Source organism: Streptomyces sp. NPDC050743 (assembly GCF_044456925.1).
Classification (GTDB): Bacteria; Actinomycetota; Actinomycetes; order Streptomycetales; family Streptomycetaceae; genus Streptomyces.
Map to the genome: position 1 here is coordinate 165,927 of NZ_JBITGJ010000006.1, position 57,339 is coordinate 223,265.

The 57,339-nt window shown below is 71.5% G+C and carries 47 protein-coding genes, 1 tRNA gene and 1 pseudogene (2 of these 49 running past the window's edge); 29 read left to right on the forward strand and 20 right to left on the reverse strand.

Annotation, left to right across the window (positions count from 1 at the left end; all coding sequences use genetic code 11):
- The 4 genes from ACIBJF_RS09795 to ACIBJF_RS09810 all read right to left on the reverse strand — a co-directional run.
- Positions 1-1,539, reverse strand: partial view of a multifunctional oxoglutarate decarboxylase/oxoglutarate dehydrogenase thiamine pyrophosphate-binding subunit/dihydrolipoyllysine-residue succinyltransferase subunit gene (locus ACIBJF_RS09795; RefSeq protein WP_399173162.1) — the 5' end (the start) only. The gene continues 2,262 nt to the left of window position 1, outside the view; 1,539 of the gene's 3,801 nt are visible here — the first part of the coding sequence; it begins with the start codon at positions 1,537-1,539; its stop codon lies beyond the left edge, outside the window.
- 303 nt (positions 1,540-1,842) lie between these two features.
- Complete coding sequence (locus tag ACIBJF_RS09800; RefSeq protein WP_399173164.1) at positions 1,843-2,958, reverse strand: ATP-binding protein; 1,116 nt, start codon at positions 2,956-2,958, stop codon at positions 1,843-1,845.
- A complete protein-coding gene (locus ACIBJF_RS09805) occupies positions 2,955-3,695 on the reverse strand; it encodes a response regulator transcription factor (RefSeq protein ID WP_351799654.1) in 741 nt (246 codons plus the stop codon). The genes ACIBJF_RS09800 and ACIBJF_RS09805 overlap by 4 nt, the downstream gene beginning before the upstream one ends.
- A 113-nt stretch (positions 3,696-3,808) precedes the next feature.
- Complete coding sequence (locus tag ACIBJF_RS09810) at positions 3,809-4,486, reverse strand: spermidine synthase (RefSeq protein ID WP_399173165.1); 678 nt, start codon at positions 4,484-4,486, stop codon at positions 3,809-3,811.
- 196 nt (positions 4,487-4,682) lie between these two features.
- Between ACIBJF_RS09810 and ACIBJF_RS09815 the strand changes: the two genes are divergently transcribed.
- The 6 genes from ACIBJF_RS09815 (at position 4,683) to ACIBJF_RS09840 (ending at position 11,043) form a co-directional block, all read left to right on the forward strand.
- Positions 4,683-5,531, forward strand: a complete 849-nt coding sequence (locus ACIBJF_RS09815; protein ID WP_399173166.1) for a rhomboid-like protein — start codon at positions 4,683-4,685, stop codon at positions 5,529-5,531.
- Positions 5,532-5,619: 88 nt separating this feature from the next.
- The gene (gene lon, locus ACIBJF_RS09820; RefSeq protein WP_399173167.1) at positions 5,620-8,040 is read left to right on the forward strand and encodes an endopeptidase La; all 2,421 of its coding nucleotides are present in this window, start codon (positions 5,620-5,622) and stop codon (positions 8,038-8,040) included.
- 142 nt (positions 8,041-8,182) lie between these two features.
- Positions 8,183-9,133: a serine/threonine-protein kinase gene (locus tag ACIBJF_RS09825; protein ID WP_399173168.1), complete on the forward strand. Its 951-nt coding sequence runs from the start codon at positions 8,183-8,185 to the stop codon at positions 9,131-9,133.
- 211 nt (positions 9,134-9,344) lie between these two features.
- Positions 9,345-9,941 carry a hypothetical protein gene (locus ACIBJF_RS09830; protein ID WP_399173169.1) on the forward strand — a complete coding sequence of 199 codons (597 nt, stop codon included), beginning with the start codon at positions 9,345-9,347 and terminating at the stop codon, positions 9,939-9,941.
- 117 nt (positions 9,942-10,058) lie between these two features.
- A complete protein-coding gene (locus ACIBJF_RS09835; protein WP_399173170.1) occupies positions 10,059-10,496 on the forward strand; it encodes a hypothetical protein in 438 nt (145 codons plus the stop codon).
- Positions 10,497-10,518: 22 nt separating this feature from the next.
- Entirely contained in the window at positions 10,519-11,043 is a 525-nt protein-coding gene (locus tag ACIBJF_RS09840) for a hypothetical protein (RefSeq protein ID WP_399173171.1), read from the forward strand.
- 1 nt (position 11,044) lies between these two features.
- Here ACIBJF_RS09840 and ACIBJF_RS09845 read toward each other — a convergent pair whose 3' ends face one another.
- Entirely contained in the window at positions 11,045-13,411 is a 2,367-nt protein-coding gene (locus ACIBJF_RS09845; protein WP_399173172.1) for a SpoIIE family protein phosphatase, read from the reverse strand.
- Positions 13,412-13,607: 196 nt separating this feature from the next.
- On the opposite strand from ACIBJF_RS09845, the gene ACIBJF_RS09850 reads away from it, so the two are divergent.
- A complete protein-coding gene (locus tag ACIBJF_RS09850; protein WP_399173174.1) occupies positions 13,608-13,814 on the forward strand; it encodes a response regulator transcription factor in 207 nt (68 codons plus the stop codon).
- A gap of 4 nt (positions 13,815-13,818) precedes the next feature.
- Here ACIBJF_RS09850 and ACIBJF_RS09855 read toward each other — a convergent pair whose 3' ends face one another.
- Positions 13,819-14,661 (reverse strand): lysozyme, encoded by an 843-nt coding sequence (locus tag ACIBJF_RS09855; protein ID WP_399173175.1) that lies wholly within the window; start codon positions 14,659-14,661, stop codon positions 13,819-13,821.
- A gap of 242 nt (positions 14,662-14,903) precedes the next feature.
- On the opposite strand from ACIBJF_RS09855, the gene ACIBJF_RS09860 reads away from it, so the two are divergent.
- Positions 14,904-15,395 carry a MarR family winged helix-turn-helix transcriptional regulator gene (locus tag ACIBJF_RS09860; protein ID WP_399173176.1) on the forward strand — a complete coding sequence of 164 codons (492 nt, stop codon included), beginning with the start codon at positions 14,904-14,906 and terminating at the stop codon, positions 15,393-15,395.
- A 254-nt stretch (positions 15,396-15,649) separates the two neighbouring features.
- Here the strand turns inward: ACIBJF_RS09860 and ACIBJF_RS09865 are convergent, their stop codons facing one another.
- Positions 15,650-16,438, reverse strand: coding sequence for a protein phosphatase 2C domain-containing protein (locus ACIBJF_RS09865; RefSeq protein ID WP_399173177.1), 789 nt, complete (start codon positions 16,436-16,438; stop codon positions 15,650-15,652).
- A gap of 400 nt (positions 16,439-16,838) precedes the next feature.
- Between ACIBJF_RS09865 and ACIBJF_RS09870 the strand changes: the two genes are divergently transcribed.
- From ACIBJF_RS09870 to ACIBJF_RS09890, 5 genes are read left to right on the forward strand one after another with little or no spacing between them, the layout of a single operon-like run.
- On the forward strand, positions 16,839-19,769 hold the full coding sequence (locus tag ACIBJF_RS09870; protein WP_399173244.1) for a nitrate- and nitrite sensing domain-containing protein: 2,931 nt from the start codon (positions 16,839-16,841) through the stop codon (positions 19,767-19,769).
- Positions 19,766-20,263: a roadblock/LC7 domain-containing protein gene (locus tag ACIBJF_RS09875; RefSeq protein ID WP_356315036.1), complete on the forward strand. Its 498-nt coding sequence runs from the start codon at positions 19,766-19,768 to the stop codon at positions 20,261-20,263. The genes ACIBJF_RS09870 and ACIBJF_RS09875 overlap by 4 nt, the downstream gene beginning before the upstream one ends.
- Positions 20,260-20,670 carry a DUF742 domain-containing protein gene (locus tag ACIBJF_RS09880; protein ID WP_399173178.1) on the forward strand — a complete coding sequence of 137 codons (411 nt, stop codon included), beginning with the start codon at positions 20,260-20,262 and terminating at the stop codon, positions 20,668-20,670. The genes ACIBJF_RS09875 and ACIBJF_RS09880 overlap by 4 nt, the downstream gene beginning before the upstream one ends.
- Positions 20,651-21,310 (forward strand): GTP-binding protein, encoded by a 660-nt coding sequence (locus tag ACIBJF_RS09885; RefSeq protein ID WP_399173179.1) that lies wholly within the window; start codon positions 20,651-20,653, stop codon positions 21,308-21,310. Before ACIBJF_RS09880 ends, ACIBJF_RS09885 begins: the two co-directional genes overlap by 20 nt.
- A 35-nt stretch (positions 21,311-21,345) precedes the next feature.
- Entirely contained in the window at positions 21,346-22,599 is a 1,254-nt protein-coding gene (locus tag ACIBJF_RS09890) for a styrene monooxygenase/indole monooxygenase family protein (RefSeq protein ID WP_399173180.1), read from the forward strand.
- Here the strand turns inward: ACIBJF_RS09890 and ACIBJF_RS09895 are convergent.
- The 4 genes from ACIBJF_RS09895 to ACIBJF_RS09910 all read right to left on the reverse strand — a co-directional run bounded on the left by ACIBJF_RS09895 (position 22,572) and on the right by ACIBJF_RS09910 (position 25,801).
- On the reverse strand, positions 22,572-23,645 hold the full coding sequence (locus ACIBJF_RS09895) for an NlpC/P60 family protein (protein ID WP_399173182.1): 1,074 nt from the start codon (positions 23,643-23,645) through the stop codon (positions 22,572-22,574). The genes ACIBJF_RS09890 and ACIBJF_RS09895 overlap by 28 nt on opposite strands.
- A 124-nt stretch (positions 23,646-23,769) precedes the next feature.
- Positions 23,770-24,072 carry a hypothetical protein gene (locus ACIBJF_RS09900; protein WP_399173183.1) on the reverse strand — a complete coding sequence of 101 codons (303 nt, stop codon included), beginning with the start codon at positions 24,070-24,072 and terminating at the stop codon, positions 23,770-23,772.
- Positions 24,073-24,076: 4 nt separating this feature from the next.
- Positions 24,077-24,736: a TetR/AcrR family transcriptional regulator gene (locus ACIBJF_RS09905; RefSeq protein WP_399173184.1), complete on the reverse strand. Its 660-nt coding sequence runs from the start codon at positions 24,734-24,736 to the stop codon at positions 24,077-24,079.
- A gap of 126 nt (positions 24,737-24,862) precedes the next feature.
- On the reverse strand, positions 24,863-25,801 hold the full coding sequence (locus tag ACIBJF_RS09910; RefSeq protein ID WP_399173185.1) for a diiron oxygenase: 939 nt from the start codon (positions 25,799-25,801) through the stop codon (positions 24,863-24,865).
- A 124-nt stretch (positions 25,802-25,925) separates the two neighbouring features.
- On the opposite strand from ACIBJF_RS09910, the gene ACIBJF_RS09915 reads away from it, so the two are divergent.
- Positions 25,926-27,035, forward strand: coding sequence for a ferritin-like domain-containing protein (locus ACIBJF_RS09915; RefSeq protein ID WP_399173186.1), 1,110 nt, complete (start codon positions 25,926-25,928; stop codon positions 27,033-27,035).
- A gap of 439 nt (positions 27,036-27,474) precedes the next feature.
- On the forward strand, positions 27,475-28,116 hold the full coding sequence (locus tag ACIBJF_RS09920; RefSeq protein ID WP_399173187.1) for a hypothetical protein: 642 nt from the start codon (positions 27,475-27,477) through the stop codon (positions 28,114-28,116).
- 37 nt (positions 28,117-28,153) lie between these two features.
- Here the strand turns inward: ACIBJF_RS09920 and ACIBJF_RS09925 are convergent, their stop codons facing one another.
- The 5 genes from ACIBJF_RS09925 to ACIBJF_RS09945 form a co-directional block, all read right to left on the reverse strand.
- Positions 28,154-29,611 (reverse strand): penicillin-binding transpeptidase domain-containing protein, encoded by a 1,458-nt coding sequence (locus ACIBJF_RS09925; RefSeq protein ID WP_399173245.1) that lies wholly within the window; start codon positions 29,609-29,611, stop codon positions 28,154-28,156.
- Positions 29,612-29,634: 23 nt separating this feature from the next.
- The gene (locus tag ACIBJF_RS09930) at positions 29,635-30,996 is read right to left on the reverse strand and encodes an FtsW/RodA/SpoVE family cell cycle protein (RefSeq protein ID WP_399173188.1); all 1,362 of its coding nucleotides are present in this window, start codon (positions 30,994-30,996) and stop codon (positions 29,635-29,637) included.
- A gap of 70 nt (positions 30,997-31,066) precedes the next feature.
- Positions 31,067-32,317 (reverse strand): ATP-binding protein, encoded by a 1,251-nt coding sequence (locus ACIBJF_RS09935; protein WP_399173189.1) that lies wholly within the window; start codon positions 32,315-32,317, stop codon positions 31,067-31,069.
- On the reverse strand, positions 32,314-33,084 hold the full coding sequence (locus ACIBJF_RS09940) for a hypothetical protein (protein ID WP_399173190.1): 771 nt from the start codon (positions 33,082-33,084) through the stop codon (positions 32,314-32,316). Before ACIBJF_RS09940 ends, ACIBJF_RS09935 begins: the two co-directional genes overlap by 4 nt.
- A gap of 126 nt (positions 33,085-33,210) precedes the next feature.
- On the reverse strand, positions 33,211-33,720 hold the full coding sequence (locus ACIBJF_RS09945) for a protein phosphatase (RefSeq protein WP_351799723.1): 510 nt from the start codon (positions 33,718-33,720) through the stop codon (positions 33,211-33,213).
- 99 nt (positions 33,721-33,819) lie between these two features.
- On the opposite strand from ACIBJF_RS09945, the gene ACIBJF_RS09950 reads away from it, so the two are divergent.
- Positions 33,820-34,623 (forward strand): NERD domain-containing protein, encoded by an 804-nt coding sequence (locus ACIBJF_RS09950; RefSeq protein WP_399173191.1) that lies wholly within the window; start codon positions 33,820-33,822, stop codon positions 34,621-34,623.
- A gap of 1 nt (position 34,624) precedes the next feature.
- On the opposite strand, the gene ligD is transcribed toward ACIBJF_RS09950, so the two are convergent.
- Positions 34,625-35,518, reverse strand: a complete 894-nt coding sequence (gene ligD / locus ACIBJF_RS09955) for a non-homologous end-joining DNA ligase (RefSeq protein ID WP_399173192.1) — start codon at positions 35,516-35,518, stop codon at positions 34,625-34,627.
- A gap of 155 nt (positions 35,519-35,673) precedes the next feature.
- Between ligD and ACIBJF_RS09960 the strand changes: the two genes are divergently transcribed.
- Positions 35,674-36,699, forward strand: coding sequence for a Ku protein (locus tag ACIBJF_RS09960; protein WP_399173193.1), 1,026 nt, complete (start codon positions 35,674-35,676; stop codon positions 36,697-36,699).
- 262 nt (positions 36,700-36,961) lie between these two features.
- Here ACIBJF_RS09960 and ACIBJF_RS09965 read toward each other — a convergent pair whose 3' ends face one another.
- The gene (locus ACIBJF_RS09965; protein WP_399173194.1) at positions 36,962-37,552 is read right to left on the reverse strand and encodes a DUF308 domain-containing protein; all 591 of its coding nucleotides are present in this window, start codon (positions 37,550-37,552) and stop codon (positions 36,962-36,964) included.
- Between the two features lie 391 nt (positions 37,553-37,943).
- Between ACIBJF_RS09965 and ACIBJF_RS09970 the strand changes: the two genes are divergently transcribed.
- The 5 genes from ACIBJF_RS09970 to ACIBJF_RS09990 all read left to right on the forward strand — a co-directional run bounded on the left by ACIBJF_RS09970 (position 37,944) and on the right by ACIBJF_RS09990 (position 46,519).
- Positions 37,944-39,017 (forward strand): Lrp/AsnC family transcriptional regulator, encoded by a 1,074-nt coding sequence (locus tag ACIBJF_RS09970; protein ID WP_399173195.1) that lies wholly within the window; start codon positions 37,944-37,946, stop codon positions 39,015-39,017.
- Between the two features lie 492 nt (positions 39,018-39,509).
- Entirely contained in the window at positions 39,510-40,943 is a 1,434-nt protein-coding gene (locus tag ACIBJF_RS09975) for an ATP-binding protein (RefSeq protein ID WP_399173196.1), read from the forward strand.
- A gap of 316 nt (positions 40,944-41,259) precedes the next feature.
- Complete coding sequence (locus ACIBJF_RS09980) at positions 41,260-43,782, forward strand: DUF4132 domain-containing protein (RefSeq protein ID WP_399173197.1); 2,523 nt, start codon at positions 41,260-41,262, stop codon at positions 43,780-43,782.
- On the forward strand, positions 43,782-46,127 hold the full coding sequence (locus ACIBJF_RS09985; protein ID WP_399173198.1) for a DUF4132 domain-containing protein: 2,346 nt from the start codon (positions 43,782-43,784) through the stop codon (positions 46,125-46,127). Before ACIBJF_RS09980 ends, ACIBJF_RS09985 begins: the two co-directional genes overlap by 1 nt.
- Positions 46,127-46,519, forward strand: coding sequence for a hypothetical protein (locus tag ACIBJF_RS09990; protein WP_399173199.1), 393 nt, complete (start codon positions 46,127-46,129; stop codon positions 46,517-46,519). Before ACIBJF_RS09985 ends, ACIBJF_RS09990 begins: the two co-directional genes overlap by 1 nt.
- Positions 46,520-46,765: 246 nt before the next feature.
- Here the strand turns inward: ACIBJF_RS09990 and ACIBJF_RS09995 are convergent, their stop codons facing one another.
- Entirely contained in the window at positions 46,766-48,820 is a 2,055-nt protein-coding gene (locus tag ACIBJF_RS09995) for a SpoIIE family protein phosphatase (protein ID WP_399173200.1), read from the reverse strand.
- 263 nt (positions 48,821-49,083) lie between these two features.
- Positions 49,084-49,155, reverse strand: a tRNA-Arg gene (locus tag ACIBJF_RS10000).
- A 282-nt stretch (positions 49,156-49,437) separates the two neighbouring features.
- Here ACIBJF_RS10000 and ACIBJF_RS10005 point away from each other — a divergent pair.
- From ACIBJF_RS10005 to rho, 7 genes and pseudogenes are all read left to right on the forward strand, one after another.
- Positions 49,438-49,932: pseudogene (locus ACIBJF_RS10005) on the forward strand (response regulator); the annotation flags it as partial.
- A 274-nt stretch (positions 49,933-50,206) separates the two neighbouring features.
- On the forward strand, positions 50,207-51,280 hold the full coding sequence (gene nrtL / locus ACIBJF_RS10010; protein WP_399173201.1) for an ArgS-related anticodon-binding protein NrtL: 1,074 nt from the start codon (positions 50,207-50,209) through the stop codon (positions 51,278-51,280).
- Positions 51,281-51,333: 53 nt separating this feature from the next.
- Positions 51,334-52,725 (forward strand): diaminopimelate decarboxylase, encoded by a 1,392-nt coding sequence (gene lysA / locus ACIBJF_RS10015; RefSeq protein ID WP_399173202.1) that lies wholly within the window; start codon positions 51,334-51,336, stop codon positions 52,723-52,725.
- Between the two features lie 158 nt (positions 52,726-52,883).
- Positions 52,884-54,176 carry a homoserine dehydrogenase gene (locus tag ACIBJF_RS10020; protein WP_399173203.1) on the forward strand — a complete coding sequence of 431 codons (1,293 nt, stop codon included), beginning with the start codon at positions 52,884-52,886 and terminating at the stop codon, positions 54,174-54,176.
- Positions 54,177-54,182: 6 nt separating this feature from the next.
- Complete coding sequence (thrC, locus tag ACIBJF_RS10025; protein ID WP_351799901.1) at positions 54,183-55,241, forward strand: threonine synthase; 1,059 nt, start codon at positions 54,183-54,185, stop codon at positions 55,239-55,241.
- Between the two features lie 241 nt (positions 55,242-55,482).
- Complete coding sequence (gene thrB, locus ACIBJF_RS10030) at positions 55,483-56,400, forward strand: homoserine kinase (protein WP_356310229.1); 918 nt, start codon at positions 55,483-55,485, stop codon at positions 56,398-56,400.
- Between the two features lie 403 nt (positions 56,401-56,803).
- Positions 56,804-57,339, forward strand: partial view of a transcription termination factor Rho gene (gene rho, locus ACIBJF_RS10035; protein WP_399173204.1) — the 5' end (the start) only. It continues 1,429 nt past the right edge of the window; the window shows 536 of its 1,965 coding nt (coding positions 1-536); the start codon lies at positions 56,804-56,806; the stop codon falls past the right edge of the window.

Sequence of the window (57,339 nt, forward strand, 5' to 3'; positions counted from 1 at the left end):
GTCCTGGATCCACTTGCGCTGCTTGGGGTCCTGGATGTGCATGAACTCGATGCCGGTGGTGCGGCAGTACGAGTCGCGCAGCACGCCCAGGATGTCGCGCAGCTTCATCATCGACTTGCCGGCGAAGCCGCCGACGGCGAACTCGCGCTCCAGGTCCCACAGGGTGAGGCCGTGCTCGACGATGTCCAGGTCGGGGTGCTTGCGCTGGCGGTACTCCAGCGGGTCGGTGTCGGCCATGACGTGGCCGCGGACCCGGTAGGAGTGGATCAGCTCGAAGACGCGGGCGGCCTTGGTGACGTCGTCGTCGTGGCTGGCGTCGATGTCACGCAGCCAGCGGACCGGCTCGTACGGAATCCGCAGCGACTCGAAGATGTCGTCGTAGAAGCCGTTCTCGCCGAGCAGCAGGTTCGCGACCTGGCGCAGGAACTCGCCGGAGGCGGCGCCCTGGATCACCCGGTGGTCGTAGGTCGACGTGAGCGTCATGACCTTCGAGATGCCGAGCTTGTTCAGGGTGTCCTGGCTGGTGCCCTGGAACTCCGCCGGGTAGTCCATGGAGCCGACGCCCATGATCACCGACTGGCCGGGCATCAGACGCGGCACGGAGTGGACGGTGCCGAGGCCGCCGGGGTTGGTCAGGGAGACCGTGACGCCGGTGAAGTCGTCCATCGTCAGCTTGCCGTCGCGGGCGCGGCGGACGATGTCCTCGTAGGCCTGCCAGAACTCGAAGAAGTTCAGCGTCTCGGCCTTCTTGATGGCGGCCACGACGAGCTGGCGGTCGCCGTTGGGCTTCACCAGGTCGATGGCCAGGCCGAGGTTGACGTGCGGCGGCTTGACGAGGGTCGGCTTGCCGTCCTTCTCGCCGAAGGACCAGTTCATCGACGGCATGGCCTTGATGGCCTGCACCATCGCGTACCCGATGATGTGCGTGAAGGAGATCTTCCCGCCCCGGGCGCGCTTGAGGTGGTTGTTGATGACGATCCGGTTGTCGAACAGCAGCTTCACCGGGACCGCGCGGACCGACGTGGCGGTCGGCAGCTCCAGCGAGGCGTTCATGTTCTTCGCGACCGCGGCGGCCGGGCCGCGCAGCGTGATCAGCTCCGGGCCCTCGGGGGCCTGGGCGGCGGGAGCGGCCGTGGGCTTCGGCTGAGCGGGCGCCTGTGCGGGCTGCGCCGGCTTGGCCGGGGCGGGGGCCGCGGCCTTCGCCGCGGGGGCTGCGGGAGCCGGGACCGGAGCGGCGGCGGGCTTCGGGGCCGCCGGGGCTGTGGGAGCCGGCGCGGGCGCGGCCTGGGGCTGAGGGGCCGTGGTGGTCCCTGCGGCCCCCGCGGCCGCAGTACCCGCCGCAGCCGGGGTGACAGGCGCACCTGGCTTGTAATCGGCGAAGAAGTCCCACCAGGCTCGGTCTACCGAGTTCGGGTCCTGGAGGTACTGCTGATAGATCTCGTCGACGAGCCACTCGTTCGGACCGAACGCGGCAGCGGGGTTCTTCCCGGCTTGGTCGTCGGTCGAGACGCTCGGGTTACTGGGGGACTGTGGCGACACGGCGGCAACCGCCCTCTTCCGCTTCACAAGGTGATGGACAGCGGAAATAAAGGCTACGCCCCAACGGCCGGGAAGGTCAGGTCGAGCAAGGTCATCGTCGCGTAAGTCACATCGGAAATCTTGTTTCAGGGCTTGAAATGGCGGGAAACAAGCGTGGTTCCGCATGTGGGAGGGTGCACGGGCGCCAGCCCTGCGCGGCTTCGTTCGACCTCTCGCGCGGGCCTGCTCCTGATCACACGTGTCCAGCTGCGCGGAAAGGGCGCGGACGCTCGTGGATCTTGTGCTTCCGGTTCGAACTTTACGTCAACTTGAGACGGAAGACGGTCCCGGAAGGGTGACGATGATCCGGCAGCCCCGCTCGGATTCGGCCACACCGATCCGGCCGCCGTGCAGATCCACCGCCCAGCGGGCGATCGCCAGGCCGAGCCCGGTGCCGCCGTCGCTGCCCGGCCCGTGCGGCCGGGTCACCGCACCCCGGTTGAATCGCTCGAACACCCGGTGCCACTCGGACCGGGGGATTCCGGGGCCCTCGTCCAGGACTTCCAGCTCCAGCGACTCCGGCTGCGGCCCGCGCCGCGCCTTCACCGTCACCCGGCCGTGCGGCGGGCTGTGCTTGACCGCGTTGTCGATCAGGTTGGCCATGACCTGGTGGATGCGCTCGGGATCCGCGTGCGCGGTCAGCTCCGGCGGGGAGACGTCCAGGTGCAGATGGACGTCGGTGCGGGTGTGGCTGCCGGAGCCGGAGGCGATGCCCGCGCGCGCCGAGGCCACCATGTTGGCCTCCTTCAGCACGCCCGAGAGATACGGCCACACCTCGAAACGCCGCCTTCTCAGCGGTACGACGCCGTTGTCCAGCCGGGACAGGTCCAGCAGGGTCTCCACCAGCCGGCCGAGCCGCTCGGTCTGCTTCAGGGCCGTCCGCATGGTCTCGGGGTCGGCCTCGGTGACCCCGTCGACGATGTTCTCCAGCACCGCGCGCAGCCCCGCGATGGGGGTGCGCAGCTCGTGGGAGACGTTCGCGACCAGCTCCTTGCGCTGGCGGTCCTGGGCCTCCAGCTCGTCCGCCATGACGTTGATCGTCTGGGCCAGGTCGCCCAGCTCGTCCCGGCGGCCGTCGCTCACCCGGCGGGTGTAGTCGCCCTCGGAGATCGACCGTGCCACGGCGTTCATCTCGTCCAGCGGCATGGTGAGCGAATGCGCCACGAACTGCGTGATCAGCAGGGTGGCGATCATGGAGAAGACCGTGATGAAGCGCAGCTCGGTCTTGGTGTGCACCGCGATCATCGACAGACCGGTGGTGATCAGCACCGAGATGACGACGAGCGCGCCCAGCTTGGTCTTGATCGAGAACGGGCGTACGCCGCCCCAGGGTTCCTCCCCGGGGCTCCTCCGTGCGGCCTGCCGCCCGTCGGCGCTCATGGGGTGGGCGTCTCCAGCGCGTATCCGACGCCGTGCACGGTACGGATCCGCTCGGCGCCGATCTTCCGGCGCAGCGCCTTGATGTGGCTGTCGACCGTACGGGTGCCGGAGGCGTCCGCCCAGTCCCACACCTCGGCCAGCAGCTGCTCCCGGGAGAGCACCGCGCGCGGGGTGTTCGCCAGGCACACCAGCAGGTCGAACTCGGTGGGCGTGAGGTGGACGTCCTCGGACTTCACCCGCACCCGGCGCTGTGCGTGGTCGATCTCCAGCTCACCGAGCCGCAGGATGCCGGAGCGCGGGGTGGTGGCCGCGATCGCCGCCCGCTCCACCCGGCGCAGCAGCACATGCACCCGCGCGGCCAGCTCCCGCATCGAGAACGGCTTGGTCATGTAGTCGTCCGCGCCGACCCCGAGACCGACCAGCATGTCCGTCTCGTCGTCCCGCGCGGTCAGCATCAGCACCGGCACGGGGCGCTGCGCCTGCACCCGCCGGCAGACCTCCAGGCCGTCGAAGCCCGGCAGCATGATGTCGAGGATCAGCAGGTCGGGCTGCCAGGCCTCGGCCGTGTCGACGGCGGCCGGGCCGTCCGACGCGGTCTGTACGAGAAATCCCTCGGCGCGCAGCCGGGCCGCGATGGCGTCGACGATCGTGGGATCGTCCTCGACGACCAGCACCCGGCGCTGTGCGCCCGGGGTGGTCGTCGCCGCGCCGCTCTGGGAGGTGTGTGTCTGCTCCATCGCCCGCCCCTGCTTGTTGCTTTCCGGAACCCGTGGGGTGATCCCATGACTGCGATTGACGCTTGAATGACCCGCGTCAGGGCAGCACATTACGGGGATCCACCATGCTGTCGCTATCCAGGGCGGAGGGCGAGGTGCACGGCGTCCGGAACGCCCCGGGCAACGGGCACCTCTTCGGTACGCACCTGCTGGAACCCGGCATTCCGCAAGCTTCCTTCAAATTCCGGAGAGGGTTCGGCGGACCATACCGCGAGTACGCCGCCGGGGCTCAACACCCTTGCGCAGGCGGCCAGTCCGGCCGGTGAGTAGAGGCTGTCGTTGTCTTCCGTGACGGTCCAGCCCGGGCCGTTGTCGATGTCCAGGCAGAGCGCGTCGAACGTGTCGGATGTCTCATTGACGAACGCCACGAGATCGTCCTGCACGATCTCGGTGCGCGGATCGCCGAGCGCTCCGGCGGACACCTCCGCCAGCGGCCCGTCCCGGTGCCAGTCGATGACGGCGGGTTCCCGCTCGACGACGGTGATCCGCCCCCACCCGGGGTCCGCCGCGGCATGTGCGAGTGAGAATCCCACGCCCAGCCCGCCGATCAGCACTTTTGGCTCCGGCCGCCCGTCCAGCGCCTGGTGCGCGGCGTCGACCAGCAGTCGCTCGGAGCGCCCGTCGGAGGTGTCCATCAGAAAGCAGCCGTTGGCGATGATCTGCAACAGCTCTCCGTGCCGGCGCAGCACCACCTCGCCGTACGGGCCGTCGCGCCGGTCCAGGACCACGGGGGAGTCGTACACGGCAGTCATGCCCCCATCCTGCTTGAACGGGCCTTGACCTGCACGGGAATTAGGGATGTCGCACGGATGTGCGGACCCTTTGGGCCGGGCGCGGACGCAGGCGATACGTAGGAGGTTGCTGTGAATCGGGTCTCGCGTGGCGTCGGTCATAGACAGCGGCCCCTGGAACACGAAGGGTTGGGTATGACGGAAGGAGTGCCGCATCGTGGAACGGACCGCGACGGGCCCTGCGGTGACCGCGTCCCTGCCCCTGTCGGGCGCGCCCCTCCCGGACGGCACCGCCGTCGTCCCGGTCGCCGCGATCGCGGACCTGCTGGACGGCGTGCCACGTCAGCGGCACGCCACAACCCCCGCTCCGGCCCCCGAACCCGCCTTCGCCGGCCCCCGCCCGGCCGCACCGCTTCCGTCTCTCCCGCTCCTGCGGCTGTGGCGCCTGCTGCCCACTCCCACCGGCACCCCGTTCACCTTCGCCTACGTCGCCGTCCTGGCCGTCACCTCCGTGTTCGCGGCCCTGGCCGACCCGGCCCTGGTGCACGCCCTCCACCAGGACTCCAGCACGGACGTGGCCCACCTGGTGCGCACGCCGGGGCTGGTGCTGCTCGCGAGCGCGCTGTGGATCGCGGGCGGTGTCCTCTCGCCGTACGCGCTGGCGTTCGTGCTGGTGCTCACCGCGCTGGAGCGGCGGATAGGCGGCGCGCGTGCGGCCTGCGTCTTCCTCGCCGGGCACGTCCTGGCCACGCTCGCCACCGAGGTCCCCGTGGGCCTGGCCGTGCTCTTCGGTCACCTCCCGGCCACCTCGCTGCACCGCCTCGACTACGGCATCAGCTTCGGCGTCGCCGCCGGCATCGGTTCTCTCGCGGGGCTCCTGCGCCCCTGGCTCCGCTGGCCCCTCCTGACCCTGACGGGCGGCACCCTCCTCGACGACCTGATCGCCTTTCAGGACCCGATGACGAACTGGGGCCATCTGATCGCGCTGACGATAGGCGTGGCGAGCTGGCCTTTTGTACGGCGATGGGCGCAACCCGCCCAGGTGCGCGGGGAACTGCGTACGTGATCGCTCACAGCGAACGGGCGTAGGGAACACCAGCCCATCCCCAGCAGTTGAGTCGGCATAGCTCAACTTGACTGCCGAAGGGGAGATCATGGCTACTGAGTCACCGGCGTTCACGCTCGTCCTACCCGTGCTGCCGCTCGGCGACGAGGTCGTGCTGCCTGGCATGGTGGTCCCGCTGGACCTGAGCGACGCCGAGGTTCGGGCCGCGGTGGAGGCCGCGCAGGCCGCCGCCCGGTCGGAACCGGGCAAGCCCAGGGTGCTGCTGGTGCCCCGCATCGACGGCACGTACGCGAAGACCGGTGTGCTGGGCACCGTCGAGCAGGTCGGCCGGCTGGCCGACGGCGACCCGGGGGCTCTGATCCGCGGCCGCAGCCGCGTGCGCATCGGCGCCGGCACCACCGGCCCCGGCGCGGCCCTGTGGGTCGAGGGCGCCCGCATCGACGAGAGCGTGCCCGACCCGCTGCCGGGTCAGGTCGCGGACCTCGTCAAGGAGTACAAGGCGCTCGCCACCACCTGGCTGAAGAAGCGCGGCGCCTGGCAGGTCGTGGACCGCGTCCAGGCCATCGACGACGTCTCCGCGCTCGCCGACAACTCCGGCTACTCGCCGTTCCTCACCATCGAACAGAAGGTCGAACTGCTGGAGACCGCCGACCCGGTGGCCCGGCTCAAGCTCGCCACGCAAGCGCTCCGCGACCACCTCGCCGAGCAGGACGTGGCCGAGACCATCGCCAAGGACGTCCAGGAGGGCGTCGACAAGCAGCAGCGCGAGTTCCTGCTGCGCCGTCAGCTGGAGGCCGTCCGCAAGGAACTGCGCGAGCTGAACGGCGAGCAGGACGGCGAGGAGTCCGACGACTACCGCGCCCGCGTCGAGGCCGCCGACCTGCCGGAGAAGGTCCGCGAGGCCGCGCTCAAGGAGGTCGACAAGCTGGAGCGGTCCAGCGACCAGTCCCCGGAGGGCTCCTGGATCCGCACCTGGCTGGACACCGTCCTGGAGATGCCCTGGAACGAGCGGACCGAGGACGCGTACGACATCCAGGGCGCCAAGGCGGTCCTGGACGCCGAGCACGCCGGTCTTGAGGACGTGAAGGAGCGCATCACCGAGTACCTCGCGGTGCGCAAGCGCCGCAACGACCGCGGGCTGGGCGTCATCGGCGGGCGGCGCGGCGGTGCCGTCCTGGCCCTGGTGGGCCCGCCCGGCGTCGGCAAGACCAGCCTCGGCGAGTCGGTCGCGCACGCCATGGGGCGGAAGTTCGTCCGCGTGGCCCTCGGCGGCGTCCGTGACGAGGCCGAGATCCGCGGCCACCGCCGTACCTACGTCGGCGCGCTGCCCGGCCGGATCGTCCGGGCGGTCAAGGAGGCCGGGTCGATGAACCCGGTGGTGCTGCTGGACGAGATCGACAAGGTGGGCTCCGACTTCCGCGGCGACCCGGCCGCGGCCCTGCTCGAAGTCCTGGACCCGGCGCAGAACCACACCTTCCGGGACCACTACCTGGAGGTCGAACTCGACCTGTCGGACGTGGTCTTCCTGGCCACCGCCAACGTTCTGGAGGCCATCCCCGAGGCGCTCGCGGACCGGATGGAGATCGTCCGCCTGGACGGCTACACCGAGGACGAGAAGGTCGTCATCGCCCGCGACCACCTGCTCCCGCGTCAGCTGGAGCGGGCGGGACTGGGCGAGGACGAGGTCGCTCTGGAGGAGGGCGCCCTGCGCAAGCTGGCCGGCGAGTACACCCGCGAGGCCGGCGTGCGCACCCTGGAGCGCTCGATCGCCCGGCTGCTCCGCAAGGTCGCGGCGCAGCACGAACTCGGCGAGCGGGAGCTGCCGTTCACCGTCCGCGAGGAGGACCTGCGCGGTCTGATCGGGCGCCCGCACCACGTGCCCGAGTCCGCCCAGGACCCGGCCGAGCGCCGTACGTCCGTGCCCGGCGTGGCGACCGGTCTCGCGGTCACCGGCGCCGGTGGTGACGTGCTGTTCGTGGAGGCGTCCCTGGCCGACCCGGAGACGGGCGCGGCGGGGCTGACCCTGACCGGTCAGCTCGGTGACGTGATGAAGGAGTCGGCGCAGATCGCGCTGAGCTTCCTGCGCAGCCACGGCGCCGAACTGGAGCTGCCGGTGGCCGACCTGAAGGACCGGGGCGTGCACATCCACTTCCCGGCGGGCGCGGTCCCCAAGGACGGCCCGAGCGCGGGCGTCACGATGACCACGGCGCTCGCGTCGCTGCTCTCCGGCCGTCTGGTCCGCACGGACGTGGCGATGACCGGCGAGGTCTCGCTGACCGGCCGGGTGCTGCCCATCGGCGGCGTCAAGCAGAAGCTGCTCGCCGCCCACCGCGCCGGGGTGACCACCGTGATCATCCCCAAGCGCAACGAGCCCGACCTGGACGACGTCCCGGCCGAGGTGCTGGACAAGCTCGACGTCCACACCGTGACCGACGTCCGCCAGGTCCTGGAACTGGCACTCGCGCCCGCGACGAGCGGCGCGGCGCCGGAGGTTCCCGTGGCGGCGTGACGGACGCCGCGGGAAAGGCGAGGCCCGGGTCCCGTGAGGGAGGCCCGGGCCTTCGCCACGGGCAGGCAGGGGGACAGCAAGGGGGATCGCAGAGGGGCCGTCGCATCGCGCTCATACCGGGATGCCTCGATAGAATTCAGGCGTGAGTTGGCCCCCCAAGACCCCCTCCGGTCTGATCGGGGCCGAGATCGCGGGCTACAAGGTGGAGCGCGAACTCGGTCGCGGCGGGATGGCCGTCGTCTACCGCGCCAGGGACCTGCGCCTCGGCCGGACGGTCGCCCTCAAGCTGCTCGCCCCCGAGTACACCAGGAACGACGCCTTCCGCCGCCGCTTCGCCCAGGAGTCGCGGGTGGCCGCCGCCATCGACCATCCCAACATCGTCCCCGTCTTCGAGGCCGGCGAGTTCGACGGGGTCCTGTACATCGCGATGTGCTACGTCTGCGGGCAGGACCTGCGCGCCCTGATCGACGGGGAGGGTCCGCTGGCGGTGCCCGTCGCGGTGCGCGTCGCGGCCCAGCTGGCCTCCGCCCTGGACGCGGCCCACGCGCGCGACCTGGTGCACCGGGACGTCAAACCCGGCAACGTCCTGATCGCCAAGGGCGTCGACAGCGACCACCCCGAGCACGTCTACCTCACGGACTTCGGCCTGGCGAAGAAGTCGCTGTCGCTCACCGGGTTCACCACCGTGGGCGAGTTCGTCGGCACCCTCGACTACGTGGCGCCCGAGCGCATCGCCGGACGCCCGGTGGACGGCCGGGCCGACCTGTACAGCCTGGCCTGTGTGGTCCACGAGATGCTCGCGGGCGCCCCGCCCTTCCAGCGGGAGGACCACCTGGAACTGCTGTGGGCCCACCAGTACGACCCGCCGCCCGTGCTCAGCAAGGGGCGGCCGGACATCCCGGGCACCGCCGACGACGTGCTGAACAAGGCCCTGGCGAAGGCCCCGGACAACCGTCACGACACCTGCCTGGAGTTCGTCGCTGACCTGCGGGCGGCCGTGGCCGACTGCGTGCCCCGCCGTCGTACGCCGACCCTGGTGGACCGCGTCGCGCCGCCGGAGCCACCCGCCTGGGCCCGGCCTTTCCTGATCTGATCGTTGCCGCATCTGATCGGCGCCGCTTACGCGGGCTTTACCCGACGCCTGTGAGTGCGTCAAGTCCCGAGTCCTCGGAACGTGACCCCGATTTCCCGATCGGGCCTACTTGAAGCACGGCCTCACCGCAACGGAAATGAGGCGGTCCGAGGAAGCGGAAACCCTCCGGTATTCCTCTCGGGAAATCCTCACAGTAATTGGGAGAAAGCTCATGACTCGTAACGTTCACACCCCCGCCGACGCCCGTCCGAAGCGCCGCGGTCTGCGTTTCGCGACCCTCGCCGCCTCCGCCGCGCTGGTCACCGGAGGCGTGCTCCTCCCCGTGTCCAGCGCGATGGCGGCCCCGATGCCCACGTCGACCGTGGCCTTCGTCAAGGGCGGCGGCGCCGGGGGCGCCGGTGGCGACGGCGGTGGCGGCCTGGTCGGCGGCGGAGGCGGCGCCGGTGGATCCGGTGGCGGCAGCGTCCTGGGCACCGGCGGTGACGGCGGCAAGGGCGGCAAGGGCGGCGACGGCGTCCTGGCAGGTGGCGGCGGCGGTGGCGGCGGTGGCGGCGGCGAAGGCGTCATCGGCGGTAAGGGCGGCGACGGCGGCGACGGCGGCTTCGGCATCCTCTCCGGCGGTGGCGGCGGCAGCGGCGGTGGCGGTGGCGACGGCACCCTCATCGGCGGCACGGGCGGCAACGGCGGCAGGGGCGGCGACAGCGTCTTCCAGGGCGGCAACGGCGGCAAGGGCGGCAAGGGCGGCTTCGGTGGCCTCTTCGGCGGCGCCGGTGGGACCGGCGGGGCCGGTGGCGCCAGCATCTTCTGACCGTCTCCAGCGACCGTGAACGGGGTGGAGGCCGTCCGGGCCTCCACCCCCGACCGGGCCACAGCGCCCGCACCCGAAACGCCCCACCACACCCCTGACCGGAAAAGGAGACCCCCGATGTCCATGAACTCCTGGCGGCGTCCCTTCACCCTCGCGGCGGCCTCCGTGGCTCTCGTCACCGCCACCGCGTGCGCCGCCCAAGCGGCCACTCACACGGCCCCGGCGCCCGGCGGCCACGCGGCCGCGCCGGCTCATCCGTCCTCGCACTGCGGAGAGGGCGGCGAAGGCGGCAAGGGCGGCGCGCCCGGTAGGCCGGGTGAGCCGGGCAAGCCGGGCAAGCCGGGCTGCTCCGCCTTCGACCTGCACGACCTGCCCGACAAGCCGAAGTCGGATCTCTCGCGGCTGGACAAGGCGCGCATCGCGCTGGCCGTGCTGACCGGCCGGGTGACCCAGGCCGACGCGGCCAAGAAGTACAGGATCCCGGAGAAAGAAATCAGCAAGTGGGAGCGGCAGCTCCTGAACGGCGACTGGCTCGCATTTCTGCAAACCGACTGAAATTCAGAGAAAGGGAAATCCCATGCGCAGCCACTCCTGGAAATTCGGTATCGGCCTCGCGGTCTCCACCGTGGTGATCACCGGGGGCGCGATGGCCCCGGCCGCGACGGCCGACACCGGCCCCCTCGGCGGCGGAACCGGCAGCAGCCCGCCCGGCGTCAGCAGCGTCCATCCGGGCAGCGGGAACATCCACGTGGGCAACGGCAGCGTCCGCATCGGCGACTCGATCTGCGCGGGCAACTGCAACGGCACCGTCAACGGCACCCAGGGCGGCAACGGCGGCATCTGCGCCGGGCTCTGCAACGGCAGCGCCAACGGCGGCGACGGCACCGACGGCGCACCGGGCCGGGACGGCGGCAAGGGCGGCAACGGCGGGATCTGCGTCGGCGTCTGCTCGGGCAGCGTCAACGGCGGGACCGGCGGGCGGGGCGGCGACGCGGTGGGCGCGGGCGACGGCGGCAACGGCGGGCGGGGCGGGAACGGCGGGATCTGCCTCGGCGTCGGCTGCGAGACCAGCGGTCAGGGCGGCCGTGGCGGCGACGGCTGACTCAGCCGACGGCCTCGGAGACCGACTGCTCCGCCCACACCGTCTTGCCGACCCGGTCGTGCCGGGTGCCCCAGCGTTCGGCGAGCTGCGCGACCAGCAGCAGGCCCCGGCCGCCCTCGTCGAAGATGCGGGCGCGCCGCATGTGCGGGGTGGTGCCGCTGGCGTCGTACACCTCGCAGATCAGGGTCGAGTCCTGGTGGATCAGCCGGAGCTGGATGGGCGGGCGGCCGTAGCGGATGGCGTTGGTGACGAGCTCGCTGACCATCAGCTCGGTGGGGAAGGTGACCTCGTCCAGGCCCCAGGCGGACAGCTGGTCGCCGGCGAGGTGGCGGGCGCGGGCGACGTCCTCGGGGTCGCTCTCCAGCTCCCAGGCGACGACCCGGTCCTCGTGCAGGACCCGGGTGCGGGCGATGAGCAGGGCGATGTCGTCGTCGGGGCGATGGGTCAGCAGCTCGGTGAGCACGTGGTCGCAGACCGCGTCCAGTGACCGCGCGGGCCGGCCGAGCGCGGCGAACATCTTGTCCAGTGCCTCGTCGATGTCGTGCTCGCGGGCCTCGAACAGCCCGTCGGTGTACAGGGCGAGCATGCTGCCTTCGGGCAGTTCGGCCTCGATGGCCTCGAACGGCAGCCCGCCGAGCCCGAGTGGCGGGCCCGCGGGTACGTCCAGGAAGCGCACGGTGCCGTCCGGCGTGACCACCGCGGGCGGCGGATGGCCGGCCCTGGCCAGGGTGCACCGGCGGGAGACCGGGTCGTAGACCGCGTACAGACAGGTGGTGCCGATGCCGCCGGCGGTCTCGGCGGTCGGGTCCGTGCTGCCCTCGTCGGCGGCGAGCCGCAGCACCAGGTCGTCGAGGTGGGTGAGGAGTTCGTCGGCCGGCAGATCGACGTCGGCGAGGGTGCGTACGGCGGTGCGCAGCCGGCCCATGGTGGCCGAGGCGCGGATCCCGTGGCCCACCACGTCCCCCACGACGAGCGCCACCCGCGCCCCGGACAGCGGGATCACGTCGAACCAGTCGCCGCCCACCCCGGCCCGGGTCGCGGCGGGCAGATAGCGGGTGGCGATCTCCAGGGCCGCCTGGTCGGGCAGCGTGTGCGGGAGCAGGCTCTGCTGGAGGGCCATGGTGGTGGTGCGACTCCGCACGTAGGAGCGGGCCTGCCGGATGCCGGCGGCCGCCTTCTCCGTGAACTCCTGGGCCAGCCGCAGATCCTCCGGGGCGAACGGCTCCCGGCCCGGGCGCCGGCCGAACAGCGCCACCCCGAGCGTGAGGCTCTGTGCGAGCAGCGGCACCGCCAGCAGCGAGCGCGCCCCGGACGCGCGCAGCCAGGCCGCACCCGGGTCCACCGCCGCCCACTCGGCGACGAGCGGGTCCGCCGTGTCGTACAGCAGGGGCCGGCCGGCCGTCAGACACCGGGCCGGAGGGGAGTCCGGCGGGCAGACGACCGCCTCGCCGACGCTGCTGCCGTAGGCCGGTCCGACGCCGTCGGGTACGGCGCGCAGCGCGGCGCGGCGCAGGACGACCGGGCCGGGCCGCGGGGCCGGTTCCTCGTTCGTGGCGCGGGGGGAGTCGAGCAGGTCGACCGCCATGACGTCGGCGAGCCGGGGGACGGTGACCTCGCCGAGCTCCTGTGCGGCGCGGGCCTGGTCGGCGGCCGTGCCCACGTGCGTGTCGCTGTCGGCCGACGGGCGTTGCCGGGCGGCGGACTCCTGGGCGGGCGTCTGCGTGGACAGGCAGACGGCGCGCACCCGGCCGTCGGCGTCCTTCAGCGGGGTGAGCACGGCACTGCTGCCCAGTTCCGCGCCGAGCCGGCCCCGGGCCTCCTGCGGCCGGCCGGACTCCAGCGCGAGCCGCAGCGACCGGTCGGCCTCCTCGCTCGCCGGGCCGGGCACGATGTGCGGCAGCCGCAGTCCGCGCATCGCGGCCTCGGGCAGGGCGAGGGCGTGTTCCATACGGCGGTTGGCGCGTACGAGCCGCAGCTCGGTGTCGAAGATCGCCAGCGGGAAGGGGGACTGCAGGAACGTCCACTCCTCCAGCGGTTCGCCCCTGGGCGGCTGCGCGCGGGCCGTCACGGCGCTCACCACGAGCCAGTCGGTGACGCCGGTCTCCGAGGTCCGGCGGTGCGCGAGCACGCCCAGTTCCAGGAGGCGGCCGTCGCGGTGGCGCAGCGGCACGGTGCCGTTCCAGCGGTCCCGGCCGGCGAGGATCCGCCGCGCCGCCGAGCCGTCGGTCGCGAGGAGCGCGGCGGCGGGCCGTCCGACGACGGCCGGTGAGTCGTAGCCGAGCAGCCGCTGTGCGCCTTCACTCCACGCGGTGAGGATGCCCTGCTCATCGATGGTGGCCGTGGCCGTGTACGTCGACTGTCGCTCCATCGCCGCTCATCTCGCCCTTGCTCGGCAGGCTCTCCTGACCAGCATGATCCCGGGCGGCGCGGAGCACCAACGCAGGGCCGTGGCAAGAAATCCGCGGTCGTCCGCAACCGGTCGGAGGCCTCCGGGCGTGAAGGAGACAAATGCCCTTATTCCGGCATTACCCATCCTGCTGGGGGGTGACAACAGGGAGGACTCGATGACTGGCATTACGGACCGGACGCTGACCGACCGCGAACGGGAGACGCTCCGACATATCGCGGCGGGCCGCACCTATCTCCAGACGGCCCGCGCCATGGGCGTGTCCCGGCACACCGTGGACACCTATATGCGCCGCATCCGCGCCAAGCTCGGCCACACGAGCATGGCCGAGCTGACGCGGATCGCGATTTCCCTGGGTCTGTGAGGACTCAGCCGTTGGCCAGGGCCTGCACCCGGTCGAGCGCCCCGTTGAACTTGTCGTGGTCGCCGACGGTCGGGCCGGAGGAGGTGTACTGCCACATCGTGTAGTACGACCAGCCGGCCGGCAGCGTCCCCGGGTCCGAGGCGTAGCGGGCGATCCACAGCGGGTTGTTCACCGCGAAGCCGCCGTAGTTGCCGGTGCACTGGGTCCACCAGCTGGTCGCCGTGTAGATCACGGGGTAGCGGCTGGTGAGCGAGTGATAGGTGTTGATGAAGTCGGCGATCCAGCTGACCATCTGGCTCGCGGTCTTGCCGTAGCAGGCGGCGCCGTAGGGGTTCCACTCGATGTCGAGCGCGCCGGGCAGGGTCTTGCCGTCCCTGGACCAGCCGCCGCCGTGGCTGACGAAGTAGCTCGCCTGGGTGGCGCCGCTGGTGGTGTCCGGGGTGGCGAAGTGGTAGGCGCCGCGGATCATGCCGACGTTGTACGAGCCGTTGTACTGCTGGGCGAAGTACGGGTTCGTGTAGTACGTGCCTTCCGTCGCCTTCGTGTACGCCCAGCGCACCCCGCTGTTCCACAGGGTCGACCAGGCGACGTTGCCCTGGTAGCCGGAGACGTCCACGCCCTCGGTCTGGGTGACGTCACCGGAGGTCGGGCTGCCGTGCTGGCCGTCGTGCGCCAGGACGCCCATGCCCATGTAGGCGGAGCCGCGGCTGGGTGCGGTCGCGGCGTGGGCCGAGGTGAGGGGAAGGGTGAGGGAGAGCGCCGCGAGCAGGGCCGTGACCAGGACGGCGAGGGGGCGCGGGCGCGGGGAGCGGGCGGAGCGGTCGGAGCCGGGTCTGTGCACGGGCATGACGTGCCTCCGGAGAGTGGGGTGGGGGGAACGTGGCTGTGACCGTGTACCGGATGGATGCCGCACTGGCGTGGGCATGCCATTCATTGCCTGGTAAAGAAGCTACGCACGTAGATGAGGGCGTGGGAAGGGGGTCCGGGCGCCGCCGTTGGTCTAGCCCTGCGAAATACTTACAGAGCTGCGGCAATGACGACTTTTGGCAGAAACTTTCAGGACCGCGAAAACCGGGCAGGGGTGCTGACGTGCACGAGGACGGAAACGGCGACGCACATCGCGGCGCCCAGGAGATGACACCGAGTGGTGCAGACCAGGAATTCCTGGCACTGGAACGGGAGTTGACCGTGCTGCTCAGGCGGGCCCGGGCCAACCAGGGCGAGATGGCCCGCGAGGTCCATCCCGACCTGGAGTCCTCGGCGTACGGCCTGCTCATCCGCCTGGACGAGTGCGGCGGCCAGCGGGCCACGGAGCTCGCCGGCTACATCGGCGTCGGCAAGGCCACCATGTCCCGCCAGCTGCGCGCCCTGGAGGAGCTGGGCCTGATCGCCCGCGAACCCGACCCCGCCGACGGCCGCGCCTGGCTCGTCACCCTGACCGAGGAGGGCCGCGGCCGGGTCGGCAAGGTCCGCGAGGCGCGCCGCGCCCGCTACGTCCGCCAGCTCGCCCACTGGGACCGCCACGAGGTCGCCGAACTCGCCCGCCTCCTACACCAATTGAACGGCGTCATGGAGAGGTAGGGCTGACCGGCCCGGGCAGCCCGGAAGACGCCATCCCAGCGAGGCGCCCCGAGGGGGCTGCTTGGAGAGAGCTGGTCGGAAGGGGAGGCGCTGGCGAGGCCGGCCCGGGGAGGCCCCTCGAAGGGGCTGGTCGGAGGGGGCTGCTCGGAAGGGGCGGTGCTGGCAAGGCCGCCCCGGGAGGCGCCTCGGAGGGGCGCGCCGAAGCGACTGTCCCGAGGAGGCCGCGCGGAAGCAGGTCGGGGGGCGGTGGGGGCTCAGAGTTCTGCGTACACCGCCGTCGCGTCGTCGTGTGTCTTGCTCCGCCCCAGGAACGCCCGTTCCTCGCGGTCCGCCGTCTCCAGCTCGCGTACCCGGTCCACCAGCGACCGGGCGCCCTCCTTGGCGACCAGCTCGAACAGGGCCTGCCAGTCGCCCTCCTGGAACTTCTCCGTCCAGCGGGTCGCGCCGTCCGTCAGCGCGGCCAGGGCGCGGACCTCGTCCCGGGGCACCGTGCCGGCGACCGCGCGGGCCGCGACCGAGGGATCGGCGGCGGCCGTGAAGAAACCGCCCTCCTTGTTGCGCAGGGTGGCGTCCACCAGGGCGTCCGTGGCGAGCGCGGAGCGCGGCAGCCGGGCGAGCCGGTCGTCGAGGACCGGGGTGACCGTCCCGTCGGTGCCCTGCAGCAGCAGCGCGGAGTCGGACAGCACCAGGTACTCGACGGTCCCGGCGGACCACCGGGCCAGGGCGACGGTCGCCTGGGGAGTGCGCGGGTGAGAAAGCTCACAGGTTCGGGCGTGGGCCTCGGCGGTGCGGCCGATCGCCCGCGACAGAATCTCCGGGAGCGTCAGATCTCCGCGCGAAACGGTCAGTTCGGTCAGCGCGCCGCCCAGCCGGGCGGTGAACCAGGGGACGGAATGCAGACACCCCGTCTCACCCCGTGGGGGAGTCACCCCGTCCAGGACGATCACACAACCCCCCTGTCCGGAGGCGGGAAGTCCGACACCGGCGAAGTCCTCGTTGGGTCGGTTCACGTCGCCGGGTTCCGAAACGAGATCGGTTCGCATTCAGCCAGTCTGCACGAGCTCTTCACAGGATTCGCCAAAGGCTGGCAAGTGCTGTGGAATTGACACGACCCCGCAGGTCAGGCGCCTGGTTTGGGGTGGAATGCTCCACTCCGGGAAGGCGTGGTGGCGAATACTGTCAAAGCCTGCCCCGCTCGTCCAACCGGCGTGCCGTACAGGGGCACCGCACGCGCCACGGGAACTTGCCCGCCAACTCCCCTCCGATGTTCACTCCTTCGGGTGGCGGGTCAGGTGATGCGCGACCCCTGCCCACCGGCGCTGGGAGGGTCGGGAACCGTACGAACCGGGTGTACGCACCACTACGCACCACTTGGCACCACGATGACGAAGTGCCACCCGGGTCCTTGGCTAGTCGAGTTCAGGAATGCGAGCACCGGTGCAGATGAAGCGGCCTCGGCGCACAGGCAGGCAGACGGCCCCCACGGGGGCCGAACCGCAGAACCCCGTGGGCACAGGCCGCGCCACCCATGTGCGCACCCGGCTGATCGTCGCGGTCGCCGTGGTGGCCGCCGCCGTCGCGGGAGCCGGCGCGCCCGCCGTCCTCACCGCGTCCCAGGACGTCGGCGACTCCCAGGACCTGGTGACGCTGGCCGCCCGCACCCAGGACGCCCTCGCCCTGGCGAACTCCCTCGCCGACGAGCGCGAGGAGGTCACCTCCTACATCGCCGCGGGGCGCCCCCGGGCGAAGGCCCCCTCCGAGGACCGCAGCGCCCGCGTCGACCGGCAGGTCGAGGACCTGCGCGCCGAGGAGGACACCCCGGCGAGCCTGCGCGGCGACCTCGACGGCATCGCCGCCGTCCGCCGGGCCGCCCTCACCGGCAAGAGCACGGCCCTCCAGACCCACCAGGCGTACTCCGCCGCCATCGACGAACTGCACCGGCTCGCCGAGCAGCTCGCCGACCAAACGCCCCCGCGGGCCGGCTCCGGCGCCCACGCGCTCGCCGAGCTGGACACCGCCGTCCAGCAGTCCGCCGCCGCCCGCGGCCTGCTGCTCGCCGCGCTGAACGTGCCGTCCTCCACCCGGACGGTGATCAGCCCCGTCACCGGCCTGCCCACCACGACCTCCACCACCTCCGAGGCCGACCGCAAACAGCGCGACCAGCTGACCGCGGCCGCCCAGCAGGCCCGGCTGCGCGCCGACGCCGCCCTCGCCGACTTCCGCGCGACCGCCCCCAAGACGGCCGTCGACTCCTACGACTCCACGGTCACCGGCCCCGAGGTCAACTCGGCGGAGAAGTACCTCGCCACGCTCACCGACCAGCCGACGCTGGCCGACAGCGAGCTGACCACCAGCACCAAGAAGCTGGACGCGGCCCTGTCCGCCCGCGTCGACCTGATGCGCGGCGCGGAATCGGCCCTCTACGACCACCGCACCAAGAACCTGGCGAAGCTCCGCGACGACGACGTCACGGCACTGGAGATCCGCATCGCCGTACTAGGCGCGCTGATGCTGGTGGCCGTGGGCCTCGCCACGGCCATGGCCCGCACCCTGACCCGCCCGCTGTCGGTGCTGCGCCGCGGCTCGGCCCGCCTGGCCCAGTCCGCGGACCCGGCGACCCAGGAGCCCATCGCCTTCACCGGCCGCAACGACGAGTTCGCCCAGGTCGTCCGCTCGGTCAACGCCCTGCACGCGCACGCGGCGGCCCTGCACGAGCGCGTGGCCACGCTGGAGACGGACCGCAAGCACCTGGTCGGCCAGCGCCAGAAGATGGCCGACGCCCGCGAGGAGCTGCGCGCCGAACTCGCCGAGTCCGCCGCCCAGCTGGAGCGGCTGCGCACCAGCATCGGCGGCACGTTCGTCAACCTGGCCCTGCGCACCCTCGGCCTGGTCGAACGCCAGCTCGCGGTCATCGAGGGCCTGGAGGAACGCGAACAGGACCCGGACCGCCTCGCCACGCTCTTCAAGCTCGACCACTTCGCCACGGTCATGCGCCGCCACAGCGAGAACCTCCTGGTCCTGGCCGGCGCCGAGCACGTCCAGCAGCACCACGGCCCGGTCCCGCTGGTCGACGTGGTCCGGGCGGGCGTCAGCGAGATCGAGCGCTACGAGCGGGTCCGCATCGCGGCCCTGCCCCCGCACGCGCACGTGGCGGGCTACGCGGCGGACGACCTCTCCCACCTGCTGGCCGAGCTGATGGAGAACGCCACGTCGTTCTCCCCGCCGGACCTGCCCGTCGAGGTCTCCGGCTGGCTGCTGGAGAGCGGCGAGGTCATGCTCTCCGTCCAGGACGAGGGCATCGGCATGGCGGCCGACCGCCTGGTCCGCCTCAACACCCGCCTGGCCGAGTTCGACCCCGAGAGCCACTACGACAGCGAGGGCGACACCGGCCTCGGCCTCGGCCTGTACGTCGTCGCCCGCCTCGCCCACCGGCACGGCGTCCGGGTGCAGCTGCGCGAGCAGAAGCAGGGCGGCATCGCGACGGTCGTCGTCCTGCCGGCCACGCTCCTCACCGAGGCCCCGCCCACCGCCCTGCCCCCGCAGACCTCGTCCCCGAGCACCACGGGCACCTTCTCCCTCCCCGGCGCCGACGCCGAGGTCAACTCCAACGTCCTCCATGGCCGCGCCAAGAACGCCGACCCACTGGTCGCCCTGGCGGAACAGGCGGTCCGGGGGGCGGCCACCGCCAACGGCCCGGCCGCCGAGACCGACACTCCACCGGAGCCGACGCTTCCGGCCACCTCGACGGCCCCCGCAGGCGAGACCACGACCGCCTTCGGCACCCTCGCCGAGGAAACCGCCTCCACGGGACCGGCCACCGAGACCGAGGGCGCCTTCGGGGGTTCGGCCCAGGACGCCGTGCGGGAGGCCTTCGGGGCCGAGCGGGGCGCGGCCGGTGACCGGGTGGAGCATGCCGTCCACGAGCAGGCCGCCCCGGCCTTCCAGGACGCGGAGGCCCGCCCGAAGGCTCCGGCGGAGACGTTCGCCGAGTCGACGATGGAACTGCTGCTCCCGGACCTCACGGCGGACCCCACGGACCCGGCGGCCGCCGACGGCGGACGCGCCCCGCAGGGGCCACCGGCACCCGACGACGAGAGCGGCACGGCCGGTGCGGGTGGGCACGCATCCGCCGAAGCCGAGGACGAGGCGGAGGAACGGCTCACCAGCAAGGGCCTCCCCAAGCGCACACCCAAGATCACCGCACCCGCCGCCCCACCCCGCCAGCGCACCGCGAGCGTCGACGCAGAAGCCCTCCGCAGAAGGCTCGGCGGCTTCCGCCAGGGCGCCCAGGCCGGCTACCGCGACGTAGAGGCAGAGCTCGCAACACGTACCGAAACAGCCACGGGGGGCACAGCCGAGGAGGCAAGCAGTTGACCGCGCCCAGTACCTACGGACTGAGCAGTGAAGCCCGCAACCTGCACTGGCTGCTGACCAACCTGGTGGAGGAAGTCCCCGGCATCGAGTCGGTCGCCGTGGTCTCCTCGGACGGCCTGCTGCTCCTCTCGTCCGACCCGGGCCACACCGAGCAGTCCCGTCGGACCCGCCCGGCGAAGGGGCCCCGCGGCTCCTCCGCCGACCTGGCCACCATCGTCTCCGGCATCGGCAGCCTCACGGTCGGCGCCGCGAAGCTGATGGACTTCGGCGGCGTCAAGCACACGATGATCGCGATGGAGGAGGGCAGCCTGTTCGTGATGTCGATCAGCGACGGCTCGCTGCTCGGCGTGCACGGTTCCGCCGAGTGCGACATGAGCGTGGTGGCGTACCACATGGCGCTGTTCGTCGGCCGCGCCGGCCACGTGCTCACTCCGGAACTGCGCAGCGAGTTGCGCAAGTCCCTGGAGTCCGAGTCGGCGGGGAGCGCCCGATGAGCGGCAGCGCGAAGAAACTCCCCGTGCGCGGCGGGGAACGCAAACCCGCCCGCGTCCGCCCCTACTCGCTCACCGGCGGCCGTACCCGCTTCGGCCACGTCCTCCTCGTGGAGACGTTCGTGGCGGCGCTGGAGGCCCCGGAGGAGCGCAAGGAACTGACGAATGGTTCCCTCACCACCCGGGTCATGCCGGAGATGCAGGCCATCGTCGAACTGTGCCGCCGTATGCGCACGGTGGCCGAGATAGCCGCGCTGCTGAAGATGCCGCTCGGCGTGGTCCGCGTGCTCCTGAGCGACCTCGCGGACCAGGGAAAGATCCGTGTGTACGGCACCGGGACCGGTCACGGCACCGGCCGACCGGACCGCGCTCTGCTGGAAAGGGTGCTGAGTGGACTCCGCCGTCTCTGACGCCGCCGCCTCCGCCGTCGGAGGCGCTCCCCTCGTCGCCGGATTCACCGAGCCCGACGAGGACCTGAGGTCCTGGCAGACGGACCGCACCCGGGCCCCCATCGCCACGAAGATAGTCGTGGCGGGAGGCTTCGGTGTCGGCAAGACCACCCTGGTCACCGCCGTCTCGGAGATCACGCCCCTGCAGACCGAGGCGCTGATGACCGAGGCGAGCGAGGAGACCGACGACCTCACCGCCACCCCGGGCAAGCTCACCACCACCGTGGCCATGGACTTCGGCCGCATCACGCTCGACGACGACCTGGTGCTCTACCTGTTCGGCACGCCGGGCCAGCAGCGGTTCTGGTTCATGTGGGACGACCTGGTGCGCGGCGCGATCGGCGCGGTCGTCATGGCCGACACGCGCCGGCTGAAGGACTGTTTCCCGGCGCTGGACTACTTCGAGAGCTGCGGGCTGCCGTACGTCGTCGCGGTCAACCACTTCGACGGCAGCGAGCTGTTCGAGCCGGAGGACGTACGGGAGGCGCTGACGATCCCCCCGCACGTCCCTGTCATGATCATGGATGCGCGGCGCCGCATCTCGGTCATCGAGACACTGCTGTCCCTGGTCGGCCACGCGCTGGACGAAACCCCCGAGTAGTCCCCGAGCAGTACCCGTTAGGAGTCCCCACCCGCATGCGGAAGATACTCGTCGTCGGAGCCGGCCAGTCCGGTCTCCAGCTCGCCCTCGGCCTGCAGTCGCACGGCTACGAGGTCACCCTGATGTCGAACCGGACCGCGGACGAGATCCGCACCGGCCGGGTCATGTCGACGCAGTGCATGTTCCACACGGCACTGCAGCACGAGCGCGATCTGAAGTTGAACTTCTGGGAGTCCCAGGCCCCGAAGATCGAAGGACTCGGCGTCTCGGTCGCGGCCCCCGGCTCGCACGACCCGGGCCCCACGCAGCGGGCGATCGACTGGGTGGGCAGGCTCGACGGGTACGCGCAGTCGGTCGACCAGCGGGTGAAGATGGCCGGCTGGATGGAGACCTTCGCCCAGCGCGGCGGCCAGCTGGTCATCCACGGCGCGGCGGTCGGCGACCTCGACTACTTCTCCCGTACCTACGACCTCGTCCTGGTCGCGGCCGGCAAGGGCGAGCTGGTGTCGATGTTCGCCCGCGACCCGGAGAGCTCCCCGTACAGCGAGCCGCAGCGCGCGCTGGCCGTGGCGTACGTCCACGGCCTGGGCCCGCGCCCGGAGCACCCGGAGTTCGACGCGGTCCGCTGCAACCTGGTCCCCGGGGTCGGCGAGCTGTTCATCATGCCGACGTTCACCACCTCCGGCCGCGCCGACATCCTGTTCTGGGAGGGCATACCCGGCGGTCCGCTCGACGTCTTCAACGGCGTCAAGGACCCGGCGGAGCACCTCTCCCTGACCCTGGAACTCATGGAGAAGTTCACGCCCTGGGAGTACGCGCGGGCGACCAAGGTCGAACTGACCGACGCGGGCGGCACCCTGGCCGGCCGCTACGCCCCGACGGTCCGCAACCCCATCGGCCGGCTGCCCGGCGGCGGTCTGGTCCTGGGCGTCGCGGACGTCGTCGTGGCCAACGACCCGATCACCGGCCAGGGCTCCAACTCGGCCGCCAAGTGCGCGGCCGCGTACCTCGAGTCGATCCTGGAGCAGGGTGAGAAGCCGTTCGACGAGGAGTGGATGCAGGCCACGTTCGACCGGTACTGGAACACCGCGCAGCACGTCACCAAGTGGACGAACGCGATGCTCATGCCGCCGCCGGAGCACATCCTGAACCTCATCGGCGCGGCCGGCCAGCTCCAGCCGGTGGCCGACCGCTTCGCCAACGCGTTCAACGACCCGTCCGACTTCGAGAACTTCTTCTACGAGCCCGAGAAGACGGCCGCCTACCTGGCCTCGGTGACCGGGGCCTGATCCGGACGTACGGCACCGAGGACCGGGTTCGAGGCCAGAGGTGACACCTCGACGCTCGCGCCCGGTCTCGGTGCCTCCACGACCTTGCCGTCGCCCACGTACATCGCCACGTGGGTCGCCTCCGGGAAGTACACCACCAGGTCCCCCGGCCGCAGCTCGCTCAGCGGGATCCTCCTCAGCCGCTGCCACTGCTCCTGGCTCGTCCGCGGGATGGACCGGCCCGCGTGCCCCCAGGCCTGGGAGGTGAGGCCCGAGCAGTCGTAGGCGCCCGGGCCCTGCGCGCCCCACTGGTACGGCTTGCCGAGCTGGTCCATGGCGTAGCGGACCGCGAGGGCGCCCTCGGGGGAGGCGAGCCGGCCCGCGGGCAGGGAGCCGGAGGTGGCGAGCTTCTGCTGGGCCTCGGTGACGCCCCGCTGTTCCAGCGCGGCGACCGCGGCCAGCTGGGCGGGGGTGAGGGAGGCCAGCAGGCGTTCCACGTCGGCCAGCTTCTTCCGCACGTCGTCGCGCTGCTTCTGCTGCTGTTCGGCGAGGGTGAGCCGGGTGTCCAGGGCCTTGCGGGCCAGCCGCGCCAGGATGTCGCGCTGCTTCTCCGTGGCGGTCAGCCGGGTCACCGTACGGGCCTGCGCGCGGGCCAGCTCGCCGATGACATGGCCCTCGTCCAGCGCGTGCTGCGGATCGGGCGCGAGGAGCAGGCGGACGTACGGGCCCAGGCTGTCGTCGCTGCTCTGGTACTGCCGGCGGGCCAGCCGGCCGACGTCGGTCCGGCTGTCCTGCAGGGCGAGGCGGGTGCGGGCCAGTTCGCCGTCGAGGCGGGCCACCGCGGCGCGCTGCCGCTTCAGTTTCTCGGCGGTGGCGTTGTAGGTCTCGGTGGCCTTCTCGGCTTGGCGGTACAGCTGCTGAAGGTCCGTCAGCAGCTGGGAAACGGTCCGCTGCGGTCCCGCACCGGGCCGCTGCGGGTCCGGTGCGGCCGCGGCCGGTGCGGGCACGAGGACGGCCTGGGCCGCCAGCGCGGTCGTACAGGCCAGGCGCAGAACCATTCCTGACACGTCATCACCTCGGGTGCGGGGAGGGATTCCCGGCGGGCGGGCTGGTCGCCTCCTATCGGACCGCGATTATCGGATGTATCCGTGCGGGGCGCGCTCCCGGCGTGCGCGGTTCGGCGCACGCCTGTCACCCGTTCGTGTCGCCCGGCTCGCGGGGCGGTGCGACGGCGGGCTTCGACCAGGGCCACCGGAGCCTGCCGCCGGAGGTGTCGTCCGGGTCGTACTGGTACTTCCACCCCTGGATCAGGCCCAGCCGCCTGCTGTGTCCGCGCGGCACGCGCCGGTAGACCAGCACGGTGGGCGGGCCGCCGGCCGGGTCCGGGACGGGGATGCGGTACGTCTTCGGGGGGTGCCCGGTGGGCCCGACCATGACCGGCAGCACGCGCCCGTCCATGGGGCCGCCCTCGAAGGGGGTGATCTGGCTCTTCACGGCTTCAGTCTCGGCCATCCTCGCCGAGCGCGCCGACGACGGCGGCCGTCTGCGGGTCCCGGGCCGCGGTGACCGTGAGTACGGCCATGAACTGCTCCACCAGCCAGGTGCGCAGCTCCTCCACCGGGGGCTGCTTGTCCTCGTCGAGCCAGATCAGGGAGGCCGCCTCCACCGCCGTGATCCACGTCCGGACGGTCATGCGCAGCCGGGGGCCGGGCTCGGTGACGCCGAGGTGGCTGTAGATGTGCTCGGCGGCGGCCCGGCGCACCCCGTCCACGATGGCGGTCGTCCGCGAGGTCTCCACCACGCTGCCGCCCTGGAGCAGCGCGCTGAAGCCGGTGTCGTGCTCGTCGACGAAGCTCAGATAGCGGTCCAGGGCGCGGGACAGACGGGGCAGCAGGGGTCCCTCGCGCGGCTCGTCGAAGCACAGCCGGAGCTCTTCGGCGGCCGAGCGCAGCGCGGCCTCGTACAGCTGCTGCTTGCCGCCAGGGAAGTACCGGTACACCAGCGGGCGCGACACTCCGGCGGCCTCCGCCACGTCGTCCAGCGACACGTCCTCGGGGGCGCGGTGAGCGAAGAGGCTCAGGGCGGCGGCGAGCAGCTGGCTTCGCCGCTCCTCGACGCTGAGGCGGCGGTAGGCGGGGGTGGCGGCGGACGGGGTCATGGCCGTCAGCGTAATCGCTCCGCTCGGAGGCCGTCCGTCGTCCGCCGGTCCGTTGCGGCTGGTCGCGCGCACGCGGTGGAGCCGCATGCCGCTGCAGCCCCGCGCCCCTCGGGCCGGCACGCCCGCCTACGCCAGGAGGCCGGACGACCTCCACAGCCGCCGCCCCGCCCCCCGCAGCACCCCGATGTCGTCCAGGAAGTCCGTCAAGCGCTTCGCTCCCGTCTGCATCACCTCGCGCCGATGCCCGCTGGCCTTCACCTGGGCCATCGCCTCCCGCTTGTCCAGGCCCACGTTCGTGTAGACCTCGGGGTTCACGAAGGCGACCGAGAAGACGCGGGCGAACTCGCCCGAGGTGATCCGGGTGAACTCCTGGGACCACTTGGGCGCCGTCACCATCTGGCGCCGCAGCTCCTCACGGGCGTACCGGACGTGCCGGGCCTCCTCGACCACGTGGATGCGGGTGACGCCACGGATGAGGGGCTGGACCCGCTCGTCGGGGAACGTCAGCCGCTGCATCCAGTCGAGGACCTCCTCGCCGAGCAGTGTGGCGGTGAAGGAACCCGGGGTCGTGGAGATGGTCTTGAACAGGCGGCCGAGGTTCTGGTGGACCTTGCTCACCGGGTACCAGGGCGTGCCGCCGTGCGAGATCAGGCGCGCGAACATCTTGGAGTGCCGGCACTCGTCCTCGATCTCGGTCAGCGCGTAGCGCACGTGCGCGCTCGTCGCCGCCTTGTCGTAGATGTGCCGGACCAGCAGCTGCATCAGGATGATCTCGAACCAGATGCCGAGCGAGGCCAGCGCCGCCGCCTCGTGCTGGGAGAGCAGGATCCGCTGCTCCTCGCTCATCCGCCGCCACATCGGCGTGTCGTAGAGCGAGACCAGCTCCGGCGGCCAGAACCACTTGCCCTCCTCGAAGGGCGCGTCCCAGTCCAGCTCCTTGTCCGGGTCGAAGGAGTGCTTGGCGGAGGAGACGAGCAGCCGTTCGGCCACCTGCTCCCGGTCCTTGAGCAGGCCGAGCGCATCGCGCAGACCGTCCAGCGCGTCCGCTTCCGTCAGGGTCGTCATGGCTCCCTCACCTCGTTACCGGGGGGTACATCGTCCTGACTCTTATGAGACTGCCTGTCAGCAAGGCCGTCAATCCCTTGCACGTGACTTGTTGACTTCGCGTCTACGTGTGAGCCTGCGGGGTATGCCGACCCATGACCTGTACGCCAACGACCCCGGTGACCCCCTCTGGCGGGTGCCCGCGAGCGGCGTCGCCCGGTTCAGCTGGGAGTACGACGACGGCCGCGAACGGCTGCTCGCCCTGTACCAGAAGGGCAAGGACAAGCAGTGGGACGGGCAGCAGCGCATCGACTGGGACCTGGAGGTCGACCCGTACGACGCGCTCGGCACGCCCGAGGAGGCCATGTCCCTGTACGGCACCAGGTACTGGGACAAGATGACGGAGAAGGACAAGGGCGAGCTGCGGCGGCACTACGCCTCCTGGCAGTTCAGCCAGTTCCTGCACGGCGAGCAGGGCGCGATGATCTGCGCGGCGCGGATCGTGGAGTCGGTGCCGGACCTGGACGCCAAGTTCTACTCCGCGACCCAGACCATGGACGAGGCCCGGCACGCCGAGATCTATGGCCGGTTCCTGCACGAGAAGATGGGGCTCGTCTACCCGATCAACGACAATCTGCAGTCCCTGCTCGGCGACACGCTCCGGGACAGCCGCTGGGACATGCCCTACCTGGGCATGCAGGTCCTCATCGAGGGTCTGGCGCTGGCCGCGTTCGGGATGATCCGGGACACCACCGACAAGCCGCTGCCCAAGCAGATCCTGACCTACGTCATGCAGGACGAGGCCCGGCACGTGGCCTTCGGCCGGCTGGCGCTCAGGGACTACTACAAGCAGCTCACCGACGCCGAACTGCGCGAGCGCGAGGAGTTCGTCATCGAGGGCTGCTATCTGATGCGCGACCGGCTCCGGGGCGTGGAGGTCCTGGAGAACTTCGGCATCCCCAAGGCCGAGGCGGAGGAGCTGAGCGAGCGCTCCGAGTTCCTCCAACTGTTCCGCAAGCTGCTGTTCAGCCGGATCGTGCCCTGCGTCAAGGACATCGGGCTGTGGGGCAAGCGGCTCCAGCAGGCCTATGTGGACATGGGCGTGCTGGAGATGGGGGACGCCAACCTGGATCTGCTGATGGCCCAGGACGAGGAACTGGCCGAGCGACTGGACGCGCAGCGCTTCGCCGCCGAGGAGCAGGAGCGGATCGCCGAGGTCCGGGAGGCGATCGAGTCGGGCGCGGCGGAGGACTGAGACGGCGAACGACCGAGGCGGCGGGGGACTGGCGTGGCGGAGGGCTGAGGCGGTGAGCGCCCCGAGGTGGCGCAGGCCTGACGCGGCGGAGGGCTGAGGCTGCGAACGACCGAGGCGGCGAACGGCCGAGGCGGCGCAGGACCGGCGCGGCGAACGGCCGAGGCGGCGGAGGACCGGCGCGGCACAGCCCCGGGCGGCCGCCGGGGTGTTCACTCGCGTGCAGTAGCGTGCGGGCGTGTCCATGCCTCCGCCACCGCAGCAGCCGTACCCGAACGGCTAGCCGTACCCCAACGGCCCCCAGCAGCCGCCGAACCCGTACGCCCCGCCCCCGCAGGCCGCCCCCGGCCCGTACGGCTCCCCGTATCCGCCGCAGCAGCAGCCGTACCCGCCCCAGCAGCCCTACGCCCAGCAGCCGTACCCGGGCTGGGGCGCGCCGCCCATGGCCCCGCTGCCGAAGAAGCGGCGGATCGGGCTGATCCTCGGGATCGTGGGCGGCGTCGTCGTGGCGATCGTCGTGGTGCTCGCGCTGATCGGGATGGCGGTGGAGAGCGGCTTCCCCGAGGCGAAGAACAAGCTCACCCTGCCCAAGACGCTGCTCGACGGGAAGTACCGGCTCGCCCAGGACCTCTCCGACTCCGAGGGCAAGAAGATCGAGGACGAGGCCCACGGGGCCTGGGACGCCAAGGACCTCCACGGCGTGGTCGGCACCTACGACGTGGGCGGCGACGCGAGCAAGGGCACCCTGGTGGTCTCGGGCATGTACGGCCGGTTCAAGAACACCGACGCGGCCCGCAGGAACATGATGAAGGGCGCCGCCCAGGGCGCCAACGCCAAGGTCGCCGTCCCCGCGAAGGACTTCGAGCTCGGCGGCGTGAGCATCAGCTGCGAGGTGGTGACGCAGGAGCAGATGGGCACGAAGTTCACCGTTCCCATGTGCGCCTGGGCGGACGGCAACACGGGCGCCACGGTCGCCACCGTGAACACGCCGCTCGCCTCGCAGAGCCCGTCGGACATCGACTTGGAGGCGGCCGCGAGGAACACCCTCCAGGTCCGCTCCGAGGCGGTCAAGCCGATCGGCTGACCGCCGGGCGCCCCTCAGGACGTGGTGCGGCCGGTGCTCACCGGCCGAGGACCGCCCGCATCACGTCCCGCGCGATCGGCGCCGCGTCGCCGCCGCCGCTGATCTCGCCCCGGTTCGCCGAGGCGTCCTCCACCACCACCGCGACCGCCACCTGCGGGTCCAGGGAGTTGTCGGCCTGCGCCCAGGAGACGAACCAGGCGTACGGCACACCGGAGTTGCCGACCCCGTGCTGCGCGGTGCCGGTCTTGCCGCCGACCAGGGCGCCGGGGATGGCCGCCTGGGTTCCGGTGCCCTCCCGGACCACATCGGCCATCAGCTCCTTCAGGCGTTCGGCCGTCGCGGGGTTGATCACCTGCCGCGCCGGGTGCGCCCCGCTCCCGGTGAGCGTCTCGCCGCCGCGCCGGCTCGTCCGCTCCACCAGGTACGGCGTCCGCAGCTGCCCGCGGTCCGCTACGGCCGCCGCGACCATCGCCATCTGCAGGGGCGTGGCCCGCGTGTTGTACTGCCCGATCGAGGACAGCGCCAGCTGCGCCCGGTCCACGTGCGGGTCGAAGGTGCTGGGCACCACGGAGAAGGGGATCCGCAGCCCGCTGTCGTTGAACCCGAACGCCCGCGCCGTGGCCACCATGTTCCGCACCCCGACGTCCACGCCCAGCTTGGCGAACACCGTGTTGCAGGACCACTCGAAGGCCGACCGCAGCGAGGCGTCCTGGCAGTCGTCGGCCTCGTTGGTGAGCCGGTTCGTGGCGCCGGGCAGTTGGTAGGGGTCCGGGGAGTCGGTGCGCGCGTCCAGGTCGGTGACCAGGCCCGCGTCCAGCGCCGCCGCCGCGGTGACCACCTTGAACGTCGACCCCGGCGGATAGGTCTGCCGTACCGCCCGGTTGAGCATCGGCTTCTCCGGGTCGTAGTTGAGCCGCGACCACGCCGAGGCGACCGCCTCGCCGTTGCCGGACAGCACCCCGGGGTCGTACGACGGACTCGACACCAGCGCCAGGACGCGGCCCGTGGCCGGCTCGATCGCGGCCACCGCGCCCTTGCGCCCGGCCAGCCCCCGGTAGGCCGCCTCCTGCGCGACCTGGTTCAGCGTGGTCACGACGTTCCCGGCCGGAGCGAGCCGGCGCGTCACGTCGTTCCACAGCGGCAGCGGCGACAGCGCCGGATCCGTGCCGGAGAGCACCCCGTCCCCGGCGTGCTCCAGGAACGTGGTGCCGTACGACTGCGAGGCGAAACCGGTGACCGGCGCGTACAACGGGCCGTCCTTGTAGGTGCGTTCGTAGCGCAGCTGCTCGCCGGTGTCCACGGAGCCGGTGACGGGCTCGCCGCCGACCAGGATGTCGCCGCGCGGCCGGCCGTAACGGGCGATCTCGGCGCGCCGGTTGGCCGGGTTGTCGTCGTAGACCCGGGACTGCACCACCTGCACCCGGGCCGCGTTGACCAGCAGCGCCGCCAGCAGCAGCGCGCAGAACGCGCAGGCGTGCCGGATGTAGCGTCCCATCGGCCGCCCGTCGCCGTAGTCGCTCACGCCGCCTCCCGCCCGTCGTACTGGCTGCGCGCCGAGTCGCTCACCCGGATCAGCAGGGCCACGATCGCCCAGTTGGTGACCACCGAGGAGCCGCCCTGGGCGAGGAACGGCATCGCCATGCCGGTCAGCGGGATCAGCCCGGTGACCCCGCCCGCGATCACGAACACCTGCAGCGCGAGGATCGAGGCGAGCCCGACCGCGAGCAGCCGGCCGAAGGGCTCGCGCAGGGCGAGGCCCGCCCGGTAGCCGCGCTCCACCAGCAGCGCGTACAGCAGGAAGATCGCCGCGAGTCCCGCGAGGCCCAACTCCTCGCCCGCCGTGGCCAGGATGAAGTCCGACTTGGCGGCGAAGCCGATGAGGACGGAGTGGCCGAGCCCGAGCCCGGTGCCGAGCAGTCCGCCGGCGGCGAAGGCGAACAGCGACTGGGAGAGCTGGTTCGGTCCCAGCCCTGCCTCGATGGTGGCGAAGGGATGCAGCCAGTCCTCGATCCGTTGGTTGACGTGCGGCTCGATCCGGCCGACGGCCACCGCGCCGAGGACGGCGAGCAGCAGGCCGACCGCGGTCCAGCCCGTCCGCCCCGTGGCGACGTACAGCAGCACCACGAACAGCCCGAAGAACAGCAGCGAGGTGCCGAGGTCCCGCTCCAGGACGAGCACTCCGACGCTCAGCAGCCAGATCGTCACGATCGGCCCGAGCACCCGCCCGGTCGGGAACTGCAGCCGCCACAGCCGGCGGCCCGTGTACGCGAGCGCGTTGCGGTTGGCGGCCAGGTAGGCGGCGTAGAACACCGCGAGCAGCACCTTCGCGAACTCGCCCGGCTGGATGGAGAATCCGGCGATCCGGATCCAGATCCGGGCGCCGTTGACCGCCGGGAACAGGATCGGCAGCGCGAGCAGCCCGAGCGCGGCGGCCACGCACACGTACGCGTACCGCTGCAGCGAGCGGTGGTCGCGCAGCACCAGCACGACGGCGATGAACAGCCCGACCCCGAGCGTGGACCACACGAGCTGGGCGGGAGCGGCCTGGTTGTGCGGGGTCTCCAGGTCCAGCCGGTAGATCAGGATCAGCCCGAGCCCGTTGAGCAGCACGGCGATCGGCAGGAACAGCGGGTCGGCGTACGGCGCCCGGACACGCACCGCGAGATGCGCCAGCAGCGCGAGCCCGCCGAGCCCCGCGCCGTAGGCGACGGCGCCGGGCGGCACGGTACCGGTCCGGGCCACACCCACCGCGCAGTAGCCGTACACGGACAGCAGCACGGCCAGCACGATCAGGGCGAGTTCGATGCCACGGCGCCGGGGGAGGCGTGCGACGGGTGCGGGAGCCTGCGCCGCCGCCACGGTGGTTCCGGCCTTGGTCATGCCCGGAACCTACCTAAACGGGACGTCTTGTGTGCTATGCCCGCCGGCGCCAGCGTGGCGTGGGGGCGCCTCACCGCCCCCCGACCGCGGGCAGGATCAACGTGGCGACGGCCCCACCGCCCACCGCGTTCGCGAAGAACAACCGCGCCCCCAGGACCTCCGCCTGCCCCACGGCAATGGTCAGCCCCAGCCCGTGCCCGGTGGCCCCGCCCTCCGTACGGAACCGCTGCGGCCCGTGCGCCACCAGATACTCCGGATACCCGTCCCCGTGGTCCCGTACGGTCACCACAGCGCCGTTCACCGTCACAACCACCGGCGGTGCCCCGTGCTTGTGCGCGTTCGCCACCAGGTTCCCCAGCACCCGCTCCAGCCGCCGCCGATCGGTCTCCACCCGCGCGTCCACCAGGACGCGCACCTCGGTGTCGGTGCCCGAGGCGCGCACCACTCGCCGGGCCAGCGCCCCCAGCTCCTCGGTGTCCACCGCCGGCTTCTCCCGCCCGGTGTCCAGCCGGGAGATCTCCAGCAGGTCCTCGGTGAGGGTGCGCAGCGCCGCCACCCGGTCCCGCACCAGCTCCGTCGGCCGGCCCGGCGGCAGCAGCTCCGCCGCCGCGTGCAGCCCGGTCAGCGGGGTGCGCAGCTCGTGTGCCACGTCGGCGGTGAACCGCTGCTCGCTCAGCAGCTTGCTCTGCAGGCTCGACGCCATGGAGTCCAGCGCCGCCGCCACCGCGGCCACCTCGTCCTGCGGGCGGGACGGGTCCTTCGTACGGGGGTCGTCGACACGCGCGTCCAGGTCGCCCGCGCTGATCCGCCGGGCCACCCGGGCGGTGCCGTGCAGCCGACGGGTCACCCGGGTCACCGCGAACACGCCGACCAGCACCGTCGCCCCGATCGCGAGCGCCGACGACCACAGGATGGACCGGTCGAGCCCGGCGATGGTGCGGGACTGCTGCGCGTAGTCGACGGCCACGGCGAGCGCCCGGTGCCCGGCCACCGGGCCCGCCGCCCACATGGTCGGGTGGCCGTCGTGCTGGGAGACCATGGTGCCGCGCTCGCCGGCCGCCGCGAGCACCCGCAGCGGCGCGGGCAGTCCCGCGGGGTCGACCCCGGCGTTCGGCAGCAGCGAGTCGCCGGCCTCGTACGCCTCGGTGGCGTCCGCGAGGCGGGACAGGGCCGTGCCGCGGGCCTGGCCGACGGTCTGGTTGGTCACCGAGACGTGCACCAGGACGCCGAGCAGCGCGGCCAGCGCACAGCACATCACCGTGATGAACGCGGCCGCCTTCACCGCGAGCGGCCCCGCCCAGCGGGGGAGCGCGAGCCTCATCGCGCGCTCGCGGAGGCGGCGGCGGAGGGGAGTGCGGCGGGGGAGGCGGACGGCGAGGCAGAGGACGAGGGCGCGGGCTTCTTGGCGTGCCGACCCTTACCGGTGTGCAGGTACTCGTCGCGGGAGAACACCATCGCGCGCTGCCCCGGGTCCCACATCCAGGTCGTGCGGTACTCGTAGCCGGAGATGTCGGCCGGCGAGCGCTCGATCAGCGCCCGCCCGGCCAGCTCCACGCCGATGATCGCGTCGTTGTCGGACAGCACCTGCACCAGCCTGTGCTTCTCCACGGTGTAGACCCGCACGCCCGTCTGGTTGGTCGGGTAGAGCCGGAAGCCCAGGGTCATGTCGTCCCGGCCGTCGCCGGTGAGATCCCGGTAGTACGGCTTCAGCAGCGGGCAGCGGGCCCGGTCGCCGCCCGCCCGGCAGTCCTTCAGCCGGTCCACCGTCGCGTGGTACGCCCCCTTGGACCCGTAGTCGTCCGGATGCGCCTTGACCTCGGCCTCGACCACGTCCACCGGGTCCACCTCGCGGATGTCGTCGCCGGGGACGGTGATGCCCTTGACGACCTCCCTGGTGGCCACGTCGTAGGGGTAGGCGGGGCTGGACGCCGGGCGCAGGTCCGGCCAGAGCTTGGCGGGGCTGACGGCGGTCGGGGTGGCGCCCGCGCCCCGCAGCCCGCCGGTGTCCCCGCAGGCCACCGCCGTCGCCGACAGCAGGGCGACGGCGGCAGCGGTGAGGGCGGTGCGCGCGGGACGGCGGGCTGGCACGGTGCTCCTGGGGCGTCGGGGTCGGTCGTGGCCCCGTACACCTTATTCGTAGACGAGGAAAATTCTTATGTAAGTCGTACGTAAGTCCTTTTTGCTCCCGTAGGGGGCCGGGCGCTGGGAGAGAGGCTACTCGGCCAGCTCCTCCAGCAGCCGCACCGTCGACAGGCCCGCGCGCAGGTACTCCACGAACAGCTTGTTGTGCAGCGCCCACGCCGAGCGCCGGGCCCGGATCAGCTGGATCACCTCGTCCGGCGCGGCATGCCCCCGCTGCACCAGCGCGTGCGCGACGACCAGGCCCGAGCGGTTGTACCCGTGGTAGCAGCGCACGAGCACCCGGCGCCCGGCGTCCAGCGCCTCGTTCGCCGCCCGCGCCAGCCGGATCACCCCGGCGAGCTGCGTCCCGTCCAGCGGGCCGTCCGGTATCGGCCACACATGGTGCTCGACCCCCGGATCGGGGCCGTACCCCGGCAGCCGCAGCAGCGTCTGCACCACATCGAACTCGTCGCGTACGACGGCGAGCTCCGTCCGTCCCGAGCGGCCCCGGAACTCGTGCCCGCCCATCCACAGGCCCGGCACGATCTCGTCCCAGGCGCTCTCCGGAGCCGGTACGTCGGGCTGCTTTCCGCGGATCCGCAACGGCGCCTCCCCAACTCCCCTCGCAGGGCTGTCCTCCACGGTAACCGGTCTTGCCCCAAGAGCACCCCGCCTGTTCCCATGGTCGAGGGGTGATGGCGCATGAGCGCACTGCGCGTGGTGCCGGCCTATCGGCACGGCCGGGAACGGCTGTACGTCTGCCGCCCGGACGGAAGCAACGCCGCCTGGTACGACCGTGAGACAGGCCGGGTCAACCTGCTCGCTGAGGACAGCAGGGACGACGTACTGGAAGCCCTGAAGCCGTTCCTGACCGGCCCGGTGACCGTGGGCCCGCCACCCGTGCCCACCCCCGCGGAACTCGCCCGGCTGACCCTGCACCCCGACGACGACCTGGCACCCAACCGCCCCGGCGAGGCCCTGCTCGTCGCCCTCGACCGCGACCCCGGCCCCGTCCGCTGGCTGCGCCCCGACCCGCGCCGCCGCGCCCTGGCCGCCGAGGAGGCCGTCGGCACGGTCCTGGACGGCCTGGAGGGGGCCGGCTGGCACACCCTGCACTCCATCGCCCTGCCCGGCGGCGACCGCATCCACCATCTGCTCCTCGGCCCCGGCGGCCTGTTCGCCGTCCACGCCCTGTACGCCCGCAAGTCCCGGGTCCTGATCGCCGACCCGATGGTCACCGTGGGCCGCCGCGACGCCGAGCCGCTGCTGCGCCGGCTGCGGTCCGTCGCCGACCGGGCCTCCTACGCCCTGACCGCCGAGGTCCGCCCGGTCCTGGCCCTCGCGGGCCCGGCCGAGCTGACGGTGACCGTTCCGCCGCGCTCGGTACGCATCCTCCAGGACAGCGAGCTGGCGGGCCTGGCCCGGTTCGGCGGGGTGCTCAAGCCGGCGGACGTGGAGGCGCTGCACGGGATGGCGCGGGACCGGAACACGTGGGGGAGGGTGTAACTCAGGCGAGCGGGAGCGGGGCCGCCCTTTCCGGGTCCAGCATGGGTGCCATCAGGTCCCCGAGGTCCTGCAGCCGCGGCGCGATGTCCTCCGCCCGGAACTCCAGCTGTGCCGGGTCGCGGCAGTCGGCGACCTCGTCCCAGGTCACCGGCGCGGACACCAGCGGGGCCCGGCGGGCGCGCAGCGTGTACGGGGTGGCCGTGGTCTTGCGGGCCGCGTTCTGGCTCCAGTCGACGAACACCTTCCCCGGTCTCAGGCTCTTCGTCATCCGGTGCATTACCAGCCGCGGCATCGCCCGCTCGGCCTCCACGGCGAGCGCCTTCGCGTACTCGCTCGTCCGCTCGGAGGACGAGCCCCGGACCGACGCCAGCAGATGCAGCCCCTTCGACCCGGCCGTCTTCGGGTACGCCTCGATGCCGTCCGCCGCGAGCCGCTCACGCAGCCACAGGGCCACCTCGCAGCAGTGGACGACGGTCGCGGGCGCGCCCGGGTCGAGGTCGAAGACCAGCCGGTCGGCCTCGTGCGGGGTCTGGACCAGCCACTGATGGGTGTGGAACTCCGCGACCAGATTCGCCGCCCAGACCAGGCTCGCCAGATCCTGCAGGACGACCATCCGGGCCGGGCTGTCCGCCGAGGACCGCGGCACCTTCGCGGTGGTGACCCACTCGGGCGTACCGGGCGGAACGTTCTTCGTGAAGAACAGCTGCCCCTGCGGACCGTCCGGATAGCGCAGGAAGGACACGGCCCGGTCGCGCAGGTGCGGCAGCAGCACATCGGCGCTGGTCGCGTAGTAGTGGACCAGCTCCGCCTTGGTGAAGCCGGTCTCCGGATACAGCACCTTCTCCAGGTTGCTGAGCGCGAGCCGCCGCCCCTCCACCTCTGTGATAGGCGTCATACGATGACAATCCCAGACAAACGGTAGTAAGCGCTGTAACCGGCGGATTCGACAGATCGCTCGGATCGGCCAGATCCGGCAGATCGACCGGCAGATCTGACTGATCCGGGAGATCAGCCGTATCCGCCGGCTCCGGTAGAGGAAGGGTGCGGCACGTGCGATCCATCTGGAACGGGGCCATCTCCTTCGGGCTCGTCAGCATCCCGATCAAGCTGGTGAACGCCACGGAGAGCCATGCGATCTCCTTCCGCCAGATCCACACCGAGGACAACGGCCGCATCCGCTACCGCAAGGTGTGCGAACTGGAGGACCGCGAGGTCAGCCAGGCCGAGATCGGCAAGGCGTACGAGGACGCGGACGGCACGATGATCCCGATCACCGACGACGACCTCTCCCACCTGCCGATCCCGACCGCCCGCACCATCGAGATCGTGGCCTTCGTACCGGCCGACCGGATCGACCCGCTCCAGATGGGCGCGGCGTACTACCTGGCCGCCGGCGGGGCGCCCGCGGCCAAGCCGTACACCCTGCTCCGCGAGGCCCTCAAACGCAGCAACAAGGTGGCCATCGCGAAGTACGCCCTGCGCGGCCGCGAACGCCTCGGCATGCTCCGGGTCGTCGGCGACGCCATCGCCATGCACGGCCTGCTCTGGCCCGACGAGGTCCGCGCCCCCGAGGGCGTCGCCCCCGACACCCACGTCACCATCCGCGACAAGGAACTCGACCTCGCCGACGCCCTGATGGACACTCTCGGCGAGGTCGACCTCGAAGACCTCCACGACGAGTACCAGGAGGCCCTGGAGGAGGTCATCGCCGCGAAGGCCTCCGGCGAGGCCCCACCGGAGGCCCCGGCCCCGGCCGCCGCGGGCAAGGTGCTGGACCTGATGGCCGCACTGGAGAACAGCGTGCGGGCGGCCCGCGCATCCCGCGGTGAGGCGCCCGCCGCGGGCGAGGCCGAGGTCAGACCCCTCACGCGCAGGGCCGCGCCCAAGGCGGCGGGGGGCAAGAAGTCGACGGCCACGGCGAAGAAGACGACGACTGCGAAGAAGCCGGAACCGGCTCGCAAGTCGACGTCCAAGGCCGCCTCCAAGACGGCGTCCAAGGCGACCCAGGGGGCGAAGAAGGCGGCGGAGACGAAGAGCACGGCGAAGAAGACGGCGTCGCGCAAGCGGACGGCTTGAGGGAGCTCAACTGCTCCAGCTCAATCGCTGGATGTTCAGGCCGGACGGAGGGCCAACCGGTCCGGCGTCTCCGTCAGTTGCTGCGAATCAAGAGGTCAATGGCGGTGAGGCGGCAGTGAGGCGTTGCGCACAGCTTCGGCAGGCGTCCTGTCCCGGAGACGGAGACGGAGACGGAGACGGAGACGGGGACGGGGACGGGGACGGAGGCGGAGGCGGAGGCGGAGGCGGGGGCATCGGCCGCCCTGCCGGCGCGTGACTCTCTTCATGCGGTTCGGGTTCGTACTTGGCGGGCTCGCCGTGCCAGCAGGCCGGCCTGGAGGATGAAGAACACGCCGCCGGCCGTGGTGTACAGGACGAGAATGCCGAGCTTGGGCTGGTCGGCGAGGGCCTGGGAGTTGTGGCCGATCCCCGCGAGGATGGACAGGCCGCCCGCGAGCAGCATCGGCCACTGCTTGCCGAGTTCGGGGCTGCGCCGCCGGAGGCCGACCAGTATCTGGGCCACGCCGGAGACGACGGCCCAGGCGCCGAACACGTGCAGCACCGCCTGTGCTCCATTGGCCCCTGCCGCGCCGAGCCCGAGGGCGACGAGGGTGCTGAGCACCCCGTTGAACAGCGTAAGGCGACGTTGCGATCCGTCCGCAAGGGCACGGAAGTCGATGAACGACGACACCGCGTCGATCAGCGGGTAGACGACCAGCAGCGTGATCGCTGCGGCGTCGAGGGAGTCGTGGTTGGCGGAGAACGCCGCGGCCCATGCCACGGCCAGGATGCCGCGGCCCAGGTACAGCCTCAGCAGCGAGGAGCGGTGGGTGTCGGCGAGGGGCGTGCGGGATGTCCGGGTGTTCGTGCTCATGGGGGGCTGGCCCTTCTCAAGGTGGAGAGTTGTGTGTGGTGATGGGGGGTGGGGGCCGATCGGATGGCGGGCCGGGCCGGGGCGCACCGCGGCGCGGCTGCCGCCAGGGCGGTCACACGGCGACGCGTGTGCGGTGTACGGCGGCGGCGCCGGAGGCTCGGGCCGCCTCGGCCTTGGGCTTGGGCGGCACGAGTGACATCACGTCTTGATTCCTTCGCATCGGGGGAGCGGCGGATAATCGGTAGGGCACGCTCGCCTGGCGGCGGAGCCAGGCACGAGGGGCCAGGCCTGGAACCCTGATTCGTTACCGCTCAAAGCGGTGACGACACGTGTGCAAGGCAGGATGCTGAAGGCCGCGCAAATGCAGGAAATCCGCACATGGGGCCTGAGGATGCAGGATGACGCCAGGCTGCTGAGCGACGACGAGCTGGCGCTCATCCATGCGATGCAGTTGCAGCCGCGAGCCTCGTGGACCGAGCTCGGCCGCGTTCTCGGCGTGGACCCGGTCACCGTCGCGCGGTGGTGGGGCCGCCTGGCAGAACGCGGCGAGGCCTGGGTCGGCTTCTCGCCGGGCCCTCGGATGGCCGAGCAGCTCTGCGCCGCCTTCGTGGACATCGACTGCGCCGCCGCGAACGCCGCCGCGGTCTCCCGTGTGCTCAGCGGCCACCCGCACGTGGTCAACCTGGAGCGGGCCGCCGGAGCGCACCAGCTGCTCGCGACCGTGGCCACCACCGACCTGGCCGCGATGTCCCCCTACACCCTCGACGTCCTGCCGACGGTGCCGGGCGTCTCCGTCGTACGAGCCCGGATCATCACCCACGTCTTCACCGAAGGCGGCCGCTGGCGGATCGGTGCACTTGCTCGAGCCCAACGAGCGCAGCTCACCGCACCGGCCGGTTCCACCACCGTGCCGCCAACTCGCCAGGTGACCACGTTCGACCGCGCGCTGATGGCTCGGCTCGCTCCCGACGGCCGGGCGTCCCACCAGGCCCTTGCCGACGCCATGGGTACCAGCGCCTCCACCGTCAAGCGCCGCCTCGACCAGCTCGCCCGGACCGGCACGCTGCGCTTCCGCTGCGACTTCGCCCGCCCACTGGGCGGCTGGCCCGTCGCCGTCACCTTCTGGGTCACAGTCCCACCCGCCGACCTGCCGGACGTCGGCCATGCCCTGGTCCGGCTGTCCGACGTCCGCGCCTGCCTCGCCATCACCGGCCCCCACAACCTCGTGCTGCAGGCCTATCTCCGTTCCGCCGAGGACGTGCTCCCGCTTCGAAACCCAGATCGCCACCGCCCACCCCGGTATCAACATCGCCGAGCGAATGATCACCTTGCGGACCGACAAACATCTCGGCCACCTACTCGACCCTCACGGACGATCCACCGGCGTCGTACCGACCGACGTCTGGTCCGACCCCGCGGAGTCCGCAAGTTCCGATCCGGCGTGAACGCGCTGCCACGTTGCTGAGAGGCGGTAGACGCAGCTCGCACCCTGCACCCACGCCACGCTGGACAAAGCCACCTGTGCGGCACCTGCCGGCACCAAACCGGATCGAGTCGGCTGCCGGCATCCGCCCTGGTCAGCGCGTGATCTCTGCTGATCCTCGGCGAGTGCCTCTGACGAGGCACTCGGAGCATGTGCAGAGGAAGGGCCGCTGGTCGGGGGCGGGCGGCTGGTGATCAAGACGGTTGTCCGGCTGAATCGATGGGCCGGCGGCGATTGACCGTAGGTTCGGGTCCCAGCGGGAGCCGCGAGCAGAGCCCGTTCGTGCCGGACCGGCTGTGACCTGCGGGATTCTCTGGTTGGACGATGTCGGTCATCTACCCAAGCCCGAAATGGTGTGGCGCGCTCGTCCATGCTGCCGACGGGTTGGCGCTGACGTGGGAAGCGAGCTAACATCTAAGTAAGATTCAATCTACGTAATATCGAAACTGCGTTTTGCTCGCGAGGGGGTCGCCTGTGGAATTCAAAGGGAGGGTGGCTGACCTGGATCTGCTGGCTCGACAGCTGGGCCTGGTGATCGAGGGCGTAGGCGCTACCCGTGGACGGGCCGTGATCATGACCGGGCGGCGCCGGGTGGGGAAGTCTCGCCTGGTCCAGGAGTTCTGCGACCGGTCCCGGGTTCCGTACGTGGTCTTCCAGGCGACCCGCGGCCGCAACGCTGTGGCCGAGCGGGCGGACTTCACTGGGGCGATCGCCCAGTCCGCCCTGGCGGGGGCGGAGCTGGTGGCCGGGCTGCAGGCCGCGGATTGGAATCAGGCGCTGCGCTCACTGGCCGTCGCGGTTCCGGACGACGCCCCGAGCATCGCGGTGATCGACGAGGTGCCGTGGCTGGTTGAGCAGGACGCGGAGTTCGAGGGGGCTCTGCAGACCGTCTGGGACCGTCACCTGTCCGCCAAGCCGGTCCTGCTCATCCTGGTCGGCAGCGACATGTCGGTGATGGAAGCGCTGCAGTCGTATGGCCGCCCGTTCTTCGGGCGGGCGGCGAAGATGACCGTACAGCCGCTGCACCTGGGCGATGTGCAGGCCATGACCGGGCTGGATGCGGCGGACGCGGTGGACGCGCTGCTGATCACGGGAGGCTTTCCGGAAATCGTTCAGTCGTGGCGGCCAGGGGCGGGCCGGGCGGACTTCCTGCGCGAGGCGGTGGCGAATCCGTTGTCTCCGCTGCTGGTCGCGGGCGAGCTGTCGCTGCTGGGGGAGTTCCCCGAGGCGTCGCACTCGCGGGCGGTGCTGGAGGCGGTGGGCAACGGCGAGCGGACCTTCTCCACCATCGCGGCACAGGCCGGGGGAACAGGTGCCCTGCCATCGGGCACGCTGTCCCCGCTGCTGAACACCCTGCAGGCCAAGCGGGTTCTGGCGGCCGACCTGCCACTGTCCGCGAAGGCCGACACCAAGAACAAGCGCTACCGCATCGCCGATCCGTATCTCCGGTTCTGGCTGGCCTTCCTGCAGCGGGGGATCCCGCTCATCGAGCGCGGCCGGGGCGATCTGGCCCTGGAGCGCATCGAGCGGTCCTGGACCACCTGGCGCGGGCGTGCGGTCGAGCCGCTCATTCGCGAGTCGCTGCAGCGGCTGCTGCCCGACGAGCGATGGCCGGAGACAGAGGCTGTCGGCGGCTGGTGGAACCGGCAGAACAATCCCGAGATCGACCTGGTTGGCACCGACCGTGAACCCGTGGCGGGCGCGGTGCACTTTGTCGGCTCCATCAAGTGGCTGGAGTCCCAACCGTTCGGCCGGCGCGAATACGACGCCCTGGCTCGGGACGTACTCGCGGTGCCCGGTGCCGGGCTGGACACCCCGCTGGTCGCGGTGTCCCGCAGCGGTGTCGTCGACAGTCTGCCGCTGGCCGCCCACTGGGGGCCTGAAGATCTGGTCCGTGCCTGGCAGTAGTGGCGAGACGGTGAGGCACGGGGTACGTGGCTCAGGATGCCCAGTGCCGATAGGCACCTCCACCAGACCCACCCCTCAGGCGCGGGTTCGGACGCGTGCGCCGCCGAGCGTGTGCGCCCGCGCGGAGGGCACCGACATGGGTACGGGTTCATCGATCGGCCCGGCCGCCATCCACCGCCGGATCCGGTTGCTCTGGTAGTCGTCGCCGTTGCGGGTGTCGAACCGGGCGACGACAGCAGCCGGACCTCGTGGTTCAACAGGCCCGAGCAAGCTGCGGATTGATCGCGTTGTCAGTCCCCCCTGTCATCATCCGGCCATGCTGTACGAAGCCCTGGTGGCCGAATCCCGTAGGAACGACTCGCTCGACGACGTGAGGTCTGCCGCGCTCTGCCGCGCCCGCTGGCTCGTCGAGCTTCTGGAACGTCAGCGGACGGAGCCCCGGTGGGACGCCTCAGCGGCGCTGGGGGGAACGGACACATTCGAGCGGATTCAGGCGACACGCGCAGCGACCCAGGCCGAGCTCGACGGGCGGCTTGCGGCCTGCTCGGAGGAGGAGGGGAGGGCGGCGGCCCTGTGCCTGATGCTGGCAGCCTGCTTCGACCACACGACCTTTTGGCAGTATGAGACCGAGATCGCGTCCCTGGTCTCGCGGTTGCGCGGCTGGACGCCCGACGAGGTCGCGGTGATGCTGCTCCGGGCCACCGAGTACGACATGGGTTTCTGGTTCGCCGATGCGCTCGGGCTGGTGCTGAAGGCCGCCGAGCAGCTCGACGCCGACGGCCGCCGTGCGGTCATGCCCTGGCTGCGGCACGCGCACGCGGAGCTCATGGACACCGATGTGGCGGCACGCCGGCGCGGACAGCTCGCCAAGCGCCTGCGCGCACTGCTCGCGAGCGTGGAGGAGGCGTCTATACCCGACGGACTGATCCCCGCTTACGCTCCTTGGGCCGCCCCGCTGAACGACCGTGCGAAGACGTCGCCGACACCCCGACTGGCGGACCTTCTGCGGCACGTGGCGAGCCTGTCGGGCCCGCGTCCCGCGCAGAGATGGCGGCGGACGTGCCTGGAACTGGCGGAGGCGGCGTCGGCGCAGGAGGTCTTGGCCGACGTCCTGCGGGCGCTGGCCGAGGGCGAGCCGCTGTGCAGCAGGGGAAGCGGTGCGCACACCGGCTGGATCGGCGGTGGTTACCACTACCACTACGTCGTCCACCAGAACGACGGCGACCTGGCGCGCGGTGTCGTCTGGGCGGCCGCGCTGACTGGCGGCCCGGCCGCGGTGCGGCACCTCGGCGCGCTCGCTCTGCGGACCGGCGCGGCCGGAACCGGCGTGATCGAGGATCCCAAGCTCGCGGGCGCGGCGATCAACGCGCTGGCCGAGACCGGCGATCCGGCCTCCCTGGAGGCCCTGTGGCGGCTGCAGTCCCGGATCAAGCACCGGGCGCTGCGCAAGCAGCTCGACACCGCGCTGGTGACGGCGGCCGGGAAGCAGGGCATCACGGCGGAGCAGCTCATCGAGCGCAGTGTCCCGGACCACGGCCTGGCGCCGGACGGTTCGCTGGAACGGGAGCTCGGCGGATACCGGGTACGGGTGGCGATCGAGGACGCGGCGACTGTGCGGCTCACCTTCACGCGTCCCGACGGGGGGACGTCCCGTACGGCTCCGGCGGCTGTGAAGGAGGGCTTCCCGGAAGAGCTGGGGGAGTTGAAGGATATGGCCAAGGCGGTGCGGGGGACGCTGTCGGGGGAGCGGGCCCGCGTCGAGGCGTTGATGTCGGCCGGGCGCGAGTGGCCGTACGACGAGTGGTGCCGCTACTACCGCGACCATCCGGTCACCGGAGTTCTCGTCCGCGGCCTGATCTGGGAGTTCCGGAACGTCGGGGATGCGGACGGCGAGTGGCGTGCGGTGGCACCGACGGCCGGGCCGCCCGGCGAGCCCGAGCGCGTCCGGTTGTGGCATCCGATCCGGGCGCAGGCGCACGACATCAGGGCGTGGCGGGAGCGGCTCGTCGCCGAGCGGCTGCGGCAGCCGTTCAAACAGGCCTTCCGGGAGATCTACCTGCTCACCCCGGCGGAGGAGGAGACCGGCGTCTACTCCAACCGGTTCGCCGCCCACATTGTCCACTACCGGCAGCTCTACGCGCTGTTCAAGGAACGCGGCTGGCAGGCCAACTTCCTCGGCCGCTACGACGGCGGCTACGACGGGCAGGCGCGGGCCGAGTTCGGCGACGGCCAGTGGCGGGCCTGCTTCCACCACGAGCCCGCAGCCGACGACGGCGGCGGCTACGCGCCCGAGCACGCCGCGACGGACCAGGTCCGCTTCGAGCGGCGGGACGGCCGGCGCTGGCGGGAGGTTCCGCTGGCGGAGGTGCCCCCGCTGGTGTTCAGCGAGGCGATGCGCGACGTCGACCTGTTCGTGGGCGTGACCTCGATCGCCGCCGACCCCGACTGGAGCGACCGGGGCGAGGACCGCTACGCCGGCTACTGGCGGACGGCCACGTTCGGCGCGCTGACGGCGAGCGCCGAGGTCCGCCGCGAGGCGCTGGAACGGATCCTGCCGCGCCTGAAGATCGCCGCCCGGTGCTCGCTCGAAGGCCGCTTCCTGCTGGTCCGCGGGGACCTGGGCACGTACAAGATCCACCTGGGCTCCGCCAACATCCTGATGGAACCGGACGACGCCTACCTGTGCATCGTCCCGTCACGAGGCAAGGGCGACGGCAAGGTCTTCCTGCCGTTCGAGGACGAGCGGCTGTCCCTGATCCTCAGCAAGGCGTTCCTGCTTGCGGCCGACACCGAGATCACCGACAGGACGATCCTCCGCCAGATCAAGAGGGGGGCCTGATGGACCTCGCAGCCCGGCTGATGCGCGCGCTGACCGACCCGGACTTCACACTCGACGACGAGGACAGCCACCCGGATCTGTCGCAGGTCTCCGACGAGGAACTCGGCAGCCTGCTCGTGGCGGCCCACCGGGTGGAAGCCTCGGCCACGCACGCGATGACGAGGGTCCGCTTCGCGGTCGAGGACGCGGCCAGGGAACGGCAGCCGCGTTACACACCCGACGCGTGCCGCCGGATGTTCCAAGCACTCGCCGAATGGTACGAGGTGCGCGGGTGGGCGGACCTCACCCCGGGTCTGGACGCGCTGGAGCACTGCACCGGGCCGCTGCCCGACGTCTCCGCACCTGCCCGTGCCCTGGTCGAGCTGTGGGTGGAGAAGGACACGGTACGTCAGCCGTACGCGCTCCTCGCGATCGCACGGCTCGCCGGCGACGGACCACTGCGCGCGGCCGTGGAGCGTCTCTCTCGTGACGCGGGCCCCATCGTCGCGGACGAGATCGCCGCCATCGCCGGCCTCGCCCCGGCTGAACAGGCGCTGCTGTCCGAGTTCGACCGGTACCACAGGCTCGACTCACCGCCCGCGTACGTATGGCGCCGGTCGGCGGACAACCCTGCCTATGCGGCGTTCGCCCGCCGTGCGCTGGAAGCGGCGGCCGACCGCACCGAGTCCATCCGGGTGGGCGAGATCCCCTACCGGGCGGACAAGGCGTTCACGGACCGGGAGATCACCACGCTCGGACGGGCCCTGCGGGTGGCGCTGGTCCGCGACGAGCCCTGGCTGCCCGAGCTGTTCGAGCGGCTGCTGCCCGGCATCGCTCTCGCCCCGACGTCGGCCAAGACGCTTCCGTCGCAGGCCTTGCTGTACGAGGTGGTCCGCGCCGCGCAGGACTTCCCGACGCCCGAGTTGGTGACCGCGATCCGCACCGTGCGCCGGACCGTCCGGCACGCCGGGGTGCCCAAGCAACTCGACAAGATGCTCAAGAAGGTCGACGCGGCCCTGGCCGAACGCACCGACGTGGCGCTACGGCTCCCGCGGCTGGGGTTCGACACCGCACCCATCGGTGGCTCCGCCGCGGGCAGCGTCCTGCGCCGGACGGCCGGCGACTACCAGGCCGTCGTCACGGTCACCGAGACGGCGACGCTGTCCTGGGAGAAGGACGGCCGTCCGCTGCGCAGCGTCCCCGCGCCGGTCCGCCGCGACCACGCTGCCCTGGTCAAGGAACTTCGCGAGCTGGTGAAGCGAGTCAACGCCCAACTCGCCACCTTGATCCGCGCCTTGGAAGGCGGCTACACCGCCGACACCGTTCACCCGTACGGCTGGTGGCGCACCGACCTGGCCGGCCACCCCCTCGCCCGCACCCTCGTACGCCGGCTGATCTGGGAGATCGAGGTCGCACCGGGTGAGTGGCGGGCCGTACTGCCCGAGACGGACGAGCACCTTCCCGACGCGCCCGACGACGCCTCCGTACGACTCTGGCACCCGCTCCGCTCCGAGCCGGACGCCGTGCGGGCCTGGCGGGACCTGCTCACCGAGCGGTGCATACGGCAACCCTTCAAACAGGCGTTCCGCGAGATCTACCTCCTCACCCCGGCCGAGGAGCACACCCGCGTCTACTCCAACCGCTTCGCCGCCCACCTCGTTCACTACCGCACGATGTTCGCCCTGTTCCGGGCCCGGGGATGGAAGAGCCGCCTGCTCGGCCCCTGGGACGGCGGGGACTGCGACGCAGCCGAGCGCACCCTGGCGGCCGGGGGATGGCGGGTCCGCTTCATCCACAACTGGGCCGACTGGGCGGGCGAGGACGAACTGGCCTCGACCGACCAGGTGCGATTCGACCGCCGGGTGCAGGACGCCTGGCGCGAGGCACCGCTCGCCGACGCGCCCCCGCTGGTGTTCAGTGAGGCGATGCGCGACGTGGACCTCTTCGTCGGCGTGACCTCGATCGCCGCTGATCCCGACTGGACCGACGGCGGCCCTCAGCGCACCTACTGGGAACGGGCAGGGTTCGCCGAGCTGACGGAGAGCGCCGAGGCGCGCCGCGATGTGCTGGGGCGTATCCTGCCGCGCCTGAAGATCGCCGACCGGTGCACGCTCGAAGGCCGCTTCCTCATCGTCCGCGGCGAGCTGCGCACGTACAAGATCCACCTGGGCTCGGCCAACATCCTGATGGAACCGGACGACAGCTACCTGTGCATCGTTCCGTCACGGCGCTCGGGAGAGGGCAAGGTGTTCCTGCCGTTCGAGGACGCCCGGCTCTCCCTGATCCTCAGCAAGGCATTCCTGCTCGCGGCCGACACCGAGATCACCGACGAGTCCATCCTCATGCAGATCAAGCGAGGTGTCTGATGGCAACCGTGACGTTCCGGGACGAGACCGCGACGGGCAAGCCGCTCACCGAGTGGGAGGTCACCGGCGTGCCGGAACGGATGACCGTACGGGAGCTGATCAGGCTCCGGGTCAGCGAGGAGGTCGCCCGGCACAACGCCCGCCCGAGCAACCGCTTCAACGGGCTCGTCCGCCCCGACGACGCCGAGACGGAGCTGAACGGCTACCGACTCCGCGAACCCCGCCGCATCGACTGGGAGCGCCAGGCCGAGATCGCCGAGCGCGCCTTCCTGGCCAACGGGTTCTTCGTGCTGGCCGGCGATCGCCAGGTCGAGGACCTTGACGAGATCGTGGACCTCACCGTCGATCCCGACCTGATCTTCATCAAGCTCGTCGCCCTCGTCGGCGGCTGAGAGACCGGCCCTTGTCGAGTCACTGCACCTTTCCGCCCCAGGCACAAGCACATGAACGGGCCACCAAGACCGGCGACAGCAGCGTTCCCAGGTCTGGGCACTCCAGGCAGGATTCGAACCTGCGCACACGGCTCTGGCGCCGTTGAGGGAGGTTTTCGAAGTCTCAACCCATCGGAGCAAGAGACCCGTTGGACTTCTGTCCTGCCGCGCTCGACCTGCCTCAACCTCACGCGCTGGTCCATTGGGTTATAGAGCCAGCTCGGCCCAGACGGTCTTGCCGTCGGGGGAGTAGCGGACGCCCCAATTCTGGGCGAGTTGGGCGATGATGAACAGACCACGCCCGCCTTCGTCGATGGTCTTGGCGTGGCGCAGCCGCGGCGCGACGGCATTGCCGTCGTGGACCTCGCAGGTGAGTGTGCGGTCCTTGATGAGCCGCAGTCGCAGGGGCGGGGCGCCGTAGCGGATGCCGTTGGTGACCAGTTCGCTGACGATCATCTGGGTGGCGTAGGCGGTTTCGTCATCCACTCCCCACAGGGTGAGCTGGTGCAAGGCGTGGCTGCGCGCCGTGGTGACGGCTTTGGGGTGGTGGCCGAGATGCCACGCGGCGACCTGCTCGGCGGGGAATGCGTGCGTGCGGGCGAGGAGGAGGACGATGTCGCCCTGGCAGGTGCCTCCCCGCAGCCGGTAGAGCACCTCATCGCACAGATCCTGCAGTGGCCGGTCAGGGTGGGCCAGCACCTGTTGAAGGGTGTCCGGGGAGGGGGAGGCGTCCAGGAGGGACTCGGTGTAGAAGGCGAGGACACTGCCGTCGGCGACGGGGATCGTGGCGGAGGGGAAGGGGGGTCCGTCGACAGTGCCCAAGGGAGGTCCGCTCGGCGGGTTGAGGACTTCGGTCCTGCCGTCGGGATGGGCGATGACGGGTGGGGGGTGGCCGGCCAGGGCGATGGTGCAGGTCCGGGCGAGGGGGTCGTAGACCGCGTACACGCAGCTTCCCGTGACCGGCATGGCGTCGCTGGGCGGCAGAGCCGCCTGTTCCTGGGCCAGGCTTACGGTGGCGTCGTTGAGGCGTGCGACGAGTTCGTCGGGCTCCAGGTCGAGTGCGGCCAGGGCGTGGCTGGCGGTTCGTATCTGTCCCAGCGCGGTGGCCGCGTGGATGCCTTGTCCTTTGTTTTCGCCGACCACCAGTGCGGTGCGGGCGCCGGGCAGGGCGAAGGTGTCGAATCCGCTGCCTCCGCCGAGCTGGGAGGGCACGTGCAGGTGTGCGGTTTCCACGGTGATCTGCGTCGCGGGGCACGGAGGTAGCACACGGCGCTGGATCGTCAAGGCGATGGTGTGTTCCCGGGTGTAGCGGCGGGCGTTGTCGATGCATAGGGAGCTGTAAGCGCCTATTGCGACGGCGAGGGCGACATCGTCCGTGTCATACACGTGCGCCTCGTGGGTGCGGTACAGGCTCAGCAGACCCAGCACGGTTCGACGCAACGTCAGGGGTACTGTGATGAGAGAGCGGGCGCCGGACGCACGGATTGCCTCACTGCGTGGCGGGTCGGCCGCCAGCCAGGGCGTATCGGAGCCCAAGGCGACAAGGCGGGGTTTGAGGTCGGCGAGCGTTTGGGCGTAGGGCGTCGAAAACGGCAGAGCGCGCACGTCACCCACGGGATGCGCCTGAATGTGCTCGTCACCGGCGCGGTGGCCGTAGGCAACACGGCGTAGCGGCACCTCCCGTCCGAGGGGACTCGGCGGAGGGTTTTCGCCGCGGATCACTGAGTCCACGACTTCCACCACGGCGATGTCGGCGAGGTCCGGCACCACCGCCCGCACCAGTTCCTCGCAGGTGGCCACCACGTCGAGGGTCTGCCCCACGTGCTCGCGCATCGAGGCGAGGACGCGCAGGCGGGCGGCCAGCTGCTCGCTTTCGGTGACATCGAGCATCTCCGCCAGCAGTCCCAGGACCTTTCCCTGCGGGCTCTCGAGACGGGATACGGAGACGGAGAACAAGTGCTCCGGCCCCGGCGAGCTCTTCGGACGTACCCCCACTAGTCGCCTCCGTGCGGGAGCGCCGCTCTCCAGCACGTCGTGCAGCATCGCCAGGACGTCATCCGGCGCGGAAAGGTCGTATACGTCAGTGAGGCGTCGGCCCGTGACCTGGTCAGGGGGCAGTTTGTGCAGAACCGGCCTGATGATGTTGATCCGCAGGACTCGCAGTTCCGTATCCAGGATCACCAAGCCGGTAGGGGATCGGTGGAACAGGGCGTCGAATGCGGCAGCATCCGTGACGGGCGAGGAAGCTTCGTTTGGTGCCACGGCGCTTCACCTCCACCACCCAGCCTGCTCCTGGTTCTTTTGCGCCGCTCCCCCGCCCGGGAGAACGTAAAAGGACGGCGGGGGTCCAGAGGGAGTCTTGGCGGCCGGCCTGCCGGGCTTGGCGCATGAGGTGCATGTGTCGGAGGTGTGTCGCGACCACCGAGAGACAACGAGAGAGGGCGGGAGTCAGTGAGACTGACTCCCGCCCTCTTCTGTCGGCATCCGCCCTGGTCAGCGCTTGATCTCTGCTGATCCTCGGCGAGTGCCCCCGGCAGGATTCGAACCTGCGCACACGGCTCCGGAGGCCGTTGCTCTATCCCCTGAGCTACGGGGGCGTGTCGGCTGCGGAGCTCTTTGCTCGCGGCGACGGGTAGAAGACTAGCAGGTCCGGCGGGGTGATCAGGAACCCGTTTCTTCGGCGGCGAACAGGGCGGGGCGCTTGCCCGGGGGGAACGGGGCCTGTGTGCGGTGAGCCGGCCCGTTCCTGCCGCGGTGGGGCAGGGGTGGAAACGGGGTGTGGCCGGGGCGGGGAGGTTGTCTGGGCGCGGCGGGCTGTACCTGTTCGGAGCAGGCCCGTGGCCTCTGTGCGGTGGACGGGTCCCCTGTACGGGGTGGAAGTGGGGAAAACCCGGACGCGGTGGCCGGTCCGGACCTACTCTCGACTTGTGCCAGGCGCCTCGGGTCGGGTGCTTGTTGTAGACGACAACAAGGTCATCCGGCAGCTGATCAGGGTCAACCTCGAGCTGGAAGGGCTGGAGGTCGTGACCGCGGCCGATGGTGCCGAGTGTCTGGATGTGGTGCACCAGGTGCGGCCCGATGTCGTGACGCTCGATGTCGTCATGCCCCGGCTGGACGGCCTGCGCACCGCCGCCCGGCTCCGCGCCGACCCCCGCACGCACCATCTGCCCCTCGCCATCATCAGCGCGTGCACGCAGTACGAGGTCGACACCGGTCTCGACGTCGGCGTGGACGCCTTCCTCGCCAAGCCCTTCGAGCCCGCCGAACTCGTACGCCTCGTCAAGCAGCTGATCGAGCGCGCGGGCGACGGTGACGGGGGAGAGGGAGGACAGGGAGGCGGAGGGCGTCGCGGCGGCGGTGGGAGCGGCGGCGGGGATGGTGACGGGGACGGGGACGGTGATGCTGGCGCGGATGGAGGCGGGGGCAACGGCAGGGTCCTGCGGAGCCTCGCCGATGGCGACTCCGGTGGGATCTCCGACGGGATCGACGACGGGATCGACGACGGGATCTCCGACGGCGTACCGGGTGGGATTTCGTCCGGTGGTTAGGTGGTCAGGGATCGGATGCGGATCCGTGGCCGGTCAGAGGGCCGTCCCACAGTAAGGACCGTCTCCGCTACCCAGCCCCTTCCTCCCCTACGCTTGTCCCGTGACCCCCGTCGAGTTGTCCCGCACCGTGCTGCACGCGGTGCGTTGTGCTGTCGATGACGGGGAGCTGAGTGTGAGCGTGCCCGAGCGGGTCGTGGTGACCGAGCCGGGGCCCGGGGGGTGCGGGGACTTCGCCACCAACGTCGCTCTGCAGCTCGCCCGGCCGGCCGGGCAGCCCCCGCTGCGGGTCGCCGAGATTCTGCGGCCCCGGCTCGTCGGTGCCGACGGCATCCGCGATGTCGTCGTGACCGGGCCCGGGTTTCTGAACATCAGCCTCGACGCGCGGGCCGACCTCGTCACCGGGCTCGTCCGGGAGATCCGGGAGCGTGGGGCGTCGTACGGTCATGGTGACGCCCTCGCCGGGCAGGTCGTCGCGCTGCGGGTGCCGTACGAGGTGCGGGCCGAGGTCGTCGCGGACGCCGTCGTACGGATCGTCGCCACGCAGGGCGGGCGGGCCACCGTCGAGCACGGTGAGCCCGTCAATCTGCGGCCCGTGCCCGCGCCGGAGGATCCCGCGCCGCTGGGCCACGACGCCTCCCAGTGGGCCCTGCTGCACCCCGCCCCGCACGACCGGCCCCGGATCACCGCCGATCATCTGGTCCAGCAGGAGAGCAATCCGCTGTTCCGGGTGCGGTACGCCCACGCCCGCATCCGGTCCCTCAGCCGCAACGCCGCCCGCTTGGGCTTCACCGCCGAACCCGGCCCGCTCGACGCCTGCCCCTCCCTCGACGCCGGTCCGACGCGTACCAGCCCCTCCGCGGACGCCGCCACGCCCACCACCGCCAACGGCACCCACAGCGCCAACGGCACCCCCATCCCCACCCTCCTCACCCCCCTGACCGACCACCCCCGCATCCTCACCGCGGCCGCCACCCACCGTGCCCCGGACCGGCTTGCCCGGCATCTCGTCACCGTTGCCGATGCCGTGCTGCCCTTTCTGCCCTCCGTGCTGCCCTGCGGCGAGGAGAAACCCTCGGCCGCCCACCGCGCCCGGCTCGCGCTCGCCGAAGCCGCCGGGACGGTGCTGGCCGGCGGCCTGTCCCTGCTCGGCATCGACGCACCCGAACACCTCTGAGGCCCCTCGCGAGAGACGCCCGGAGAGAGACAGAGAGTCTGAGAGTCACCGTCATGAGCCGTTCCGCCCATCCCGCCGGTCCCCGTCACGCCGACGTCCTGCCCGAGGGGCACTACTACGCGCCGCCCGCCGACCTCAACGCCCTCGACCACAAGGTCTGGGCCCAGACCGTCGGGCGCAACGACGACGGGGTCGTCACCGTCGGCGGCGTCGATGTGAAGACGCTCGCCGAAGAGCACGGCACCCCGGCCTACGTCCTCGACGAGGCCGACTTCCGTGCACGCGCGCGTGCGTGGCGTACCGCCTTCGGGGCCGACGCCGACGTGTTCTACGCCGGGAAGGCGTTCCTGTCCCGTGCCGTCGTGCGGTGGCTCGACGAGGAAGGGCTCAACCTCGACGTGTGCTCCGGGGGCGAGCTGGCCACCGCCCTGTCCGCCGGCATGCCGGCCGAGCGCATCGCCTTCCACGGCAACAACAAGTCCACGGACGAGATCCGTCGCGCCATCGAGGCCGGGGTCGGGCGGATCGTGCTCGACTCCTTCCAGGAGATCGTGCGCGTCGCCCACATCGCGCAGTCCCTGGGCAAGCGGCAGAAGGTCCAGATTCGGATCACCGTCGGGGTCGAGGCCCACACGCACGAGTTCATCGCCACCGCCCACGAGGACCAGAAGTTCGGGATTCCGCTGGCCGGGGGGCAGGCCGCGGAGGCCGTGCGGCGGGCGCTGCAGCTCGACGGGCTCGAGCTGATCGGGATCCACTCCCACATCGGGTCGCAGATCTTCGACATGTCCGGCTTCGAGGTCGCCGCGCACCGAGTCGTCGGGCTGCTCAAGGACATTCGGGACGAGCACGGCGTCGAGCTGCCCGAGATCGACCTCGGCGGTGGTCTCGGGATCGCCTACACCAGCGACGACGACCCCCGCGAACCCCACGAGATCGCCAAGGCGCTCACCGAGATCGTCACGCGCGAGTGCGAGGCCGCCCGGCTGCGCACCCCCCGCATCTCCGTCGAGCCCGGGCGCGCCATCGTCGGGCCGACCGCCTTCACGCTCTACGAGGTCGGCACCGTCAAGCCTCTGGAGGGGCTGCGGACGTACGTGTCCGTCGACGGCGGCATGTCCGACAACATCCGCACGGCCCTGTACGACGCCGAGTACAGCGTCGCCCTGGTGTCCCGGACCTCCGGCGCCGAGCCCGTGCTCGCCCGTGTGGTCGGCAAGCACTGCGAGAGCGGGGACATCGTGGTCAAGGACGCGTTCCTGCCGGCGGACCTGGCGCCGGGGGATCTCATCGCCGTACCGGCCACGGGCGCTTACTGCCGGTCCATGGCCAGCAACTACAACCATGTGCTGCGGCCGCCCGTCGTCGCGGTGAAGGACGGCGAGGCACGGGTGATCGTCCGGCGCGAGACGGAGGAGGACCTCCTGCGCCTCGACGTCGGCTGACACCGGCGCATCACACCAGCTCATGGGGACGGAAGATCTACGGTCTTCCACCCCTGTACAAATGAAATAGATGTCTCACGATCCGGACGAAGGGTAGAAACTCCCGTCCGGTGAGTGAGACTGGTCCAACCGTAGACGGTATGAGGAAACGAGGTCGGATGATGCGTACGCGTCCGCTGAAGGTGGCGCTGCTGGGCTGTGGGGTTGTCGGCTCAGAGGTGGCGCGCATCATGACGACGCACGCCGACGACCTCGCGGCGAGGATCGGAGCGCCCGTGGAGCTCGCGGGCGTGGCCGTACGGCGCCCCGGCAAGGTGCGCGAGGGCATCGACCCGTCTCTCGTCACCACCGACGCCACCGCCCTCGTCAAACGCGGGGACATCGACGTGGTGGTCGAGGTGATCGGCGGGATCGAGCCCGCGCGGACCCTGATCACCGCCGCCTTCGAGCACGGCGCCTCCGTCGTCTCCGCCAACAAGGCCCTGCTCGCCCAGGACGGGGCCGCCCTGCACGCCGCGGCGGGGGAGAACGACAAGGACCTCTACTACGAGGCCGCCGTCGCCGGCGCCATCCCGCTGATCCGCCCGCTGCGCGAGTCCCTCGCCGGCGACAAGATCAACCGGGTGATGGGGATCGTCAACGGCACGACCAACTTCATCCTCGACAAGATGGACTCCACCGGCGCCGGATACCAGGAGGCGCTCGACGAGGCCACGGCCCTCGGGTACGCCGAAGCCGATCCGACCGCCGACGTCGAGGGCTTCGACGCCGCCGCCAAGGCCGCCATCCTCGCCGGGATCGCCTTCCACACGCGCGTGCGCCTCGACGACGTCTACCGCGAGGGCATGACCGAGGTCACCGCCGCCGACTTCCGCTCGGCGAAGGAGATGGGCTGCACCATCAAGCTGCTCGCCATCTGCGAGCGGTCGAAGGACGGGGCGTCCGTCACCGCGCGCGTGCATCCCGCCATGATTCCGCTGACCCACCCGCTCGCCTCCGTGCGCGGCGCGTACAACGCCGTCTTCGTGGAGAGCGATGCCGCCGGTCAGCTGATGTTCTACGGCCCCGGCGCCGGCGGTTCCCCGACCGCCTCCGCCGTGCTCGGCGACCTCGTCGCCGTCTGCCGCAACCGGCTCAACGGCGCAACGGGGCCCGGTGAGTCGGCGTACGCCGCCCTGACCGTCTCGCCCATGGGCGAGGTCGTCACGCGCTACCACATCAGCCTCGACGTCGCCGACAAACCGGGCGTTCTCGCCCAGGTCGCGACCGTGTTCGCGGAGCACGGGGTGTCGATCGATACGGTGCGCCAGCAGGGCAAGGACGGCGAGGCCTCCCTCGTCGTCGTCACCCACCGCGCGTCCGACGCCTCCCTCACCGGGACCGTCGAGGCGCTGCGCAAGCTCGACACCGTGCGGGGTGTCGCCAGCATCATGCGGGTTGAAGGAGAGTAACCAGCAATGACCCACCAGTGGCGCGGAATCATCGAGGAGTACCGGGACCGGCTGCCGGTATCCGACACCACGCCGGTCGTGACGCTCCGCGAGGGCGGCACGCCCCTCGTGCCCGCGCAGGTGCTCTCCGAGCGCACGGGCTGTGAGGTCCACCTGAAGGTGGAGGGGGCCAACCCCACCGGGTCCTTCAAGGACCGCGGCATGACCATGGCCATCTCCAAGGCCAAGGAGGCGGGGGCGAAGGCGGTGATCTGCGCCTCCACCGGCAACACGTCGGCCTCCGCCGCCGCTTACGCCGTGCGGGCCGGCATGGTCTCGGCCGTGCTCGTCCCGCAGGGCAAGATCGCCCTCGGCAAGATGGGCCAGGCCCTCGTGCACGGCGCGAAGATCCTCCAGGTCGACGGCAACTTCGACGACTGCCTCACCCTCGCTCGCTCGCTGAGCGAGAACTACCCGGTGGCGCTGGTCAATTCGGTCAACCCGGTGCGTATCGAGGGCCAGAAGACGGCCTCCTTCGAGATCGTGGACATGCTCGGCGACGCACCCGACATCCACGTCCTGCCGGTGGGCAACGCGGGCAACATCACCGCCTACTGGAAGGGCTACAAGGAGTACGCCGCCGACGGCATCGCCTCCGGGACCCCCCGGATGTGGGGCTTCCAGGCCTCCGGCAGCGCCCCGATCGTGCGCGGCGAGGTGGTCAAGGACCCGTCGACCATCGCCACCGCCATCCGCATCGGCAACCCCGCCTCCTGGCAGTACGCCCTCGCCGCGCGCGACGAGTCGGGCGGCGTCATCGACGAGGTGACGGACCGTGAAATCCTGCGCGCCTACCGTCTGTTGGCCGCGCAGGAGGGCGTCTTCGTGGAGCCCGCCTCCGCCGCCTCCGTGGCCGGTCTACTGAAGGCCGCCGAGCAGGGCAAGGTCGACCCGGGGCAGCGCATCGTGTGCACCGTCACGGGCAACGGCCTCAAGGACCCCGACTGGGCCGTCGCCGGCGCCCCGCAGCCGGTCACCGTCCCGGTCGACGCGGCGGCCGCCGCCGAGCGCCTCGGCCTCGCCTGAATCCTGGAAAAACCCCTGACAGGGTGCACAGGGGGCTTACGACACGCATCGTGCGCCTCCTGTGCGCCCTATGTCGCCACAGAACCTTCCTTCGATAGGCTGTACTGAACCCGCCCGTCGCATATGCCCGGCACAGGGCTGTGCACATGGGCGACGCCGCGCCGTCCGCGCGGGCGGAGGGTCTCCACGTACGTATCGAATGTCTTCGACAGTCACGCAGCTCAAGGAGAGTCAACGAGCGATGGCCGGTCCAGCGTTCCGCGCCGCCGCCGTCCGGGTGCGCGTTCCCGCCACCAGCGCCAATCTCGGCCCGGGCTTCGACGCCCTCGGCCTCGCGCTGGGGCTCTACGACGACGTGGTCGTCCGGGTGGCCGACTCCGGGCTGCACATCGACATCGCGGGGGAGGGCAGCGAGACCCTTCCGCGTGACGAGTCTCACCTTCTGGTCCGCTCCCTGCGCACCGCCTTCGACCTGCTGGGCGGACAGCCCCGCGGCCTGGAGATCGTCTGCGCCAACCGCATCCCGCACGGCCGTGGCCTCGGCTCCTCCTCCGCCGCCATCTGCGCCGGCATCGTCGCCGCCCGCGCGGTGACCATAGGCGGCGAGGCCCGCCTGGACGACGCGGCGCTGCTGGAGTTGGCCACCGAGATCGAGGGCCACCCCGACAACGTGGCCGCGTGTCTGCTCGGCGGCTTCACCCTGTCCTGGATGGAGTCCGGCGCCGCCCGGGCGATCAGGATGGAGCCCAGTGATTCCATCGTTCCGGTGGTTTTCGTGCCCGGTAAGCCGGTCCTGACCGAGACCGCGCGCGGCCTGCTGCCGCGCACCGTGCCGCACGTCGACGCCGCTACCAACGCGGGCCGTGCCGCCCTGCTCGTCGAGGCGCTCACCCGGCGCCCCGAGCTGCTGCTGCCCGCCACCGAGGACCGCCTCCACCAGGAGTACCGCGCCCCCGCCATGCCGGAGAGCGCCGCGCTGGTGGAGCGGCTGCGCGCCGACGGCGTCCCGGCTGTCATCTCGGGCGCCGGACCCACCGTCATGGCGCTGGCCGACGCCGACAGCGCCGACAAGGTCGCCCACCTCGCGGGCGCGGGCTGGGCCGCGAACCGGCTGGACCTCGACGTCCAGGGAGCGAGCGTGCTGCCGCTTGCGACCTGACACACGGTTGCCGGATTTGGAGAGGGGGAATGTTTGTTGGATCCGGTAGTGTTAACCTCAAGTCTGCACCCGACCCCACCATGGCGAGGTGCCTCGTGTCCCAGTCCGGGACAGACATTCTTCCGGGAGCCTCCCACGCCACTCCGTGTTCCGTGCGCCGTACCTGGGCAGTACGTCGTATGCGGGCACTGAGCGGGCCGCCGGGCACGCTCCGGAATAGGCGCTACCACGCCACGTGACACTGGGTGCCACGGCTCGCGGAAGCGCCATCACCGCACATTTCCTCCGCCGCTTTGGCGGACCACCGCCCCGGCACGGTTCACGGAAGACAGAACCGTAGCCGGACAGCACAACCGGTCGCCGAGCCAGACAGGCCGACGTCCGCTCCAGGGAAGGACCCTTCGTGAGCGACACCACCGATCTGATGGGCGCACGTGTCGAGGAGACCGCTGCCGCGCCCGCCACGGACGCCTCCGCGCCTGCCACTGGTGCCGGCTCCCGGCGGCGCCGCGGTACCGGCCTCGAGGGCATGGTGCTGGCAGAGCTGCAGCAGGTCGCCTCGGGCCTCGGCATCAGGGGCACCGCGCGGATGCGCAAGAGCCAGCTGATCGAGGTCATCAAGGAGGCGCAGGCCGCCGGGGGTGCCGCCCCCAAGGCCGAGACCGCCACCGAGACCAAGCCGAAGCGCCGTGCCACCTCCAAGGCCCGTACCGGCGAGGACGCCGAGAAGAAGGCGGAGGCCAAGACCGAGGCCCCCGCCGAGAAGGCCGTGGCCCAGCAGCAGATCGAGATCCCCGGCCAGCCCGCCAGCGACGACGCGCCGACCGAGCGCCGTCGCCGCCGCGCCACCGCCGAGGCCGGCACCCCCGCCCCGAGCAGCGCCGAGACCGTCGCCGCCGAGGCCAAGGCCGAGCCCAAGGCCGAGACGCCCGCCCAGCA

Excerpts from the sequence above, each read along its gene's own strand:
- ligD (WP_399173192.1), bottom strand. The coding sequence starts at position 35,518 with ATGACGCCTATCACAGAGGTGGAGGGGCGGCGGCTCGCGCTCAGCAAC.
- lon (WP_399173167.1), top strand. The coding sequence starts at position 5,620 with ATGGCTACTGAGTCACCGGCGTTCACGCTCGTCCTACCCGTGCTGCCG.
- ACIBJF_RS09925 (WP_399173245.1), bottom strand. The coding sequence starts at position 29,611 with ATGGGACGCTACATCCGGCACGCCTGCGCGTTCTGCGCGCTGCTGCTG.
- ACIBJF_RS09845 (WP_399173172.1), bottom strand. The coding sequence starts at position 13,411 with ATGGAGCGACAGTCGACGTACACGGCCACGGCCACCATCGATGAGCAG.
- ACIBJF_RS09935 (WP_399173189.1), bottom strand. The coding sequence starts at position 32,317 with ATGAGGCTCGCGCTCCCCCGCTGGGCGGGGCCGCTCGCGGTGAAGGCG.
- ACIBJF_RS09915 (WP_399173186.1), top strand. The coding sequence starts at position 25,926 with ATGCCGACCCATGACCTGTACGCCAACGACCCCGGTGACCCCCTCTGG.
- ACIBJF_RS09830 (WP_399173169.1), top strand. The coding sequence starts at position 9,345 with ATGACTCGTAACGTTCACACCCCCGCCGACGCCCGTCCGAAGCGCCGC.
- ACIBJF_RS09890 (WP_399173180.1), top strand. The coding sequence starts at position 21,346 with ATGCGGAAGATACTCGTCGTCGGAGCCGGCCAGTCCGGTCTCCAGCTC.
- ACIBJF_RS09850 (WP_399173174.1), top strand. The coding sequence starts at position 13,608 with ATGACTGGCATTACGGACCGGACGCTGACCGACCGCGAACGGGAGACG.
- ACIBJF_RS09965 (WP_399173194.1), bottom strand. The coding sequence starts at position 37,552 with ATGAGCACGAACACCCGGACATCCCGCACGCCCCTCGCCGACACCCAC.
- ACIBJF_RS09990 (WP_399173199.1), top strand. The coding sequence starts at position 46,127 with ATGGCAACCGTGACGTTCCGGGACGAGACCGCGACGGGCAAGCCGCTC.
- ACIBJF_RS10020 (WP_399173203.1), top strand. The coding sequence starts at position 52,884 with ATGATGCGTACGCGTCCGCTGAAGGTGGCGCTGCTGGGCTGTGGGGTT.
- thrB (WP_356310229.1), top strand. The coding sequence starts at position 55,483 with ATGGCCGGTCCAGCGTTCCGCGCCGCCGCCGTCCGGGTGCGCGTTCCC.
- ACIBJF_RS09870 (WP_399173244.1), top strand. The coding sequence starts at position 16,839 with ATGAAGCGGCCTCGGCGCACAGGCAGGCAGACGGCCCCCACGGGGGCC.
- ACIBJF_RS09865 (WP_399173177.1), bottom strand. The coding sequence starts at position 16,438 with ATGCGAACCGATCTCGTTTCGGAACCCGGCGACGTGAACCGACCCAAC.
- ACIBJF_RS09805 (WP_351799654.1), bottom strand. The coding sequence starts at position 3,695 with ATGGAGCAGACACACACCTCCCAGAGCGGCGCGGCGACGACCACCCCG.
- ACIBJF_RS09880 (WP_399173178.1), top strand. The coding sequence starts at position 20,260 with ATGAGCGGCAGCGCGAAGAAACTCCCCGTGCGCGGCGGGGAACGCAAA.
- ACIBJF_RS09800 (WP_399173164.1), bottom strand. The coding sequence starts at position 2,958 with ATGAGCGCCGACGGGCGGCAGGCCGCACGGAGGAGCCCCGGGGAGGAA.
- ACIBJF_RS09910 (WP_399173185.1), bottom strand. The coding sequence starts at position 25,801 with ATGACGACCCTGACGGAAGCGGACGCGCTGGACGGTCTGCGCGATGCG.
- lysA (WP_399173202.1), top strand. The coding sequence starts at position 51,334 with ATGAGCCGTTCCGCCCATCCCGCCGGTCCCCGTCACGCCGACGTCCTG.
- ACIBJF_RS09970 (WP_399173195.1), top strand. The coding sequence starts at position 37,944 with ATGCAGGATGACGCCAGGCTGCTGAGCGACGACGAGCTGGCGCTCATC.
- ACIBJF_RS09930 (WP_399173188.1), bottom strand. The coding sequence starts at position 30,996 with ATGACCAAGGCCGGAACCACCGTGGCGGCGGCGCAGGCTCCCGCACCC.
- ACIBJF_RS09920 (WP_399173187.1), top strand. The coding sequence starts at position 27,475 with ATGGCCCCGCTGCCGAAGAAGCGGCGGATCGGGCTGATCCTCGGGATC.
- ACIBJF_RS09810 (WP_399173165.1), bottom strand. The coding sequence starts at position 4,486 with ATGACTGCCGTGTACGACTCCCCCGTGGTCCTGGACCGGCGCGACGGC.
- ACIBJF_RS09855 (WP_399173175.1), bottom strand. The coding sequence starts at position 14,661 with ATGCCCGTGCACAGACCCGGCTCCGACCGCTCCGCCCGCTCCCCGCGC.
- ACIBJF_RS09950 (WP_399173191.1), top strand. The coding sequence starts at position 33,820 with ATGAGCGCACTGCGCGTGGTGCCGGCCTATCGGCACGGCCGGGAACGG.
- ACIBJF_RS09985 (WP_399173198.1), top strand. The coding sequence starts at position 43,782 with ATGGACCTCGCAGCCCGGCTGATGCGCGCGCTGACCGACCCGGACTTC.
- ACIBJF_RS09905 (WP_399173184.1), bottom strand. The coding sequence starts at position 24,736 with ATGACCCCGTCCGCCGCCACCCCCGCCTACCGCCGCCTCAGCGTCGAG.
- thrC (WP_351799901.1), top strand. The coding sequence starts at position 54,183 with ATGACCCACCAGTGGCGCGGAATCATCGAGGAGTACCGGGACCGGCTG.
- ACIBJF_RS09835 (WP_399173170.1), top strand. The coding sequence starts at position 10,059 with ATGTCCATGAACTCCTGGCGGCGTCCCTTCACCCTCGCGGCGGCCTCC.
- ACIBJF_RS09840 (WP_399173171.1), top strand. The coding sequence starts at position 10,519 with ATGCGCAGCCACTCCTGGAAATTCGGTATCGGCCTCGCGGTCTCCACC.
- ACIBJF_RS09980 (WP_399173197.1), top strand. The coding sequence starts at position 41,260 with ATGCTGTACGAAGCCCTGGTGGCCGAATCCCGTAGGAACGACTCGCTC.